This window comes from Candidatus Palauibacter soopunensis (assembly GCF_947581735.1).
GTDB classification, from domain to species: Bacteria; Gemmatimonadota; Gemmatimonadetes; order Palauibacterales; family Palauibacteraceae; genus Palauibacter; species Palauibacter soopunensis.
Map to the genome: position 1 here is coordinate 1 of NZ_CANPVT010000053.1, position 57,671 is coordinate 57,671.

The 57,671-nt window shown below is 68.7% G+C and carries 47 protein-coding genes (1 of these 47 running past the window's edge); 28 read left to right on the forward strand and 19 right to left on the reverse strand.

Annotated features, from left to right (window positions below; genetic code table 11):
* Positions 1–58 precede the first annotated feature (58 nt).
* Positions 59–409 (reverse strand): peptide chain release factor-like protein, encoded by a 351-nt coding sequence (locus tag RN901_RS13435; RefSeq protein ID WP_310758806.1) that lies wholly within the window; start codon positions 407–409, stop codon positions 59–61.
* A gap of 86 nt (positions 410–495) precedes the next feature.
* Between RN901_RS13435 and RN901_RS13440 the strand changes: the two genes are divergently transcribed.
* Both RN901_RS13440 and RN901_RS13445 read left to right on the forward strand, forming a co-directional pair.
* On the forward strand, positions 496–1,077 hold the full coding sequence (locus RN901_RS13440) for a PH domain-containing protein (protein ID WP_310758807.1): 582 nt from the start codon (positions 496–498) through the stop codon (positions 1,075–1,077).
* The gene (locus RN901_RS13445; protein WP_310758808.1) at positions 1,067–2,695 is read left to right on the forward strand and encodes a PH domain-containing protein; all 1,629 of its coding nucleotides are present in this window, start codon (positions 1,067–1,069) and stop codon (positions 2,693–2,695) included. The genes RN901_RS13440 and RN901_RS13445 overlap by 11 nt, the downstream gene beginning before the upstream one ends.
* Before the next feature lie 19 nt (positions 2,696–2,714).
* On the opposite strand, the gene RN901_RS13450 is transcribed toward RN901_RS13445, so the two are convergent.
* Positions 2,715–4,961 (reverse strand): redoxin domain-containing protein, encoded by a 2,247-nt coding sequence (locus tag RN901_RS13450; RefSeq protein WP_310758809.1) that lies wholly within the window; start codon positions 4,959–4,961, stop codon positions 2,715–2,717.
* 161 nt (positions 4,962–5,122) lie between these two features.
* On the opposite strand from RN901_RS13450, the gene RN901_RS13455 reads away from it, so the two are divergent.
* The 3 genes from RN901_RS13455 to RN901_RS13465 all read left to right on the forward strand — a co-directional run bounded on the left by RN901_RS13455 (position 5,123) and on the right by RN901_RS13465 (position 8,995).
* Positions 5,123–6,682: an ATP-dependent DNA helicase RecQ gene (locus tag RN901_RS13455; protein ID WP_310758810.1), complete on the forward strand. Its 1,560-nt coding sequence runs from the start codon at positions 5,123–5,125 to the stop codon at positions 6,680–6,682.
* The gene (locus RN901_RS13460) at positions 6,682–7,515 is read left to right on the forward strand and encodes a hypothetical protein (protein WP_310758811.1); all 834 of its coding nucleotides are present in this window, start codon (positions 6,682–6,684) and stop codon (positions 7,513–7,515) included. The genes RN901_RS13455 and RN901_RS13460 overlap by 1 nt, the downstream gene beginning before the upstream one ends.
* A 337-nt stretch (positions 7,516–7,852) precedes the next feature.
* The gene (locus RN901_RS13465; RefSeq protein ID WP_310758812.1) at positions 7,853–8,995 is read left to right on the forward strand and encodes an integrase arm-type DNA-binding domain-containing protein; all 1,143 of its coding nucleotides are present in this window, start codon (positions 7,853–7,855) and stop codon (positions 8,993–8,995) included.
* A gap of 9 nt (positions 8,996–9,004) precedes the next feature.
* Here RN901_RS13465 and RN901_RS13470 read toward each other — a convergent pair whose 3' ends face one another.
* From RN901_RS13470 to RN901_RS13480, 3 genes are all read right to left on the reverse strand, one after another.
* Entirely contained in the window at positions 9,005–9,577 is a 573-nt protein-coding gene (locus RN901_RS13470; RefSeq protein WP_310758813.1) for a hypothetical protein, read from the reverse strand.
* Positions 9,578–10,047: 470 nt separating this feature from the next.
* Positions 10,048–11,316, reverse strand: coding sequence for a 6-bladed beta-propeller (locus RN901_RS13475; RefSeq protein ID WP_310758814.1), 1,269 nt, complete (start codon positions 11,314–11,316; stop codon positions 10,048–10,050).
* Positions 11,317–12,155: 839 nt separating this feature from the next.
* Positions 12,156–13,217 (reverse strand): hypothetical protein, encoded by a 1,062-nt coding sequence (locus RN901_RS13480; RefSeq protein ID WP_310758815.1) that lies wholly within the window; start codon positions 13,215–13,217, stop codon positions 12,156–12,158.
* A 1,198-nt stretch (positions 13,218–14,415) separates the two neighbouring features.
* Between RN901_RS13480 and RN901_RS13485 the strand changes: the two genes are divergently transcribed.
* The 4 genes from RN901_RS13485 (at position 14,416) to RN901_RS13500 (ending at position 19,326) form a co-directional block, all read left to right on the forward strand.
* Complete coding sequence (locus tag RN901_RS13485; RefSeq protein WP_310758816.1) at positions 14,416–14,688, forward strand: hypothetical protein; 273 nt, start codon at positions 14,416–14,418, stop codon at positions 14,686–14,688.
* Between the two features lie 581 nt (positions 14,689–15,269).
* Positions 15,270–17,282, forward strand: coding sequence for a pyrroloquinoline quinone-dependent dehydrogenase (locus tag RN901_RS13490; protein WP_310758817.1), 2,013 nt, complete (start codon positions 15,270–15,272; stop codon positions 17,280–17,282).
* On the forward strand, positions 17,279–18,166 hold the full coding sequence (locus tag RN901_RS13495) for an SDR family oxidoreductase (RefSeq protein WP_310758818.1): 888 nt from the start codon (positions 17,279–17,281) through the stop codon (positions 18,164–18,166). Before RN901_RS13490 ends, RN901_RS13495 begins: the two co-directional genes overlap by 4 nt.
* The gene (locus RN901_RS13500; protein WP_310758819.1) at positions 18,148–19,326 is read left to right on the forward strand and encodes a VCBS repeat-containing protein; all 1,179 of its coding nucleotides are present in this window, start codon (positions 18,148–18,150) and stop codon (positions 19,324–19,326) included. Before RN901_RS13495 ends, RN901_RS13500 begins: the two co-directional genes overlap by 19 nt.
* Here the strand turns inward: RN901_RS13500 and RN901_RS13505 are convergent.
* Together RN901_RS13505 and RN901_RS13510 are read right to left on the reverse strand one after the other, a co-directional pair.
* Entirely contained in the window at positions 19,314–20,486 is a 1,173-nt protein-coding gene (locus RN901_RS13505; protein WP_310758820.1) for a M20/M25/M40 family metallo-hydrolase, read from the reverse strand. The two genes, RN901_RS13500 and RN901_RS13505, sit on opposite strands and share 13 nt — an antisense overlap.
* Before the next feature lie 50 nt (positions 20,487–20,536).
* A complete protein-coding gene (locus RN901_RS13510; protein ID WP_310758821.1) occupies positions 20,537–20,821 on the reverse strand; it encodes a hypothetical protein in 285 nt (94 codons plus the stop codon).
* 106 nt (positions 20,822–20,927) lie between these two features.
* Between RN901_RS13510 and RN901_RS13515 the strand changes: the two genes are divergently transcribed.
* A complete protein-coding gene (locus RN901_RS13515; protein ID WP_310758822.1) occupies positions 20,928–21,350 on the forward strand; it encodes an OsmC family protein in 423 nt (140 codons plus the stop codon).
* A gap of 22 nt (positions 21,351–21,372) precedes the next feature.
* Here RN901_RS13515 and RN901_RS13520 read toward each other — a convergent pair whose 3' ends face one another.
* Together RN901_RS13520 and RN901_RS13525 are read right to left on the reverse strand one after the other, a co-directional pair.
* The gene (locus RN901_RS13520) at positions 21,373–22,161 is read right to left on the reverse strand and encodes a carboxypeptidase-like regulatory domain-containing protein (protein WP_310758823.1); all 789 of its coding nucleotides are present in this window, start codon (positions 22,159–22,161) and stop codon (positions 21,373–21,375) included.
* A 101-nt stretch (positions 22,162–22,262) separates the two neighbouring features.
* Positions 22,263–22,871, reverse strand: a complete 609-nt coding sequence (locus RN901_RS13525; RefSeq protein WP_310758824.1) for a DUF6265 family protein — start codon at positions 22,869–22,871, stop codon at positions 22,263–22,265.
* On the opposite strand from RN901_RS13525, the gene RN901_RS13530 reads away from it, so the two are divergent.
* Positions 22,870–23,229 (forward strand): hypothetical protein, encoded by a 360-nt coding sequence (locus RN901_RS13530; RefSeq protein ID WP_310758825.1) that lies wholly within the window; start codon positions 22,870–22,872, stop codon positions 23,227–23,229. The genes RN901_RS13525 and RN901_RS13530 overlap by 2 nt on opposite strands.
* 7 nt (positions 23,230–23,236) lie before the next feature.
* On the opposite strand, the gene RN901_RS13535 is transcribed toward RN901_RS13530, so the two are convergent.
* Positions 23,237–23,896, reverse strand: coding sequence for a methyltransferase domain-containing protein (locus RN901_RS13535; protein WP_310758826.1), 660 nt, complete (start codon positions 23,894–23,896; stop codon positions 23,237–23,239).
* 175 nt (positions 23,897–24,071) lie between these two features.
* Here RN901_RS13535 and RN901_RS13540 point away from each other — a divergent pair, with 175 nt between their 5' ends.
* From RN901_RS13540 to RN901_RS13555, 4 genes are all read left to right on the forward strand, one after another.
* Complete coding sequence (locus RN901_RS13540) at positions 24,072–26,345, forward strand: hypothetical protein (protein WP_310758827.1); 2,274 nt, start codon at positions 24,072–24,074, stop codon at positions 26,343–26,345.
* Positions 26,346–26,466: 121 nt separating this feature from the next.
* Positions 26,467–27,240, forward strand: coding sequence for a signal peptidase I (gene lepB, locus RN901_RS13545; protein WP_310758828.1), 774 nt, complete (start codon positions 26,467–26,469; stop codon positions 27,238–27,240).
* 345 nt (positions 27,241–27,585) lie between these two features.
* A complete protein-coding gene (locus RN901_RS13550; RefSeq protein ID WP_310758829.1) occupies positions 27,586–28,977 on the forward strand; it encodes an efflux RND transporter periplasmic adaptor subunit in 1,392 nt (463 codons plus the stop codon).
* 10 nt (positions 28,978–28,987) lie between these two features.
* Positions 28,988–32,167 carry an efflux RND transporter permease subunit gene (locus RN901_RS13555; protein ID WP_310758830.1) on the forward strand — a complete coding sequence of 1,060 codons (3,180 nt, stop codon included), beginning with the start codon at positions 28,988–28,990 and terminating at the stop codon, positions 32,165–32,167.
* Here RN901_RS13555 and solA read toward each other — a convergent pair.
* Positions 32,109–33,227: an N-methyl-L-tryptophan oxidase gene (solA, locus tag RN901_RS13560; protein ID WP_310758831.1), complete on the reverse strand. Its 1,119-nt coding sequence runs from the start codon at positions 33,225–33,227 to the stop codon at positions 32,109–32,111. The two genes, RN901_RS13555 and solA, sit on opposite strands and share 59 nt — an antisense overlap.
* Positions 33,228–33,243: 16 nt before the next feature.
* Positions 33,244–35,001: a serine hydrolase gene (locus RN901_RS13565; RefSeq protein WP_310758832.1), complete on the reverse strand. Its 1,758-nt coding sequence runs from the start codon at positions 34,999–35,001 to the stop codon at positions 33,244–33,246.
* Positions 35,002–35,073: 72 nt separating this feature from the next.
* Between RN901_RS13565 and RN901_RS13570 the strand changes: the two genes are divergently transcribed.
* Positions 35,074–36,594 (forward strand): pyridoxal-dependent decarboxylase, encoded by a 1,521-nt coding sequence (locus tag RN901_RS13570; RefSeq protein ID WP_310758833.1) that lies wholly within the window; start codon positions 35,074–35,076, stop codon positions 36,592–36,594.
* A complete protein-coding gene (locus RN901_RS13575) occupies positions 36,594–38,363 on the forward strand; it encodes a solute carrier family 23 protein (RefSeq protein ID WP_310758834.1) in 1,770 nt (589 codons plus the stop codon). The genes RN901_RS13570 and RN901_RS13575 overlap by 1 nt, the downstream gene beginning before the upstream one ends.
* A gap of 15 nt (positions 38,364–38,378) precedes the next feature.
* Here RN901_RS13575 and RN901_RS13580 read toward each other — a convergent pair whose 3' ends face one another.
* On the reverse strand, positions 38,379–39,488 hold the full coding sequence (locus RN901_RS13580; protein WP_310758835.1) for a zinc-binding dehydrogenase: 1,110 nt from the start codon (positions 39,486–39,488) through the stop codon (positions 38,379–38,381).
* An 89-nt stretch (positions 39,489–39,577) separates the two neighbouring features.
* On the opposite strand from RN901_RS13580, the gene RN901_RS13585 reads away from it, so the two are divergent.
* Positions 39,578–40,840 (forward strand): sialidase family protein, encoded by a 1,263-nt coding sequence (locus RN901_RS13585; RefSeq protein WP_310758836.1) that lies wholly within the window; start codon positions 39,578–39,580, stop codon positions 40,838–40,840.
* A gap of 41 nt (positions 40,841–40,881) precedes the next feature.
* Here RN901_RS13585 and RN901_RS13590 read toward each other — a convergent pair whose 3' ends face one another.
* On the reverse strand, positions 40,882–41,862 hold the full coding sequence (locus RN901_RS13590; RefSeq protein WP_310758837.1) for an alcohol dehydrogenase catalytic domain-containing protein: 981 nt from the start codon (positions 41,860–41,862) through the stop codon (positions 40,882–40,884).
* Positions 41,859–43,103, reverse strand: a complete 1,245-nt coding sequence (locus RN901_RS13595) for a hypothetical protein (protein WP_310758838.1) — start codon at positions 43,101–43,103, stop codon at positions 41,859–41,861. The genes RN901_RS13590 and RN901_RS13595 overlap by 4 nt, the downstream gene beginning before the upstream one ends.
* Before the next feature lie 171 nt (positions 43,104–43,274).
* On the opposite strand from RN901_RS13595, the gene RN901_RS13600 reads away from it, so the two are divergent.
* The 4 genes from RN901_RS13600 to RN901_RS13615 are packed head-to-tail and all read left to right on the forward strand — an operon-like array spanning position 43,275 to position 48,478.
* Positions 43,275–45,113, forward strand: coding sequence for an FAD-dependent oxidoreductase (locus RN901_RS13600; protein ID WP_310758839.1), 1,839 nt, complete (start codon positions 43,275–43,277; stop codon positions 45,111–45,113).
* A gap of 13 nt (positions 45,114–45,126) precedes the next feature.
* The gene (locus tag RN901_RS13605; protein WP_310758840.1) at positions 45,127–46,959 is read left to right on the forward strand and encodes a 2-oxoacid:acceptor oxidoreductase subunit alpha; all 1,833 of its coding nucleotides are present in this window, start codon (positions 45,127–45,129) and stop codon (positions 46,957–46,959) included.
* Positions 46,956–48,029, forward strand: coding sequence for a 2-oxoacid:ferredoxin oxidoreductase subunit beta (locus RN901_RS13610; RefSeq protein WP_310758841.1), 1,074 nt, complete (start codon positions 46,956–46,958; stop codon positions 48,027–48,029). Before RN901_RS13605 ends, RN901_RS13610 begins: the two co-directional genes overlap by 4 nt.
* A gap of 41 nt (positions 48,030–48,070) precedes the next feature.
* Positions 48,071–48,478, forward strand: a complete 408-nt coding sequence (locus tag RN901_RS13615) for a VOC family protein (RefSeq protein WP_310758842.1) — start codon at positions 48,071–48,073, stop codon at positions 48,476–48,478.
* A 3-nt stretch (positions 48,479–48,481) separates the two neighbouring features.
* Here RN901_RS13615 and RN901_RS13620 read toward each other — a convergent pair whose 3' ends face one another.
* On the reverse strand, positions 48,482–49,090 hold the full coding sequence (locus tag RN901_RS13620; RefSeq protein WP_310758843.1) for an aquaporin: 609 nt from the start codon (positions 49,088–49,090) through the stop codon (positions 48,482–48,484).
* 129 nt (positions 49,091–49,219) lie between these two features.
* Between RN901_RS13620 and RN901_RS13625 the strand changes: the two genes are divergently transcribed.
* Genes RN901_RS13625 through RN901_RS13635 form a run of 3 tightly spaced genes read left to right on the forward strand, consistent with a single transcriptional unit; the run spans position 49,220 to position 50,878 of the window.
* Positions 49,220–50,248 carry a proline racemase family protein gene (locus RN901_RS13625; RefSeq protein ID WP_310758844.1) on the forward strand — a complete coding sequence of 343 codons (1,029 nt, stop codon included), beginning with the start codon at positions 49,220–49,222 and terminating at the stop codon, positions 50,246–50,248.
* Positions 50,249–50,308: 60 nt separating this feature from the next.
* Positions 50,309–50,554 (forward strand): hypothetical protein, encoded by a 246-nt coding sequence (locus RN901_RS13630; RefSeq protein WP_310758845.1) that lies wholly within the window; start codon positions 50,309–50,311, stop codon positions 50,552–50,554.
* Positions 50,555–50,602: 48 nt separating this feature from the next.
* Positions 50,603–50,878, forward strand: a complete 276-nt coding sequence (locus RN901_RS13635) for a hypothetical protein (protein ID WP_310758846.1) — start codon at positions 50,603–50,605, stop codon at positions 50,876–50,878.
* A gap of 10 nt (positions 50,879–50,888) precedes the next feature.
* On the opposite strand, the gene RN901_RS13640 is transcribed toward RN901_RS13635, so the two are convergent.
* Positions 50,889–53,054, reverse strand: coding sequence for a DUF6600 domain-containing protein (locus RN901_RS13640; RefSeq protein ID WP_310758847.1), 2,166 nt, complete (start codon positions 53,052–53,054; stop codon positions 50,889–50,891).
* Between the two features lie 131 nt (positions 53,055–53,185).
* Positions 53,186–54,331 (reverse strand): hypothetical protein, encoded by a 1,146-nt coding sequence (locus RN901_RS13645; protein ID WP_310758848.1) that lies wholly within the window; start codon positions 54,329–54,331, stop codon positions 53,186–53,188.
* Between the two features lie 166 nt (positions 54,332–54,497).
* Here RN901_RS13645 and RN901_RS13650 point away from each other — a divergent pair, with 166 nt between their 5' ends.
* From RN901_RS13650 to RN901_RS13660, 3 genes are all read left to right on the forward strand, one after another.
* Positions 54,498–55,085, forward strand: coding sequence for an RNA polymerase sigma factor (locus RN901_RS13650; RefSeq protein WP_310758849.1), 588 nt, complete (start codon positions 54,498–54,500; stop codon positions 55,083–55,085).
* Complete coding sequence (locus RN901_RS13655) at positions 55,082–55,804, forward strand: methylated-DNA--[protein]-cysteine S-methyltransferase (RefSeq protein ID WP_310758850.1); 723 nt, start codon at positions 55,082–55,084, stop codon at positions 55,802–55,804. The genes RN901_RS13650 and RN901_RS13655 overlap by 4 nt, the downstream gene beginning before the upstream one ends.
* Positions 55,805–55,919: 115 nt before the next feature.
* Entirely contained in the window at positions 55,920–56,909 is a 990-nt protein-coding gene (locus tag RN901_RS13660; RefSeq protein WP_310758851.1) for a hypothetical protein, read from the forward strand.
* Between the two features lie 31 nt (positions 56,910–56,940).
* Here the strand turns inward: RN901_RS13660 and RN901_RS13665 are convergent, their stop codons facing one another.
* Positions 56,941–57,671, reverse strand: the 3' end of a protein-coding gene (locus RN901_RS13665) for a hypothetical protein (protein WP_310758852.1). 1,027 nt of this gene lie beyond the right edge of the window; 731 of the gene's 1,758 nt are visible here — the last part of the coding sequence; the start codon falls outside the window, past its right edge — the gene reads right to left on this strand; it ends in the stop codon at positions 56,941–56,943.

The window sequence follows — 57,671 nt, forward strand, 5'->3', positions numbered from 1 at the left end:
CGTGACCCGGTCGTGCAAATCACGCGGGAATCTGCATGATTATGGGAGACAAGCCCGCCTACTCGTCGGATTCGGGACGGCGCCGCTGCCTCTTCGTGAGGGAGCGGCGCCGTTTCTCTTTCAGCCGTTCCTCCCGGGAGGCCCGGCTGGGCTTCGTCGGGCGGCGGGGCCTGGGGGTGTGCTCCCGCTCCCGGAGGGCGGCGCGGAGCCGAGCCAGGGCGCGGGCGCGGTTGCGGTGTTGACTGCGGGACTCGCGCGCGGTCACGACGATGCCGGTGGGGCGGTGCGTGAGCCGGACGGCCGACTCCGTCTTGTTCTGGTGCTGGCCGCCCGGACCGCCGGCCCGGAACGTCTCGACCGTGCACTCGGCGAGCAGTTCTTCGTCGCTGCGTGACTCCGCGGCACTCACCGCTTCCTCCCGTCGGATCGCCGGCGCGGTTTCCGCCGGCCAGGAGCGCGGACACGAAAACCGTTCGATCAGCGTAACTTGTCCACATGAACGAGTCGACGCACAGCCCCGAGACGCCGGACCCGGCCGAGATGGCCGCCTCGACGGGCTCGTCGGACCCGGCGACCGGCGGCATCGCGGACGGGGTGCGGCGTTCGCTCGATCCGAAGGTGATCCCGCTGCAGCGCACGATCGGCGGCATCGTCACGGGTTGTGTCTCGCTCCCGCTTGCGGCGGGCGTCGCCGTGCTGTGGGTCGTGGCCGGGCCGCCACCCGGCGTCGTGGCGGGGTTGGTCAGCGTCTGGAGCGCCATCACGGTCGCGCTGGGCTGGTGGCTGTACCGGTGGCCGGTCCTTCACCACCGTCACGCGTCCTACGCCGTGCACCCGGACGGGATCGAGATCCGCAAGGGCGTGATCTGGCGGCAGGCGATCAGCGTGGCGCGTTCCCGCGTGCAGCACACCGACGTGTCGCAGGGGCCGCTCGAGCGGAAGTACGGCCTCGGGACGCTGGGCATCTACACCGCGGGCACCGACCACGCCAAGGTCTCCCTCGATGGCCTGGAGCACGGGACGGCGCTCCGCATCCGGGATCATCTCCTGCCGCCGGCGGGAGACGATGCCGTCTGAGGCGGCGGCGCCCTCGCGGGCCACCGAACACCGGCTCCATCCGCTCTCCATCGGCTTCTCGCTCGGAAGCCAACTGCGGCGGGCGATCCTCCCCCTGATCATCGGAGGCGCGTCGGCCAACTTCCTGGGCGTCGTGGAGATGCGTTTCGTCCTCCTTGTCGGGCTCATCCCTCTCGTGGTGGGGTCCGTGGTCCGCTACCTGACCTTCCGGTACCGGTACGAGGAGGCGGAACTCGTGATCCGGAGCGGCCTCCTGTTTCGGCGCGAGCGACACGTGCCGTACGCGAGGATCCAGAACCTCGACGCCGTGCAGGGCGTGTTCCATCGCGTGCTGGGTGTCGTGGAGGTCAAGCTCCAGACGGGCGGGGGACAGGAACCCGAGGCGACGCTGACCGTCCTCCCGCTGCCGGCCCTCGAAGCGCTGCGGGAGCGGGTCCGCGAGGGAAAGCGCGAGGCCGCCGGGGAGGCGGCGGCTGCCGGAGAGGTGACGGACGCCGCGACGGGGACGGGTGCCGGGGAGGCGGCGACCGGCATACTCGCGGAGCCAGCGGCGACGGATCTCGCGTCGGCCGGCACCCCGGAGGGTCGCACGCTGCTGCATCTTCCCGCGCGCGAACTTCTGCTCCACGGTCTGCTCCAGAACCGCGGCATGGTGCTGATCGCCGCCGCCTTCGGCCTCGCGTGGGAGACGGGGCTGTTCGAGCGGGCCTCCGACTGGGTCGCCGGGGAGCAGTCGTGGATCGGGCCCGCGGTCGAGGGCGCCGCCGCGGACGTGGTGGCGGCCGGCGTTCTCGTGACCGTGGCCGCCATTGCGGCGCTCGTCGTCGCCTTCGTGATCTTCGCCCGACTACTCTCGATCGTCTGGACGCTCGTGCGCCTGCACGACTACCGGGTCGTGCGGTCCGAGGAGGGACTGCGCGCCACGTTCGGCATGCTGACGCAGGTCGCCGCGACGATCCCGTTACGCCGCGTTCAGACGGTGACGATCCACGAGGGACCGCTCCACCGCTGGGCGGGCCGGGTTGCGGTCGGCGTCCAGACCGCCGGAGGAAGCCAGGCCGGGGCGCAGGGGAACGCGGATCCGCACCGGCACCAACTCGCGCCCATCCTGAGACGAGAACGCCTGCGTGAGTTCCTCCGGGAGGTGATCCCGGAACTGGACGCTCCCGAGGTGAATTGGGAGCCCGTATCTCCGCTCGCCTTCCGGCGCGTGTTGAGGGGAACGTGCTTCCTCGCCACGCTGGCCGCGGTGCCGCTCTACTTCGCGCTCGAAGCCTGGGGCGTCGCCTTCCACGCCGCGTTTCTCGCCTGGGCCGTGCTCTACGCGCGGCGCTATGTCGACCACCTCGGGTGGGCGCTGAAGGACGACATGGTCTGGTTCCGGAGCGGCTGGCTGTGGCGCCGGACGACGATCGCCCGTTACACCCGCATCCAGGTCGTCGCGCTGCGCGCGTCGCCGATCGACCGCTGGCGGGGCATGGCCAGCCTCCGGGTGGATACGGCCGGAGCGGGGGCCGCCTCCCACAAGGTCGACATCCCCTATCTGCCCGTCGACACGGCCCGGGAGCTGCGGACGCTCCTCGCCGCGGAGGCCGCCCGAACCGCCTTCCGCTGGTAGCCGGCCGTCGCCGGCGGCGTCAGCGCGTGTCGTCAGCTCCCCGAAGCGCCTCGACGCGCCAGGAGAACTCCTCGTCGAGCTTCAGGGCGGTGCCGATCTTCACGAACTGGATGTAGCCCTCGCGGTCGACGAACCAGGTCGTGGGCCAGGCGCTCACCCCCGCGCGCGTCACGTAGTCGTCGTCCACGAGCACGGTGAAGTCGAAGTTGTTCTTCGCCAGGTACTCCTCGATCACGTCGTTCGTGCGGTCGTTGCTGATCGAGAGCACGGCGACCTCCGCGTCGTCGCGGTAGCGCTCATCGAACTTCTGGTACTCCGGCATCTCGACGACGCACGGCCCGCACCACGTCCCCCAGAAGTGCAGCACGGCGATCTTCCCCTCGAGGTCCGCCGAGTCGACCATTTCGCCGTCGAGCCGCGCGAGCGTGAACGGTTCGTACGTGCCCGCCGCCTCCACTCGCGACTCGAGGATGCGATCGCGCCGCCGGATCCGGTCGCGTTCGTCGAGCGTCGCGAGGTACTCCTCGATCCCGTCGCGGCTCCCGTTCCGGCTCTCGTAGAGCGCTTCGAGCGCCGCCTCGTTCGGGTTCTCGCCACGGGCGGCCCCGAATCCGGCGATGTAGGAGTCCTCGGCCCGATCCAGCCACTCGGTGAACGCCTCGGTATCTCCCGCCTTCTCTGCCTCGGCGGCCAACTGCTCGTACACCTGACCCGCGTGATACCTTGCGTCCCGGTTGCGGTCATTGATTGCCAGCGCGCGCTCCAGGGTGTGGCGCCCGTCGTCCGTGCGGCCGGCCTTGAAGTACGCCCAGCCGATGACGTCGTAGATGCCGCCCAGGTAGTACCGAAGTGTCTGATCCCACTCGCCCTCCGTATCGTACCGGTATCGCGACTCGTTCAATCGCTCCAGCACAATGGGCATGCCCTCGCGTACGATGTCGACCGCCTCGAGCGGGTATGGCGTGTGATCGATCATCGCGAGCGGGGCTTCCCCGAACGTGAAGTAGGGATTGAGACGCTCGTACTTCGCGAGCCCCCGGATCGCCTCGGCCAACTCTTCGGCGGGAACGGGGTCCATCGCGTTGAGCGCCGAGTAGAGATCGAGATAGACGCCGCCTGTGAAGACGTCGCTGTAGAGCGGGCGTTCCAGATAGCGATACGCCGCACCGCGAACCAGGGGGAGTTGGGCCCGATACTCCGGCGAGTCTTCGCCGTGCGCCTGGTAGATCTCGTATGATTCCCGGCTGATTCTTCGCGTCTCGCCCACGTACACGGTCATCGCGTGATAGCTCGCCGGATCGCTCTCGACGATTCGGGCCTCGAGTTCGGCCGCGCGCTCTTCGTCTTCCATCTGCCGGTACATGGAGGCCATGGCCTGCAGGCCCTCCAGGGTCTCGGGGCTCGCCTCCCGATATGCCGCCATGCTCGCTTCCACCGCCGCCTGCCGTTCCTCGGCGGGAAGGAGTTCCGACTGCCACAAGCCCCTCCAGTGCTGGCTCCGCACGTCCCCCGACCCCGGTGCGAGTTCGAGGGCGGTCTCCATGAGCGTCGTCCACTCGTCCATGCGGCGGGCGTTGTAGGCCTCGTTGGCCAGCCACGTGTATCCGCTGACGTGGTTCGGGAAGCGCTCAATGAGTTCCGTGAACGTCGCCGAGCTGGTGTCCGCCCATGTCGGATCGTCCAGCGCGTAGCGGGCCTGCGACTCGATCCGGCCCTTCATTCGCAGAACCTCCGGCCAGGCGCGGGTCTCTTCGTCGAACGATGCGAGCAACTCGCGTGCCGCGTTGAAATCGGCTTGCGCCAGCGCCCTCAGGTAGAGGAAAGCGAACTCCGGCTGCGGCGAAGCCTCCCACGCCGTCCGCACGGTCTCGACCGCGAGCTTCGCTTCACGGTCGAGGAGGTGCGCATAGGCCTTCGCGTAGAGGCCCCACGGGTTCTTCGGATCTTCGGCGAGAAGCGCATCGGCTTGCTCGCGGACCTCCTTCGACAGGCCCCAGCCCGCGAGCTGGTAGGCGTAGAGGCCTCGAAGTTCCGCGTCGTCCGGAGCGCGGGCGACCCACTCGTCTCCGAACAGCTTCCCGGCCTCGAACGTGCGCAGCCGCGCATGGTCCCGAAGCTGCTGCTTCGCCGCCGCGAGTTCCTCGGCAGTGTAGTCGGGCGGCACGGCACCATCCCCGCACGCTCCAAGCAGCGCGCCCGCAAACACGATGAGCGGAAGAAGAAGAATTCCGACCTTCGGACCGGATCGGCGGGAACGCGTCGACATCGCACACCTCCGGGGCAGGGGCAGCCTGAGCCTCTCAACCTGTAAGGACGCTGACGGCACGAAAAGGGTTTCCCGCACGCCCGCGCGCGTGATCCGACTATGACGTGATACCGCGGCCGCGCCGTTGAGGTCCCGTTGAGCCGGGACCGGACATCCATCGTATGTTGCGAACGATGATCGACCTCGGCGCCTCCCCCCCGGAATCCGTCCTGCGCGACGTGTTCGGCTACGACGAATTCCGGCCGGGACAGGCGCACATCATCGATTCCGTCCTCGCGGGGCGGGATTGCATCGGCGTCATGCCCACAGGGGCGGGGAAATCGCTCACCTTCCAGATCCCGGCACGTCTCATGCCGGGGACGGTGCTCGTCCTCTCCCCGCTCATCAGCCTCATGAAGGACCAGGTCGATGCCCTCCGCGACCTCGGGTTCCGGGCCACGGCGATCAACTCGTCGCTCGCGGCGGACGAGCGCCGGCGCCGGCTGCGGGGATTCGAGCGCGGGGACTATGAACTCGTCTACCTGGCGCCGGAAGCGCTGGGGCCGCACATGCGGGCACGCCTCCGTTACGCGCCGCTTTCCCTGATCGTCGTCGACGAGGCGCACTGTATCTCGCAGTGGGGACACGACTTTCGTCCGTCCTACCGCGCGCTCCAGGGACTGAGGGACGAGATTCGCGACGAAGGCGCGGGAGGAAACGGACTGCCGATCCTCGCGCTCACCGCGACCGCCACCCGGCGGGTCGCCGCCGACATCGTTCGACAGTTGGGGATGAGGAAACCCGAGGGATACAAGGGTTCCTTCTTTCGCTCGAACCTCCGCGTCGTCTGCCGCAAGAAGGGGGAGGGGAATACGCGGGCCGAGATTCTCGGGCTCATCCGGCGGCACCGGGGGGAGAGCGGGATCGTCTACTGCCTGTCGCGAAAGTCCGTGGAACAGATGGCGGAGTTCCTGCGGCGCGAGGGCGTCGACGCCGTCCCCTACCACGCGGGACTCGACGACGACGCGCGGGCTGAGCACCAGGACGCCTTCGCCCGCGACGAGGTCGACGTGGTCGTGGCGACGATCGCGTTCGGGATGGGGATCGACAAGTCCAACGTGCGCTTCGTCATCCACCGGGACATGCCGTCGGACATCGAGTCGTGGTACCAGGAGATCGGACGCGCCGGACGGGACGGACTCCCGAGCGATTGCGTGCTCTTCTACTCGTGGGCGGACGTGAAGGTGCGCGAGCGGTTCCTCGCCGAGATCGACGATCCGGGGGTGAGCGAGGCGAAGCGCCGGGCGGCCGTCGACCTCTTCCGGCTCGCGGACCGCGACGCGTGCCGCCACCGCGGGCTGCTCGCCTACTTCGGGGAGGACTTCGATGGGTGCGGCGAGTCGTGCGACGTGTGTACGGGACTCGGCGTGACGGATCTCGTGGACGTGCTCCCCGTGCTCAAGCGGAAGGCGCGCGCGGCGGGCTCCCGGCGGCGCCCCGCGGCGGCCGATGTCGACCGGTCGCCGTCGGACCCCACCTTCCAGCGCCTCCGCACGCTGCGGAAGCAACTGGCGGACGCGCGCGGCGTCCCCGCCTACATCGTGTTCAGCGACCAGGTGCTGTGGGACCTGATCGACCTGCGCCCCGGCTCGCCCGAGGAGATGCTGCGGGTCCCCGGCATCGGCCCCGCCAAGCTCCAGCAGTACGGCGACGTGTTCCTGGATGCGCTACGCGAGAGTTGATGCCGGAGGTCTTTTTCCACGCGGGAGCGGGCCGGGCGGCCTCGCGGTGGCTGCAGGAACGGGTGTTTCCGCGTTTTCGGGGCGTGCGCTACGTGCCGCGCACCCGGTTTCGGCAGAGCGCGAAGGTGATGCGGCGGGGCGGAGATCTTCCCGTGCTCGTGTCCCGGCAACTCGGATACCGCGAGTTGACGCCCGCCGTGGAGTGGTTCGCGCGCGCGGCGCCGGCGGCCCGGCCGATTCTGGTCCTGCGCCGCCACGATGAGTGGCTCCGGTCGGTGTATCTCCGGGAGATCAAGGAGCTGCGCCATGTCCCGTTCGAGGCCTTCATCGACCTCGAGCGCGACGAAGGCGTCCGGCCGCAGTCCTCGGCCCTCTTCCGCGAGCGCATCCGGGTGCTCGAGGACCACTTCGAGCATCGGCCCCTCGTCCTCTTCTTCGACCAGCTCGTCGAGGATCCCCGGGCCTTCGTTCGCACCATCGCCGACTACGTGGGCGCGTCGTATGACGAGGCCCGGATCTCGTTCCGCCCGTCGAACCGTTCCTATCGCGACCGGCAGTACCGATTCCTGCGCGAGGTGCGTCGACGCTGGCCCGTGAAGCGGCGCGAAGAGCCCGCGTCCGCCGGCCTCCGGTGGCTCCGTGTGCGGTCTCGCCGGCTCGCCTGGCACGCGGGCGTAACGCTCGGACGCGTCGCGCCGGAGCGGCTCCTGAGTTCCGACCCGCTCCTCACCGAAGCGCAACTCGCGCGCGCCCGCGCCTTCTACGCAGCGGACTGGGAGGCCTGCGTGGACTACGCCCGCCGGCACAACCCGGGACTCCTCGCCGGCGAATGACCCTAGCAGCCCGTGGCAAAAGCCCCGCTGCGTTCGAGCGGCGCTGCATCTCGCCTGAAACGCTGCGCTCTGCGTCGCTCCTCGGTCAAATAGCGCTGCAAGTCGGACGCTTGGAATCCCATGATGTCCGAAGTCGTCCATAACAGTTCGTAACATCTTGCATTTACAACGCTTTAGGTAGGGTTTCTCCTACCTCTGCCGTCCAGCTACGATCCTTGCCATCCCGCTCCATCCCGGCTACGATTAGGGGATGGATAATGGTAACACTTCCCCCACGAAACGCCCGCGAGGCAAGCCCCGAGGCCGCCATCCACACAAGCGGCTCTCCGCCCCCTTCGTGCGCTCCGCACCGCCCGGAAGACACTGCGACGGGAACGGACTCTACCTCTACGTCCAGAAGACCGGAACCCGCAGCTGGATTCAACGCCTCGTCATCCGGGGACGCAAGCGGGAGCTCGGACTCGGAAGCGTCGAACTGGTCTCTCTCGCCGAAGCCCGCGAGCAGGCGCTCGCCAACCGGAAGCTCGCCCGTTCGGGCGGCGATCCCTTGGCCGAGAAGCGGCGGCTGGTCGGCATCCCCACCTTCGCCGAAGCCTCTAAGCTCGTGGTCGAGCAGAAGCGGGCCGGGTGGCGGAGCGCCGCGTACGCCAAGGAATGGTTCCGCAACTTGGAGATTCACGCCTTCCCCCGCATCGGGGATGTCGCCGTCTCGGAGGTCACTAGCGGCGACGTGCTGGAGATCCTCACCCCGATCTGGCACACCATGGGTCCCACGGCCCGGTTCGTGCATATGCGCATCCGGGCGGTCTTGGAGTGGGCCATCGCCATGGAATGGAGGACGGACAACCCCTGCGACCGGATCCTTCACCTGCTGGGACCGCAGCACGATGTCGTCACCCACCACAAGGCCCTGCCTCACGGCGAGGTCGCCGCGGCCGTCGCGAAGGTGCGGGCGGCGGATCCGGGGAGAGTGGACACGTTGGCCTTCGAGTTCCTTGTCCTGACGGCGGCGCGTGGTGCCGAGGTCCGTGGCGCGGTGTGGAGCGAGATGGATGAACGCTCGGGTGTTTGGACGATCCCCGCAACCCGGATGAAGACCGGGCGCGAGCAGCGGGTGCCGCTGTGCGAGCGGGCACTGGAGATTCTGGAGGCGGCCCGAAAGCTGGAGGGCGGGAAGAATCCGGTCGTGTTCGTGAACGAGCGCGGGAGGACGCTGGACGGGAAGCGGCTGAACCGGCTCTTGAGGAAGCACGGGATCGCGGCGGTGCCGCACGGGTTCCGGTCGTCGTTCCGGGACTGGGCGGCGGAGAAGACCGACCATCCCCGCGAGGTGGTCGAGGCGGCGCTGGCGCACGTGGTCAAGAGCAAGGTCGAGGCCGCGTACCGCCGCACGGACCTGTTCGAGCGGCGGCGTCGGCTCATGGCCGACTGGGAAGCGTATCTCGCGGGCCGGGGAGCGGGCACCGGGACCCAGCCTTGACGAGAGGTGCTACAACCGGCTGATGACGGTGGTCAGTAAGGCATGGGTTAGCGGAATGGACCAGTACGCTACGGAGTCGTCCAGCCCGGACGCCAATCCCAGACGAAAGAGTCCATAGCCGAGGCCGAGTCCCGCTGCCGAACCGAGCAGGCCGGAGGTGAACCGAGCCCCCATGATCCGTGCAACCGCCGGTGGTCCCACAACCAGGACCGCCGTGCCGAACACGTCCCCGGACACATCCGATTCATCGTCGAAAACGTTGTACAGAAACACGAACTCCGACAGGAAAACGGCCCCGAGCGTTGGCCAGAACACCCTGTGGAAGGACGGTCCCTCGGTCGAGTCGGGGTCCAACCGATATCCGGCATGGGGAACGGCGACCGAGGCCATCCCGACGATCGAGAGTCCCTCGACACGGCTCGTCGAGTAGAATGGACTCCGGCGCACTTCGGCCATTGCGGCGCTGAGCGCGGACTTGAATGGCGGCGCGGTTTGAGCGCTCGCGCCGACCGGGAAGGCTGCGGATGCGGCCAGCAGGAGGCTCGGTACGAGGGTGTGCGCGATTCGTGGCTTCTTGACCATTGCCCTGTTCCCGTACCGATACTCTTGCCGCCCCCGACTGGGACCGCCGCGGAATATAGGTACGTTGGAGGGGTCGCCGCCTCCTCGAAGGGCTCAGAGGTAGTTCCCGGGCCGGGCTCGGGCATTTCGGGGAACCTACCGTGTCGCAGGATCGCCCACGAGCGACGAACTCAGGTCCCGGAGGGGGTACGGGTAGGGGGAAACGCGGTGCTCGACAGAGCGCGCCGCCGTCGCCTTCGCCGTCCTTGAAACCAACGACGACTAGGCGATGGGGTCGGCCCGCGATGGTCTGGTCGAGGTTGTTCCGGGCGACGCCCGAAGAGGCGTTTCGGAGGCGTCCGCCGGGCTGGCTTGGAGCACCGTTAGGCGCTCAAGCCAGCCCCGTGTTATACACGGGGCTGGCGAGGGGCTCCGCCCCTTCGACCCCGAGAAGCGCGCAAGGATCGCGGGCCGCCTCAATCCTCCGTCAGCTACGGACTCCGCGAAGCCCGCCGCAGCCGCTTCACCACCACCGTCTCCACGTCCATTTCGTCCTGTTCGACGAAAGCGGCCAAGCCGTCCGGGCCGAGAGCGTCCGGCAGCGCGATCGAGCCCGCCGGATAGGTCCCGATGTAGCGCCCCTCCATGGTCACAACATCGATGGGGCCATCATCGTCGCTGGGCTCCTCCCCGCGCCTTTGCACCCAGATCTCACCGTTCCAACTCGTTCTCAGCCCCCGTACAATCGACACCTCGGTGAAGACCCCCACCCTGTCGAGAAGCTGGACTTGCGGGAAATACTCCACGCCGTTGACCACCATTCTCGGCCCCTGGCCCGCAGCCGCGAGAGCCGCCCGCCGTTCTCGCTCGTTCTCGATCATCCGGTCGGTGACCCGGGTCGGCTGGAGGGGCCGCTGCAGGATTCGGAAGACCCCCGCCCCGGAGCGCGCGATCTTGATCGCGTACGCCGACGAGTCGGAAAACGCCACGCTACCGTCTGGAAGCACTCCGGCCAGCATCATCGGACCGAACACCTGCGGGGGCGGTAGTCGGAAGCTGGGCCGACCGCCGATCGGTAGCTCGGTTGGGTCTCCGCCTTCCGGAAGCCAGCCCTCCGCAACGGTGTCCTTCACTGCCATTTCGCCGGTCAGGATGAGCCGTTCGACCGGTCGCGACGTGGGCGGAGTCGTTCGCGCCGTGGTGCCGGAGCCCATCCTGAGCAACTGCGCGCCCACGGCGGAGTAGACGGCTTCTCCACGCGGGTCGGGAAGGAGGTCTGTGATTCGCACGTTACCCGGCTCGGGTGCCATCCGCACCGTGCGCTCGAATTCGCCGTCCGCATCGAAGATGTGGTAGCCGCGGTGACCGAGATCCCCCATCACGACCCGCCCGTCGGGCATGACGGCGAAGCCGTCTGGACTCCGGAACTCCCCGGGTCCATCGCCTTCCCGCCCGAACGCCCGTTGGAACCCGCCGTCCGCGCCCACGACGATGATTCGATCCGCTTGGTTGTCGAACACGTAGAGCTGGCCTGCGGCATCGAACGCCACGCGGCGCACGTTGCCGAACTGTTCCCAGTCCTCACCCAACGCCGACCCGACCCTGTAGACCTCGTCCAAGGTGGGATTCAGCTGGCGGTCTTCAGCAGGCAGTTCAATGACCTCCTGGGCCACCGCCGGGGCTGCGGCCATTAGTAGCGCCAGCGCGCCTGCTATCGATTCACGGTACACGACTCGGTGTTCTCCATCGGTCAGATTCACACGGCTCTCACCACCCCTCGCCCCAATCCACGGTTAGATGGTGCCCGGTCCGTTTCCGTTGCCCGATAGCCGCACCGGAGGCCCCCAAGAATGCGCCGTGACCGCCTTCGTCCGAGATGCGGTGGCGAGCAGCGTCCGGTGGAAAAATACACGAGGCTTGGCGGTCTGCACGATGCACTACCAGGCCATCGATGCGGGGTGATCGGACACGCCACGCCGTCGCCTTTCCGACGAGGCGGTATGGTCGGCGGGCGTGATGCCACCGAAGTGCTGATGACGGTGCGGCGCTCAGGCCCGAGCGCACCGGCGCCGGTGTCGGGGACGCGGCCTTCCGCGTCCCTCCGCTGACCGCTGAGCGACGCGGGATGCTGGGGGTTCAAGGGGGGCGCAGCGTCCCCCTCGCCAGCCGCAGTGTTCAACACTGCGTCGGCTGGCTGCCGTGCCTTAGGAGCATCTAAAGGGGCTGTTTTCCGGTCGCTGCGAAGCTCGCCGAGTGCTTGCGAAACCGGCTTCGACGCTGCGTTCGCGGATCCACCCGTCCACCTCCGCCTCGATCGACCGTGATGTCACGGCCGCCCAACGCCCCGCGACGGAGCCGACGCGCGCCAGCACCAACGGCAGGACGGGGATAGCTGGTTTCGAGGAACCAATGGGGTGGTCCGGGGACGTGTTCGTGGCAGCCGTCAAGGAAGCGGCGACATGCGTTCGGTAGTTCAAGGAAGATGGGGAGATCCGGTAGATCGCTGGTTTAAAACGTGAGGTGAACGGCGACGGCGATGGCGAGCGCTACCTCAGTGGCTGCCGTCCCGGAGGGTTGTCCCGAGCCGGGGCCGTCGTTGTCAGTCCCTGCCGGAGTCATCCATAAGCAGCTCGACGACCGCCTTGATGCGATCCTTCCGAGCCCGCCGTACGGATCGACCATACTCATCGGTGGCGGCTTGCAGTTCAGCCTCACCCCTCGAATCACGATTGGCTAGGAGTTGGTTCCGGTATCGCACGAGCGCGAGTTGATTCTCCTGATCGAACTTGGCTTGAATCACACTGGTCCCCCCGACACCGCCGAAGTCGACCGTCGATTCGCGGGACGTAAGCGACATCTCGTTCGCGCCATCCCCGAACGCAGCGTCGCTCGTCGCACTGAATTCTCGGATATCAGCCCTTGAATCGATGATTCTCAGTTCAAGCTGAGATCGGACCTTCTCGGGGTCGCCAAACCAGAACGCGACAAGTCCGTCTTGGATCACGAGGAAATCGACATGCTCGCCTGCATCGGGACCCCAGAGGAGTTCGATTCGGTCTTGGGCATGCCAGTCGCCGTCAGAATGGCGCTTTCGGAAGCACCATTCTTCGTACACTTGGCGCCGCCGGCCCCGCTGGATTTCGCTGTGCGGCTGCGGAACGCACTGCTCATCGATGGTGCGGTAATACAGGAGATCCTTGACGCAGCGTATGCACTCCCACAGGAGTCGCAAGTGCAGATGCCGGAAGTGTGGAACCGCGTCGGCCTCGGCAGACTCTTGGATACTGTACCTCCACGTTACGGATCCACGGCCGGTGTCGAGATGGTCAAGAAACGACGCGACGTTCTCTTGGATGCCGGGGCCTCCGGCTCGTTGCGCGCGAAGGTAGTCTTCGTAGAAGTCGTTCAGCGTTGCTCGGTCCTTGCGGTCAAGGGCGTCGAAGAGGCAGCGTAGCCTATGGGTTTCGCGCAAGCCGCGACGCGCCTCGTCGAAGCTGACAGTGTGGTGAAGGAGTGCCTTCAGTCCCTGCTCGGCGAGCACGTAAGCCGTCGTAATGTAACCCCAAGCTTGTATTGCCTCCCAGTCGCCGATGGGGCTGGACCGGATTGGGACCGCAGCGTGCTTCTTGCGCTCCATGTCGAGAGCAAAGTCCAGCCACATGTGGACTTCGATCGGAGGGCGGAAAGAGGGCATCGGCTTGGACCGCTGCTCGACGTGAGCGTCGGCTTCGCGACGGGACATACTTGGCCGTTGCGGAGAACGCGGTTCCATGACCTCTCCCTATCCGAGTTGCGTCCACGCAGGGCGTGCTCCTGCGGATTCGGCAAGATAGCGGGCCCAGCGTCTCATCACCTCCCGCCGGCTCGCGAGGAGCGCGCCTCTTGCATGGGCTGGCTCGCGTGCGGTGGCAAGGAACTCTCTAGCCGAACACTAACGTCTCGAATGTACTCCGCGACCGGCTCATCCGGTTTGCATTTCACGCTCTCGCCTTTCACCGGCGGCGAAACCGCCGCCGGAGCCGCGTGAGAACCCCGGACGGAACCTCAAGACCCGCAACCACCGCGAAGCAACCAGCGCAGAGTCGTTGTCGCCGCGCGGCCGGGGACGATTCGCCTGGAACACACGCTGGACACGGCTCGCCGCACCAGCACCCCACCACCCCTGCAGGGCAGCGGAGGCTGCAATCGTCCTCCGCGAACGCGAGTGCGGTTTCCGCGTCTACGTTCACAACCGCCGCGTGGAGCAGCGCCCGAAGCTCCGTCCGGTCCGCCCGGCGAACGGCCGTCCCGAAAGTGTCCGCACCGTCCAGCCCGCGAAGCCAGGCCAGCCAAACGATGACGGCGCTCCCTTCTGAGACACCGGCGTCGCCCGCAATGTCTCGCAGGTCGCGCATTGGCGTCGCCAGCACCGCCTCCGCCGCCTGGAGGATCCGACCGGAACACTCGCCTTGATCCCGCACCCCGCCCCGGCGTCGGCGGCGGGGTCGGGGTTTCCGGTGCCGCTTGTCCCTCCAAGTGCTCCACAGTTCCAAGTACATCAAGCCGGGGATGAGCACGAGTGCCAAGAGCGGCAGTATCCAGTCACTCATGCCGACCCGAGCAGGGCAGAAGCAGATAGAACACGTCTCTCATGACGACCTCGCTTCCCGATCCGCCGCCCCGCGCCGACCGCTCCGTTTCCTCCGCACCGCAGCGGTCGAACCGGGACGCTTCCCATCGCCGATCAAAAGCCCTCCATCTCGCTTCGTTGACCTCTGCATCAAGCTAAATCTTCTCGCACCTTCCGCCCGCGATCAACGCCTCGCTAGATTTGGGATTGGGCATGGCCGAAGCGTTGGCACTACGACCGAGGGGGGAGCATGGACGGTGGGGACCGCCCGGAGGAGTTGTTCGTTGATGACTGGAACGAAGCTATCTTCCAAGGATGGCGTTACCTGCGGAACAATCCGCACCAAGGCAAGGTTCACGTCCGCTACAGGGGGGCCGAGCATGGCGGCGTGACGGAGGTTGTTCGTGCCAGTTGTAACGGGTCGGATTTTGTCGAGGCAGCGACGCTGGCACCGGCAATAGTCACGGGCGGAGGTCTTGGCGGTCGGATGGGCGACGGTCTGGATTGGACCGAAGAAGATTGATTCCTGACTTCCTTGCACTGGTCACAGAGGTTTATCGGAGCTTGAGAAGCAGGGTCGAAGTTGTTGAGTTTGAAGATGGACCTTGAGGACCGGATCTCGCTGGGACGTCGCGGCCAGCGAGCTAAGGCCACGGTCCTGATCGGCCCCACAGCTTAGATCGAGACCGGCGAGCTTGACGTCGCCGACCGTGCGCGTGGTCAGGCTGATTGCGTTGGAGCCGCAAGGATGAACGATCCCTGGGGTCCGCCAACGTCCGGCAAAGTCGCACGGAATCCCATTTGGAAATAGGGATGTAAAAAGGGGATGCGAGATAGTCCAAAGACCCTAAACCATTGCAGTATATGCAAGTTACGAAATATCCGCAGAATAGCGCTGCTATTCTCCCTCGTCACTCCTTGTCAGGCGAGCGCTTCACCGTTCTCGGCGCTGACGCGGGGTTTTGCCACGGGCTGCTAACCCGGCACCGACCGAACGCCGCGGACGGCGGCGGACTCGCCGCATCCGGTCGCGTCCCCCAGATTCCCGCCCCTGCGAATCATTCGCCGACGACATTTTTTTTCCGACGATATCCCGGAGGACGCATGCCTCGACCACCGTCCGTTATATCCCGCGCTGCCCGCGCCGTGCCGGCCCTCGGGTGGCTGGCGGTCGGACTCGGGGCGGTGCTTTCCGGCTGCGGCGGCGACGAAGCCGCCAGCGGTACCGACGAACGTTCGCAGCCGACCACGACATTCGCGGGCGACGACTGGCCGGTGTACGGCGGCGACCCTGGCGGCCTCAAGTATTCCTCTCTCACGGACATCGACCGCTCGAACGTCGCGGAGCTCGAGGCGGCCTGGGTCTGGGAGACCGGAGAGGAACCGATTCCCGACGCGGCGAGCCCCATCCAGGGCGAACGCGTGGCGCCGGGCGCCTTCGAGGCGACGCCCATCGTCATCAACGACACGATGTGGCTCTCGACCCCCTACAGCCGGGTCGTCGCGCTGGACGCGGAGACGGGAGAGGAGTTCTGGAGCTACGACCCCAGGGCCTGGGAGTGGGGGAACCTCCATCGCGGCTGCCGCTTCTGTCACCGCGGGATCGCGCAGTGGAGCGACGGGAGCGAGCGCCGGATCTTCCTCAACTCGCGCTGGCGGCTCATCGCGCTCGACGCCGCGACCGGCGAGCCGATTCCCGACTTCGGTGACGGAGGTGAGGTCGACCTGACGGAGGGGCTCGCCTGGGACGCGAACCGGCTTCACATCTCCAACACCTCTCCCGCCGTCGTGTACGACGACATCGTCATCGTGGGCAGCGGCGTCCCGGACAACCGGATCTACCGCAACAACCCCCCCGGCGACGTCCAGGCGTTCGACGCGCGCACGGGCGAACTGCGCTGGACCTTCCACACCATCCCCAAGGAGGGGGAGTACGGGGTCGAGACGTGGGAGGACGAGTCCTGGTCCTACACCGGCTCCGCGAACGTGTGGGCTCCCTTCTCGCTGGATCCCGAGCGGGGACTGCTCTACCTGCCCGTCTCCACGCCGAACAACGATTTCTACGGCGGGCACCGGCGGGGACAGAACCTGTTCGCGGAGTCGCTCGTGTGCCTGGACGCCCGGACGGGCGAGCGCGTGTGGCACTTCCAGACCGTTCACCACGGGCTGTGGGACTACGACCTGCCCGCTCCGCCGGGGCTCGTGACGATCGAGGTTGGCGGGCGCGAAATCGACGCGGTCGTGGCGGTGGGGAAGACGGCGTTCACGTACGTGCTGGACCGCGAAACCGGCGAGCCCGTGTGGCCGGTCGAGGAGCGGGCCGTGCCCGAGAGCACCGTTCCCGGCGAGGTGCCGTGGCCGACCCAGCCGTTCCCGGCGCGGCCCGCGCCGTTCTCCCGGCAGGGGATCACGGAAGACGACCTCATCGACTTCACGCCCGAACTGCGAGCGGAAGCGCTGGAGGTGTTCCGCCGCCACCGGACCGGGCCGATCTTCACCCCGCCCTCCGTCGAGGGCACGATCATGATGCCGGGCCTCATCGGCGGGGCGGGGTGGGGCGGCGCGGCCATCGATCCCGAAAGCGGCCACATGTTCGTGAAGGCGTACGATGATCCCTTCCTGGCCCGGGTCGCCGAGGCGGAGCCGGGGGCCGGGGACGCGGACTACCTCCCGAACTTCGCGAGCATCCTCTCGCTGGCCGACGGGCTTCCGATCCTCAAGCCGCCCTACGGCACGGTCACGGCGATCGACCTCAATACCGGCGACCACCTGTGGCAGCGCCCGTTCGGGGACGACTCCGCGATCCGCGAGCACCCGGCGCTGGCGGGACTCGACCTTCCGGCCATGGGAGGCACGCCGCAGAGCCACGGCACGACATCGGGACCGCTGGCGACGGCGGGCGGAATCGTGTTCCTGGCCGGTGGAACTCCGTGGATCGAGGCGATGGATGTCCGCGATGGAACCACCTTGTGGCGGGGGGACCTGGGTCAAGGGTTGGGGCGCGGCAACCCGATGACGTATCGCACCCGGTCCGGACGCCAGTTCGTCGTCGTCGCGACCTCCGCCGACGGACAGGTCGACTCGAAGCTGCAGGCGTTCGCCCTCCCGGCTCGATGACGGAGGTCGCGGACGGGACGGATCTCGATCTGAAAGGGCAGGTCGCCGTGGTCACCGGCGCCAACTCGGGAGTCGGGAAGTCCGCCGCCGAACTCCTCGCGCGGGCGGGCGCCGACGTGACCATGGTGTGCCGCAGCCGCGAGCGCGGGGAGCCGGCGGTCGCCGACGTGCGGCGGGCGGGGGCCGCCGGCGGCGCGGATGTCCGCCTCGAACGCGCCGACCTCTCACTCCAGGCCGATGTCCGCGCGCTGGCCGACCGCCTCGCCGCCCGCTTGCCGGCGATCGACATCCTCGTGAACAACGCCGGTGTCTGGCTCCACGGGCGCCAGATCACACCCGATGGCTTCGAGGTGACGTTCGCGACGAACCACCTCGGCCATTTCCTCCTCACGCATCGGCTCCTCGCCCCGCTCGCGGCCGGGCGGGGCCGGATCGTCAACGTGAGTTCCGAGGCCCACCGCAACGGGGACCTGCGCCGCGCCGCCCTCGAAGCCATCGTCCGCGGCGACGCGTGGAGAGGCGGTTTCCAGGCCTACGGCGATACGAAGCTGGCCAACGCCCTCTTCACCTTCGAGTCGGCGCGGCGCTGGGGCGCCCGCGGGATCACCGCGAACGCCATGCACCCCGGCGTCCTCCGCACGCGGATCTGGCGGAAGAACCGGAGCGCGCTGGGGCTGCTCCTGAACGCGGCCAAGGGCCTGATGCCGAAGCCCGACGTCGGCGGTCGCGCCGTCATGCGGCTCGTCGACGATCCCGCCCGCGACGAGGTGACCGGGCGGTACTTCAAGGTGGAGACGGAGGTCGCCGCGACGGCCCAGGCCTACGACGAGGATCTCGCCCGGGAACTCTGGGACCGAAGCCTCGAGTGGACCGGCGTCACGTGATCCGCGGGGGGAAAGCGGCCTTCGCCGCGGTACTGGCCACCGCCGCCGCGCCGCTGGCGGCGACGTTCCTGTCCGACGCGGGCTTGAGCGGGGCGCAGGAGCGGACGTTCCGGCCGCTTCGCCCCCTCGGGGCCGCGAGCCGCCTCACGGCGTCGGTCCACCTGGGCGATGTGGACGGGGACGGCGCGCTCGACATCGTCGTAGCCAACGGCCGGCACTGGCCCGAGCAGAACCGGGTCTTCCTCAACGACGGGCGTGGAGGCTTCACGCTGGCCCGGCCGCTGGGAGATGAGGAGGACGGCACCTACGCGGCCCCGCTGGCGGACTTCGACGGGGATGGCGACCTCGATATCGCCACGGGGAACGACCGGACCCGAAACCTCATCTTCTACAACGACGGCGTCGGGCGCTTCGAGAGGGGCCCGACCTTCGGCGTTCCGAGTTCGACGCGCAGCCTCACCCTGGCGGACCTCGACGGGGACGGGCACACGGACATCCTCGTCGTCAACCGAGGTCGCCAGAACTTCATCTTCCGGGGTAATGGGGAGGGCGGCTTCGATGGGGGGACGCCCTTCGGGGCAGGGGACGATTCCACCATCGATGTCGCCGCGGCGGATCTGGATGGGGACGGGGATCTCGATCTCGTTCTTGCGAACCGTGACGGTGGAGCGAACGCGATCCACTGGAACGACGAAGGGGCGTTCGACCGGCGGACTTCGTACGGCACGGGGAGTGACGAGACCCGAGGCGTCGCGGTCGGAGACGTGGACGGCGACCGTCTCCCCGACATCGTCGTGGCCAACATCGGCGAGGAAAACGCCGTGTACTTCGGCGACGGAGACGGATCCTTCGCCCGAGGGCGTCCCTTCGGGCGCGAAGACGCCCAGAGCTTCGCGGTTCGCCTCGCCGATCTGGACCTCGATGGAGATCTCGACATCATCGTCGCAAACGCCGGCGCGCAGAACGCCGTCTACTTCAACCTCGGCGGGGAATTCGAGGAGTTCCGCTTCGGCTGCGACGACTGCGCCACCTACGGGATCGCGGTCGGCGACCTGAACGGAGACGGCTTCCCGGAGATCATCACGGCCAACTCCGGGGCACCGAACGGCATCTTCGCCAACGTCCCCGCTGGAGGCGACGGCCCCGGTCAGCCGCAGTAGTCGGCCGCGGCCTCGGCGAGGATCTCGGCGAGCCGGGCGCACGATTCGAGGTCCACCCATTCCACGTCGGCGTGCGCGCCCGCTCCGCGAGGGCCGATCACAACGCTGTCGACGCCCGCGGCCTGTGTCAGGGCGGAGTCCATCCAGGGGGAATCTCCAATGACCTCCGGCGCGCGGCCAAGGACCGTGCGGGCGGCGCGCGATACACAGGCCGCGACGGGCGCTTCCGGCGTCGTCTCGAAGGGTTCGCGGTGGAAGAAGGTCGACCAGGCGACTTCGAGGGACGGATCCTCCGCGCGCAGGTCCTCGAGGATGGCCGCGATCTCGCCTTCCACGAACTCCTGCGTCTCGGGCGGCACCGTACGCCGCTCGACCCGAAGCGTGCAGAGCGGGGAGTAGGTGCTGATCCCGCTCCCGCCCTCGAGCAGCGCCGCGTGCATCGAGGGGGGACCGAGAAGGGGGTGCCCCGGCCGGGACTGGAGTTCCTCGATGAACGCCTCCAGCCGGTGCAGGACGCGTCCCATGCGCAGGTTCGCATCGATGCCCTCTCGATAGCGGCTTCCATGGGCGGCGCGCCCGCGCGTCGTGATCTCGATCCACGTGAACCCGCGGTGGGCCACGCACAGGTTCAGCGACGTGGGTTCGGTGACGATCGCGGCGTCGAAAGCGAGTTCGCCGCGCGCGCGCCGTTCGAGCAGGTCTGCGGTGCCCAGGCTCGCGTATTCCTCGTCGGCCACGGCGGCCACGAGGACATCGCCGGCAAGACGCGTTCCCGATTCACCGAGGAGCCGGGCGGCCTCGATGCAGGCGGCCAGCGCGCCCTTCATGTCGTAGGCCCCCCGCCCGTAGAGCCGCCCGTCCCGTATGCTCGGCGAAAACGGCGCCTCCATGCCCTCCACGCCGACCGTGTCGTAGTGGGCGTTCAGCATCAGGGCCGGCCCTCCCCCGGTGCCCGCGAGGCGCCCGATGACGCTCGGCCGGCCCGCCTGGGGTTCGCACCGGGTCACTTCGAGGCCCGCCTCTCGCATGTGCCGGGTCGTGAGGCGCGCGATCTCCGTCTCGCCCGCCGCCCCGTCCACGAGGGTCGGATTCACGGAGTTCGTGGCGACGAGATCCGCGAGGACGGTTGTGAGGCGCAATGGGTCGGCGGCGAAGGGCATGCCGCAAAATGTCCCGCCGGGAGGTCAGGACAAGTGCACCTCGCCTCGCCTCAGGGGCTCGGGAGGCGCTTGATCTCTCGTCGGCCCGCCGCCACGCCCGTACCGATGCCGATCCCGAACAGAACGGCGGTCATGGGAGTAACGAATGGCAGGATCGCGGCCAGCAATCCAACGCCCCAGCCCGCGATTCCGGCCACGAGCGGAACTCCGCGCCGGTGAACGCCGTCCACGAAGCGCAGCCGTCCGCGTACGAATTTCTTCATCGTCACGAAGCCGCCGATCGAAGCGGCGCCGGCAATGGCGAGCCAGAGAAAATTCCCGATGAACTCGAGCATGTCGCACCTCCCGCACAGCCTTTACGCCCTCCATCCCGGGGCGGTTTCAGCGATTCAGCCGTGTTGTACTATGTTGCCGAACTTCGAACTCAGCCACGGAGATGAGATGGACAAAGACGGAATCCAGGTCCGGTGGGACGGCGGGCTCAAGTTCAGCGCCGACCGAGCCGGCCGCGAGACGCGAATCGACGGGGACGAGGGCATCGCCCCCAGCCCGGTCGCCCTCATGGTGGAATCCGTCGCCGCCTGTGCCGCGATCGACGTGGTGGTCATCCTCGAGAAGGGGCGCCAGGAACTCACCGGGCTCTCGGTCCGGGCGAGGGCGCGCAGGGCGGACACGGCGCCGCGCTACGTGAAGGGTCTCCAGTTCGACTTCCACGTCTCCGGCAGGGTGGACGAAGCGAAGGCCCGGCGAGCGGTCATGCTCTCGTTCGAACGCTACTGCTCCGTCTACCATTCGCTCCGGAAGGACATGGAACTCGAATGGACGCTGACCCTCAACGGCGAGCCCGCCGGCGGGCGGGACTGACGCGGGGTTTTGCCACGCGCTGCTATTCGAAGGGATCGGGAAGTTCCCCGGCCCAGTCCAGGAAGCCGGCGCCGTCCGGCGTCCAGACCACGATCGCGCCGCAGGTCGAACCCGTGCGCATGAACTCCATCGGCGTCTCGACGTCCCGCCTGTAGACTTCGACCGCGCCGAGAACGTCCCTCTCGAGATCGTCGAATTGCATCCCCGCCTGGTACATCCCGTCCAGGTAGAGCGCCGGCGGACATCCGAGCCGGGCGCCTTCTCCGAGGAAGATTTCGGCTCTTCCGTATTCGATCCGGCCCACGGAGACGTTCGGCATACCGCGCAGGAGGTCGCTGGGCAGGCGCGGGTTGCGATTGATGATGTCCCGTGGCGTGAAGAAGGTCCCGAACCCCTTATCCATGCGTTCCAGGAAGCCCTCCACGTGCCGCGCGCGGCGGGTCTGCCGTACCTCCACCGTGAGATCCGCGATGCGAATGACGGTACTCGAAAGGGTCAACGTGACGCGCGTCGTTTGTTCCGGCTCGAGGTCGATGACGGTATAGCCGGCCTCATAGCCGATGTACCTCACCTCGACGGAGTCCCGGCCGGCCCAGGTCCGAGGGACCCGGAAGTTGCCTTCGGCATCGGTGATGGCCCCGTACCCGGAGCCCAGAAGGATCACGCGGGCCCCTTCGATCGGGAGTCCCGTCGAGGCGCTGACCACCTGCCCGACCAGCTCCGCCGTCTCCCGTTCCGTCTCCTCCTGTCCCGCGGCAGAATTCGGCGAACCCGCCAGCACGCCGCCCGTGACGAGGGTCAGCGCCGCCAAACGGGCGCATCTGCGTCCCGACTCCAATGCACTCATACGACCCCCTGCTCGAATCGGCTCCCTCCCCGATTAACGCTTTCCATCACCCGAAAGATACGGCCTTATCGCCTCGTCATCGACAGGACGGTCGGATCGCCGCCCGTGCTGCCATGTATCGTTACGATCAGCTCGGTGCTCGTCGGGCTCTCGTACGTGAACCACCAGGGAGCGTTCGACGGCGGCGCCTCCGCGGTGCTCCGGAAGGTGGCCCTTCGGCCTTCCAGGGCCGTGAGGCGGTATTCGAGCCGCGTCTCCTCCCAGGGTTCCCAGCCGCGCGAGATGTGCTTGAACCGGTAGTAGATCTCGCCATCGTCGTCCTGCTCCAGGAGCAGAAGTTCGTACATGACCGCGAGACCGTCGCGGACGAGGCGGAAGGACCCGGACATCGAGCGCCCCGCGGGGCTGAACCACGCCTCTTCGATCTGTCCCCCGAAAGCGTCCCCGCCCCAGTGGCCGGCGATCCATGCCAGTTCATCGAGGTCGATGGCCCGGGTGGGCGCGTCGGGCGCCGGATCGCCCACCGGCCCCGCAGTCTGACCCATCGCCGCGCCGGCGCCGAACAGGTGGACGACGGCTGCGAGCGCGACGGCGGCCGCGGTCGCCCGCCCGCGACAGGCGCGCGCCGGGGACGTTTGAGAAACCGCGGATCTCGCCACATCTTCGCACGCCATGAAAGCCGTCCCGAAAACCCTCGTTTCGATCATCGTCTGCCTCCTCGCCGGCCTCGCCGGGCTGGCGCTCGTGTTCAGAGATCTGCCCGTGGGTCCCGGTCCCGGGCTCATCGCGCTCGGGGGCCTCCTGTACTTCTCCGCCGGCTTCGGCCTCTCGCGGTGGCACCGCGGTGCGCGCCCCCTCCTCTGGGGGCTGGCGCCGGGCTGGAGTCTGACCCTGCTGGGCGTCATCGGCATCTGGGTGACGGTGACGGATCCTCCGTCCGGCCATTGGGGTCTGGCGCTTCTTTTTCTGCTCGGCCCGGCCGTCGCGGGCTCGGTGGGCGCCGTCCTCGCCACGAGGATGCCGAAGGACTGAGCGGCGCTCACGGCCCTGCGCCCCGCGGTCCTGCGAGGCGCTTGCCGCCGTGCGGTCCGGCCACGCCAAGGTAGACGGAACCCAGCGCCCGGGGCACCCCGGGCATGGTAAAGCGGTCGAGTTCGATGATCCGGAATCCGCCGTGCTCGATCTCGGTGTCGATCTTCCGGTTTATGTTGCAACCACAGGCGACGAAGTTCTGGACCGGGTTCAGGGTGTCCTGCAGGCGCGACACCCAGCCTTTCTCGTTCCGCCCATGCTCGAGGAAGAGGAACTCGCCGGAGGGCTTCAGCGCACGCCTCAGTTCGACGAGGGCGTCCTGGAGCCGCACGATCGAACACAGCGTCCACGTGCTCGTCACCGTGTCGAAATGCCCATCCGGAAAAGGGAGTCGGTCGGCGGCGTCGTGGACCATGCGCTCGACGGGGAAGGGGGCCCGGGCGACGCGGGCGCGTACGCGGCGTTCGAGTACGGCCGCGGGGTCGATCCCCGTGACGCGGCGAACCGACGTCGGGTAGCATTCGAGATTGAGGCCGGTGCCGAAGCCGACTTCGAGCACGTTTCCCCGCGCCCGGGAGAGTACCTGGCGCCGGTATCGGCGATGAACGTCGCCCTTGAGCCCGCTCTCCATGAGACGGGGGAAGATGTGTTCGGAGTACAGCCCCACTCGCTCTTCTCCGCGGTGACGGGGGCGAAGGTTGAAACGTCTACCCAAACATAGACGTAACGGCACCTGTCGGGATGTGTCGCCCGCCCGGACAGCCGCGTCTCGCCATCGGCTGTGAGCCCCGCGCCTCGATGCCGGAGAGTGAGTTCTGGACTGGAGAGCACTTGTTGACCGAATGCCCGCTGCCGGGTGCGCCATTGCGCTGGCGGTGTGCATGGAGGCCGCCGCGGGCGTCGCCTTCGACGTGCGCGCCCTCCAGGAACCGCCCGTGTCCGTCTCGCGGCCGATTCCGCTCGACGCCTACGCCGACGAAGGGATCGCGGGCCTGATCGAGCGCGCCCTGGCGCAGCGCAAGGCTCGGGCCGAAGGGTTGACGAGTTTCGAGGCGACCTTCCGCGAGCGCATTTACGCCGGACTGGGCGGCGCGGTACTGCGCCGCGAGCGGGCGATGTTTCATCAGGAGCGCGCCGCCCGACTGCGCTGGGCGGCGGAGGGCGAGCACGTCGTCCGCTGGCTGGGGGTGCGGCGCGGGGTGCCCATTGCCGGCCTGGGCGTCGAGTTCGAGGACGATCTGCGCGACGACGATGCGTTCGAGCTCGATTTCGACATGATCGATCCGGCGAGCGAGCATGTGACGATCGGTTCGGACTGGGCCCTCCATCCCCTGGCCGATACCGCGGCCTATCACTACCGGTACCGCTCCGGCGATACGCTGCGCATCCGCTTCCCGGGGGACGACCGGCAGGTGACGCTGATCGAGGCGATCGTCGAGCCGCGGGAGGCCCGTTTCGACCGCATTGCGGGTTCGCTCTGGTTCGACGCCGACGAAGGCGTCCTCACGCGCGCCGCCTACCGTCCCGCGATCGAATACGACTTCGACCGCGAAGAACCGGAGGATGCGGAAGATGTTCCCGGGTTCGTGAAGCCGATCCGTGCCAGGGTCGACTTCATCACGATCGATTACGGGCTCCAGGAACTGCGCTGGTGGCTCCCGAATCGCATGGCGTTCGACGCGGTCGCCACGATGGCCGATCTCGCGAGCATGCCTGTCCGCTACGAATGGACCTTCGAGGACTATGCCGTGGATCGGGAATCGTCGCTCGATCCCGGAGAGGACCTGCCGGAAGGTTGGACGCGCTGGGTCGACGAGGAGATCGACGCCGATGAGGGGCGGATCCAGGCGAACGAGGGAGAAGAGACGCGGATCGAGGGAATCCGCGACGACCCGCTGACGGCGGAGGCGGATTCGCTCCCCGCCACGGTCCGGCCCATCGTGATGATCGTCCCGCCCCTCGATCAGCTCTCCTCGTCCCGAGAGCTGCCCGAGCCACTCTTTTCCGCCACCGTCGACGCTTTCGGGTCACGTGAGCTTGACGACTTGAAGGATCGGCTTTCCTCGCTGCACATCCCCGCCGCAGTGGGTCTGAGTCCCCGTCTGGATCTTGCTCCGGGTCTGCGCAGGCTCCGTTACAACCGGGTCGAGGGGCTGTCGTTCAGCGCCCGGTTCGCCGTACCGACGGGGGTCACGTCGGAGTTCGCGGTCACGCCCCGAATCGGCATCCCGGAATGGGAGCCGGGCGTGGAAGTCGGGTGGCGGCGCCAGACTGCCACCGGCGGTTTCGGGATCACCGCGTACCGTCGCCTCACGGATCTCGGGGATTGGGGCCGCCCGCTCTCCTTCGGCAACTCTTTCAACAGCCTGGTCGTGGGGTATGACGAAGGCCTCTACTTCCGGGAGACCGGCTTCGAGCTCTCCGCGAGCCGCCAGGGCAGGAGGACCCGTGTGGAAGGCGCCCTCTTCGCCGAGCGTCACCAGAACGCACCGAAGCAGAGCGATGCCTCGCTCCCGAACCTCTTCGGCGATGCGGTTTTTTCCGATAACATCGTCGCCGCGCGCGGCGACATCGCAGGCGTTTCGGGCCGCCTGCGCGCGTTTTCCTCGGTAGACCCAGGCACGCCGATTCTGAGCGGTTCCATCTGGGGGGAAGCCGCGACGGGCGACTTCGATCTCTACGGCCGTTCCGCGGTGACGGCGGCGCTGCAACTCCCCGTGAGCCAGTGGTCGCTGGCGCTGGAGGGCGGGGCCGGACGAGTGTTCGGGGAACCGCCTCCACAGCGCCGCTTCCACCTCGGCGGATCGTACACGTTGCGGGCTTTCGATCCCGTGTCGACCGGAGGCGAGAGCTTCTGGTTCGGCCGGTTCGAACTGGGGCGCGGTTTCCGGATCGGCGACCCGGCGTACGATGTCGGGGGCAGCCCGATCCGGGTCACGGGGTTCTGGGACGCGGGCTGGACGGGACCCGTGGATGCCTTCGGCACGGAGGGCTGGCGGTCGAGCGTGGGAGTCGGCGTGTCGCTCATGGACGGCCTGTTTCGCATCGACATCGGCCGCGCCGTCCGCGGCGGCAGCCTATGGCGGCTCCACATATACTCCGACGGCCTCATGTAACGACCCCGAGCGCCGGACGTTTGCGTGGCGGCTGACATGGCCGCAGAGTAGCGTCCGCCGCATCAACGACGACGCCCGGCGCCCGGCGCGCCGGCGGTCCCCGTAACAGGCGTCCCGATACATGGCACGAGGTCGCAGAGCAAAGGATGGCACGCGAGAGGCGGACGAAGCCGCGGAAGGGAAGCGGAAACGTCCCCCATCTCCGCCGGCGTTCAGCGCCGAGTGGTTCCGCGACTGGGCGCGCACCCTGTTCGTCGCGACCCTCATCTTCCTCTTCTTCCGGACGTTCCTGCTGGCCACGTTCGTGATTACGTCGGGGTCGATGGAGGGGACTCTCCTCGTCGGCGATTTCCTGCTCGTGAACAAGACTTCGCTCGGTGCCCCGATCCCGTTTACGAATGCCCGCATACCGGGATACGCCGAGCCGGAGTACGGGGATATCATCGTGTTCAGGGCGGACCATTCTCCGGGGCTGGATATCGTCAAGCGTACCGTGGGCTTGCCGGGCGACACGCTCCGAATGGAGGGCGGCCTCCTGTACCGGAACGGAGAAGCCGTCGACGAACCTTACGTCCGCCGGAATCCGCGCCAGCCGGATGAAGGGGATCCCCGCATGCGGTGGCAACTGGAGCACCTGATTCCGGACCCGGAGCGGGGCGAGTACGAACCCACGCGGGACAACTGGGGGCCCCTCGTGGTTCCGCCGGAACGCTATTTCATGCTTGGGGACAACCGGGACGAGAGTCTCGATTCACGGTTCTGGGGCTTCGTCGAACGCGGGAAGATGCGAGGCAGGCCCTTCTTCATCTACTTCTCGTACGACCGGGACGCGCTGAAGCCGGTGAAATTCCTCACGGCGATGAGACCGGGAAGGATCGGACCCTCCCCGGACTAACGAGTCGGGAGTACTCCGTCCGCCGTCAGAGCTTCTTGAGCAGCTTCCGAATGACGATCACGGCGACGGCGATGGCGATCTTTTTCATCGGCTTTTCCTCTTCCACGCATGGCGTAGGCCTCAAGGTACAGTACGGGCCGTTCCCCGGTCGAGGTTTCGGTGGCTCTGGCCCGCGGCCGTGGGTGGGGCAACGTTGAGCGGACAAGACAGGTGCGCAGTCCAGGAGGTGTCATGCGCGTGACACGAGCGGTCGCCCTTTTGGCGTTGCTCTCTTGTGCGGGGTGTGACGCGCCGTCCGCCGATCCGGCGGCGGCCGCTGATCATTCCCATGCCGGCGGGGGAGCCGTGACGCACTGGACCGAGTCGCTCGAACTCTTCGTGGAGTACCCGCCGCACGTCAGGGGGGTCGCGAGCGATGGGTGGGCCATCCACCTCACCTGGCTGGCGGACTGGAAGCCGGTGCGGGAGGGGCGCCTCGTGCTCCTGCTCCGGGGACCGGGCGGCGCCCGCGAGGAGATCGTACTCCAGGCCCCCGGGAGCCCGGGAATCTACAATGCGAGCCCGACCCTCTCGGAGACCGGGATCTGGCGAGCGGACATGACCCTCACCGCCCGCGGCACGGACCACGCGATCCCGGTGGGACAGCTGCAGGTGTTCGCGAGCGAAGATGCGCTCCCGCACGACGAGGAGCAGCCGCCTCCGGGGCTGATCGCGCTGCCGAAGGAAGAGCAGTGGGCGATGCCGTTCGAGATTGCGATCGCGGAGCCGCGGCGGATTCCGAACTCGATCCCGGTGACCGGGGAGGTCGCGGCCCCCGCGCGCGGCCTTGCGCACGTCTCGACGCCGGTGGCGGGCCTCCTGCTCGTCCAGGGGCCATCGCCCGCCCCCGGCGAGGAGGTGCGGGAGGGGCAGACGTTGGCGTTGATTGCCCCCACGAGCCTCGACGATTCGTACGCCCGCATGCGGGCAGACGTGGTGGAGGCCGAGCGCGAGGCGGACCGGACGGAGCGTCTCTTCGCCGCCGGCGCCATCGCCGAGCGCCGCCTGGAGGAGGCGCGGCATGACCTCGAGGTGGCCCGGGCGGCGTTCGAAGCCGTGGGAGGCATTCACGACGCCGATGGGGACGGCGGTTCCGATCCGCACGTCTACCGGCTTCGGAGTCCGATCGGGGGAGTGATCGCGGATCGCCACGTGGCCCCCGGCGAACACGTCGCCGTCGGGACACACGCGTTCACGGTGGTGCGTCCCGATACGCTGTGGTTCGTCGCGCGGGTTCCGGCCCGCCACGCCGAGGCGGCCAGCGAAGTCCACGGGGCGTGGTTCACCGTCGAAGGCGCGACGCACACGCATGAAGCCGACCGCGTGGTGTCCGTGGGCAGTATCATCGATGCCGGGAGCCGGGCGTTGCCGGTCCGGTTCGCGGTGGCGAACCCGGACGGGGAGCTCAAGGTGGGGATGCTGGCCGAAGGGCATCTGCTCCTCGGTGAGCCCGTGGAAGGTGTGGCGGTCCCGACGCCGGCGATCCTGGACGAGGACGGGCTCTCCGTCGTCTACGTCAAGGTCGGCGGCGAAGCGTTTCAGCGGCGAGTGGTGGAGACCGGTCCCTCGGACGGGTCGTGGACCATCGTTCACTCCGGGGTTTCGGACGGCGAACAGGTGGTCGCCGTCGGCGCCTATCAGGTGAGACTGGCCTCGCTCGGCGACGTCGAGGTCTCGGACCACGGACATCCGCACTGAGGACGCCGGGATGAGCGCTCCCGGACCGGCGGGAGACCGGCCGGGCCTCCTGCATGGACTGCTGGACCGGCTCGTCCATGCATCGCTTGAAAACCGTTTCTTCGCCGTGGCCGCCGGGGTCCTCCTCCTGGCGAGCGGGGGATGGGTGGGGGCCACGCTGCCCGTCGATGTTTTTCCCGACCTCACCGCTCCCACCGTGACGGTGCTCAGCGACGCCCACGGACTCGCCCCGGAAGAGGTCGAGAGTCTCGTCACCTTCCCGATCGAAACGGCGGTGAACGGAGCGGCCGGGGTTCGCCGGGTCCGGTCGAGTTCGGCCCAGGGGATCAGCATCGTCTGGGTGGACTTCGACTGGGGCACGGATATCCTCCGTGCCCGGCAGATCGTGAACGAGCGGCTCCAGCTCGCCACGGCCCAACTGCCCGAGGACGTGAGCGCGCCCGTCCTCGCGCCCGTGAGTTCGATCATGGGCGAGATCCTGCTCGTCGGCATGAGCGCGTCCGCCACGCAACTCATGGAGGCGCGGACGGTCGCCGACTGGACCGTGCGGCGAAGGCTGCTCGCCGTGCCAGGGGTGTCACAGGTCGTGTCGATCGGCGGACAGGTTCGCCAGTACCAGGTCCTGATCCATCCCGAGCGTCTGCTCGCATACGGCGTCGGGCTCGACCAGGTGCTGGAGGCGGCGGCGGGATCGAACCGGAATGCGTCCGGAGGCGTCTATCGCTCGGGCGGGCGCGAGATCCTGATCCGCGGCATCGGTCGCGCCCGCGATCTGCAGGAGATCGGCCTGACCGTCGTCGCCGTGAGGGAGGGGGTACCCGTCCTCATCGAGGACCTGGCGGAAGTTCGGATCGGCCCGCGCGTCCGGCTCGGCACCGCTTCCGTGAACGCGGAGCCCGCCGTCGTGCTCTCGATCCAGAAGCAGCCCGGCGCCAATACGCTCGAACTGACGGATCGGATTGACGCCGAACTGAACGAGATCGAGGCGGAACTCCCGGCGGGCGTGGCCTTCGAGAGGGCCGTGTTCCGACAGGCCGACTTCATATCGCTTGCGGTGGAAAACGTAATCGAAGCCCTGCGCGACGGTGCGCTGCTCGTCGTCGCGGTACTCCTGCTCTTCCTGTGGAACCTGAGGACGACGGCGATTTCCGTGCTCGCGATCCCGCTCTCGCTGGCCCTGGCCGTCATCGTGCTGCGGCTACTCGGGGGCACGATCAACACGATGACGCTGGGCGGCATGGCCATCGCCATCGGCGCGCTGGTCGATGACGCGATCATCGTCGTCGAGAACGTGTACCGCCGCCTCCGCGAAGACCGCCGCCGCCCGCCGGAGCGGCGACGACGGCCCCTCACCCTCGTCCGGGACGCGGCGCGGGAGATCCGGAACCCGATCCTCAGCGCGACGCTCATCATCTCCATCGTCTTCGTGCCGCTCTTCTTCCTCTCCGGCGTGGAGGGGCGCATGCTCCGGCCGCTGGGACTGGCGTACATCGTGAGCATCCTCTCGTCGCTGCTCGTCGCGGTCACGGTGACGCCGGCACTCTGCCACATGCTTCTGCCGAGCGACCGGGCGATCGGCCGCCCGCGCGACCCGTGGCTGATGCGCGGGCTCGAACGGGCGTACGGACGCGTCCTCGATGGGGCGCTTCGCCGTTCCGGGGCCGTGCTGGGCGGCGCGGTGCTCCTGTTGGCCGGCACCCTCGCTCTCGTGCCCTCCCTGGGACGCGGATTCCTGCCCGAGTTCCAGGAGGGGACGCTGACCATCTCCGTCGTGAGCCTGCCCGGGACATCGCTCGTGGAGTCGGACGCGATCGGGGCCCGCGTGGAGCGCCAGCTCCTGGCGCACCCGGCGGTCGTCTCCACCTCGCGGCGGACCGGTCGGGCCGAACTCGACGAACACGCACAGGGCCCCAACGCCTCCGAGGTCGATGCCCGGCTGGACCTCTCGGAGTACGGCCTGGAGGAGGTCATGGCCGCGCTCCGCGACGACCTCGCGGGACTTCCCGGGACCAGCGTCACGATCGGACAGCCGATCGGACACCGGATCGACCACATGCTCTCCGGCACCCGGGCGGCCATCGCCGCGAACCTGTTCGGGCCCGACCTCCGGCAGCTGCGCGACATCGCCGGCGAGATCGAGACCGTGGCGGGGACGGTGGAGGGCCTCGTGGACGTCTCCGTCGAGAGGCAGGCGGACATACCGCAGCTTCAGGTCCGCGCCGACCGCCGCGCCATGGCCCGTCACGGCGTGACGCCGGCCGATATGGCCGCGGCCGTCGATGTCGCATTCCAGGGAGAGGAGGTGTCGCTCATCCGGGAAGGCGACCGCGCGTTCGACCTCGTGGTTCGCTACGCGGACGAACACCGCACGGACCCGGAGGCGATCGGCGGGACGCTGATGACGACGCCGGCGGGAGCGACCGTGCCGCTGTCGCAACTGGCATCGATCGTGCCGTCGCTGGGGCCCAACGCGATCAGCCGCGAGAACGTGCAACGAAAGATCGTCGTGAGCGCGAACGTCGCGGGACGCGACGTGGGCGGAGCCGCGGAGGAGCTTCAGGCGCGGGTCGCCGCCGAGGTCGAACTGCCGCCGGGCTACTACGTCCAGTACGGGGGGCAGTTCGAGAGCGGGCGGGAGGCGACGCGGCGGATTACGCTGCTCTCGCTGTTCTCGATCGCCGCCATCTTCCTCATCATGTTCCGGGCTTTCGGGAGTGCCCGGATCGCGGCCCTTCTCATGGTGAACCTGCCTCTGGCGCTGGCGGGAGGCGTGCTCGCGGTCCTGCTCATCGGCGGCACCGTGAACATCGCGACGCTGGTCGGGTTCATCACCCTGTTCGGGATCGCGGTGCGCAACGGGATCCTTCTCGTGAGCCGCTATCAGGATCTGCGTGCGGCGGGCACCGAACTTCAGGCGAGCATCCGGCGCGGCTCGATGGAACGTCTCAGCCCCATCCTCATGACGGCGCTCACGGCGGGCCTCGCGCTCGTGCCGCTCGCGCTGGGAATCGGCGAGCCCGGCAAGGAAATCCAGGCCCCGCTCGCCGTCGTCGTTCTCGGGGGCCTCCTGACGTCCACCACGCTCAACATGGTCGTCGTTCCGGCCTTGTTCCTGCGCTTCGCCGGGCCCCTCAGCGGAAGCGGTCGATGGAGAAGAGGGCCGGATCCCGGGAGGGCGGCTCCTCCGTGAGGCGGTCGGCCATGAGCGACCCGAGGACGGGCGCGAACTTGAACGCGTGCCCGGAGCCGCCGGCGAACAGCACCACCTCGGGATGGCCGGGGTGGCGGTCGAGGATGAAGTCCTCGTCGGGCGTGTTCGTGTAGAGGCAGACCGACGCGTGGGCCAGCGCGCCCGCCACGCCCGGCGCGTACCGTCCGAACAGCCTTCGCAGATCGTCCGCCTCGGAGGCCCCGACTTCGCGGACGACCCGTTCGGCATCGGTCCGGCGTCCGGCCTGGAAGTGCATCCCCGCCTTGAGACCTCGCGCCGTGGGTGGGAATCCGTACCACGTACCCTCCCGTTCGAGTTCCCACACCCAGGCGGGACCCTCCGCGAGCACGTCCGCATGCACCCCGGCGGGCTCGAACCAGTACTGCACCGTGCGCTCCACTTCGAGCGGAAGGGAAAGTCCGGGAAGCAGTTGCGGAGTCCACGCTCCCGCCGCGATGGCGAGCCGCCGCGCCGCGTAATCTCCCCGCTCCGTCCGGACCCGGACGCCCGAGGCGGAGGTCGACCACTCGAGCACGGGCTCGTCGAAGCGCAGGTCCGCGCCCGCGGCCGCCTCCAGCGTCGCCTCGATACAGGCCTCCAGTGAGAGAATCGCGGCACCCGGTTCATAGATGGTGACGGTCCCGGGATCCGGGCGGAGCCAGGGGAAACGCTCGGCCACCTCCTCCGCGGATAGGAGGACATAGTCGGTGTCGGGCCGCACGACGCCGCGAAGCGGGCTCCCCGCGAACGCTCGTCCGTCCTCCGGCCCCATCATGAGGGCGCCCGCCGTCCGCAGCAGCGTCCTGCCCGACGAGCGCTCGAGGTTCTTCCAGCGCCGGCAGGCATCGTGGACGAGCGGCACGTAGGGAGACCCCTGGTACCACGCCTCGCGAATCATCCGCGTGTCGCTGTGCGCCGATCCCATCGTGTGCGGGGGCGTGTAGCGGTCGAATCCGACCACCGAATGTCCCCGCCGGACGAGTTCGGCCGCCGTTGCGCTTCCTATCGCTCCGAGCCCGATGACGGCGAAGTCGTGCATGTCGATGCCCGCCGACTCAGCGTCCGATTCTCGGGAAGGCGAGGCGTTGATCGGCCTCCACAACGGAGACCGCCCCCGCGACGCCATCCACGACTTCGAACACGAACTGCACGGCGGAACCGTGCAGAAGGAAGGTCGTAGGGGACTGGGGGAGGAGTCGGAACGCCGCCTCGCCGGTGCGCGCGGCCATGAGAACGCCCTCCTCGAGCGTGACGGTCAGCGTTGTGGCCGGGTCGACGCGGTACTCGCCCACAAAGAGGGACAGGTTCCCGGGTTCCAGGCGCACGATGGGGAGCCGAAGCGCGGGATCGGGCTCGATGCCCAGATCCGACAGACGCTCCAGGAGCCGGGGCATCCCGGGATTGTACGCGAGCGCCTCGCGGATGTGGTCGGACGCCGCGTCCACGGTCCCGGCCTCTTCGTGAAGCTCGGACAGCGCGAAGCGGATCGCGGGGAGTTCGGGCGTCCCGGCCGCGTAGGCCTCGAGGATCGCAATGGCCGTGGCCGGCTCGCCCTCCCGGAAATGGCCCGCGAGCCTCAGGATCTGACCGGCGGAGTAGTCGTATTCCTCCGGTCGCGTACGCCGCCAGTTCTCGAACCTCGACATCGCCGCCTCGACCCCGCCCGCCTCGACGATCGGCAGCAGTCGTTCCGCGATCGACGGTTTAGGGCGAACCGCTTCGGCGCCCCACAGGACGTTCGTCAAACCCTCCACGAGGGGTCCCAGGTCGGAGGATGTGTTGTCCAGCAGCGCGATGAGGCGTCCGTGGTCCGGGAAGACGCGCAGGTAGGAGGAGAAGCCGAAGATTCCTCCCGAGTGTTCGATGACGCGCACGCCGCTGTCGTCCCCGATATCCCGCGTCCGCACACCCACGCCGTACCCGTACGACCCGGATTCGAGACCGGGGGTCGTCATGCGCACCAGCGTCTCCGGGTCGCGGAACAGGCCTCCTTCGACGAAGAGGCTGGAGGCCCAGCGAGCGAGGTCGCCGACGGTGGAGTAGAGCATGCCGGCGGCATACGGCACGGACGGATCGATGAGGCGCGCCGGCCGATAGCCGACGAGATTGCGTGTGTGGCCGCCGGCGTGGCCCTCCGGCGGCCAGAGCGCATGATCGTACCCGGTATCGCGCAACTCCAGCGGCTCGAGCACATACGTGCGGAGGGCCTCGTCGTAGCTCAGCCCCGTGACGCGTTCCGCGATCCAACCCAGAAGTACATAGCCCGAGTTGGAGTACTCGAAGTCCGTGCCCGGTTCGAAAGAGAGAGGGGCCTCCCAGGTGAGCGTGAGGATCTCGTGCGGCGAAAACGGGGTTGCCGCTTCCCAGTCCATGAACCCCGGGACGTTCGTGTGGCTCGGCAACCCCGAGGTGTGCGTGAGCAGGTGGTGGAGCGTGATCCGTTCCGCGAACTCCGGCGGATATTCCTCGACGTAGCGGCCCACCGGGTCCTCGACTCGCAACAATCCCTCCTCCTCGAGTCTGAGGATCAGCGCTGCCGTGAACTGCTTCGTCAGCGACGCGATGCGAAACCGCGTGTGCGGGGCGTTGGCGCCACCGCCCGCAAAGTCGGAGCGGCCGAACGCTCCCTCGAACAGGATCTCGCCCGCGTCGACGATGAGGGCCGCGCCATTGAAGAGCCTCAGGTCATGGAAGGAACGGAGGTATCCTTCGGCCCGTTCCGCGCGCGGCTGCGCCTCGACGGCGGACGCGAGCCCAACGACGAGCGCCGCGGCGAGACCGTACTTCCAGGATATTTTTCGACGCGGATACAAGCGGGATCCTCCCATGAAGCAGAAGCGGCCGGAAAGCTCGCGTCCCCTGAACGAAAGGGATAGGATCGCATCATGCGCTCGATCTCAAGTCGGCAGCGGTCCCGGATTCTGGAACTGGAGGAAGCTGCGCGGCCGCTCGACCCCGACGCGGGCGAGCGCGACCGCCTCATGGCCGAGGTGCACGCCTACGCGCAGCGGTTCCTCGATGAACTCCCCGAACGACCCGCCTACCGGCACGACAAGTCAGCCGTCGCGGAGATCCGGGAACTCGGGCTCGGGACCGATACGCGGCCCATCGAGCGGCTCATCGACCGGATCGACGAATCCGTCGTGGGGGCGGGACTCGTGCCCTCGCACGGCGGGCACCTCGGGTACATCCCCGGCGGCGGCATCTACGCATCCTCGCTGGCGGACTATCTCGCGGCCGTCACGAACGAATACGCCGGCGTACGGTTCACCGGGCCGGGCGCGGTCGAGATGGAGAACGTCATCCTCGACTGGATGGCGCGTTTCACGGGATACCCGACCACATGCGCCGGGAACCTCGCCTCGGGAGGCTCGATCGCGAGCCTCATCGCCGTCGTCACCGCCCGCGAGGCGGCCGGCCTTCGCGCTCGCGACTACGAAAGGGCCGTCGTCTACTCCTCGTCCCACCTGCACCACTGCCTGCACAAGGCGCTCCGAATGGCCGGCGTGGGAGAGGCGGTGCGGCGCGACGTTCCGCTGGACGGGGACTTTCGCATGCGGGTCGACGCGCTCGCCGAGCTCGTGGCCGAGGACCGCGCGCGCGGACTCCGGCCCTGGCTCGTCTTCGCATCGGCGGGCACCGTGGACATCGGCGCCATCGACCCGCTCGCGGAGATCGCGGACGTCGCCGAGCGCGAGGATCTATGGTTCCACGTGGACGGCGCCTACGGCGGCTTCTTCGCCCTGCTCGAGGAGATGCGGCCCGCGCTGGCGGGGCTGGAACGCTCGGATTCCCTCGTCCTCGACCCGCACAAGGGCATGTTCCTCCCATACGGGACCGGCGCCATTCTCGTCCGCGACGGGAACGCCCTGGCGGAGGCGCACGCGTCGGGCGCCAGCTATCTGCAAGACACGGTGGAGGCCGAGCGCTGGGGGCCCTCTCCCGCCGCCGTGTCGCCGGAACTCACCAAGCACTTTCGCGGGCTGCGCGTCTGGCTGCCGCTCCTGCTTCACGGGGAGGCGCCGTTCAAGGCCTGCCTTCGGGAGAAGCTCGAACTCGCACGGTACTTCCACGGAGAGATCGAGGCGCTCGGGTTCGAGGTGGGGCCGGAGCCGCCGCTGTCGGTGGTGACCTACCGCTGGGTCCCGGAGTCGGGCGACGCGGACGCCTTCAACCGGGCGCTGATCGAAGAGACGCACCGCGACGGCCGGGTCTTCCTCTCCTCCACGACGATCGACGGGACCTTCCTGCTGCGGATGGCGGCGCTCGCGTTCCGGACGCACCTCCACACCATCGATCTGGCGCTCGAGGTCCTCGCGGAATCCGTGGAGCGACTCGAAGCCCACCCTGAGCGCTGGCGCTCCGCGGCGCCCGCCGAAGCGCTCGCCGGGGGAGGCGGCGGCTGATGGCGGGTTCCGGCCCCGGGCTCGCCCGGCAGGACGTGCGGTTCGAGCCGGACGAGCGTCCCCCGCTCCCCATGGCCGCCGGACTCGGCGTCCAGTACGCACTCATCTGCCTCGCCAGCATCGTCCTCACGCCGACGGTCATGATCACGGTGGCGGGCGGCAGCGCCGAATACCTGTCGTGGGCGGTGTTCGCGGCGCTCGTGATCAGCGGCGTCACGACGGCGATCCAGGCGCGCAGAGTGGGACGGATCGGCGCCGGCTACGTGCTCATCATGGGAAGCACGAGCGCCTTCATCGCGGTGAGCGTCACCGCCATCGAGCAGGGCGGGCCGGGCATGCTTGCGGTGCTCATCATTGCCTCCTCCATGGTCCAGTTCCTTCTCGCGTCCCGGATGGCGCTCCTGCGCCGGGTCTTCACGCCCACCGTGGCGGGCACGGTGCTGATCTTGATCCCGGTGACGCTCACCCCGATGATCCTGCGGAAGCTCGCGGAGGTGCCGGCCGGCGCCCCGCTGGCCGCGGGTCCGGTCGTGGCCGGCGTGACGCTGGCGGTCACGGTCCTGGTTCCGCTTCGGTTCTCCGGCGCCCTTCGGCTCTGGGCCCCGGCCCTCGGGATCGTCGCCGGATCTCTCGTCGCCGGTCTCGGGTTCGGGATCTACGACATGTCCACCGTCTACGAAGCGCACTGGATCGGCCTGCCGGACCTGGCGTACCCCGGTGTCGACTTGAGCTTCCGCCCCGAGTTCTGGGCTCTGCTGCCGTCCTTCCTCATGGTGACGCTCGTAAGCGCGATGGACACGCTCGGCGACGCGATCGCGATTCAGCGAGTCTCCTGGCGCAGGCCCCGCGCGATCGACTTCCGCTCCATCCAGGGCGCGATCGCCGCCGACGGCGCGGGCAACCTCCTCTCCGGTCTGGCGGGGACCGTCCCCAACACGACCTACGGCGTGGGCATCGCCGTCGCCGAACTGACGGGCGTCACCTCCCGCGCCATCGGCATCTGCGTCGGCGTCGTCTTCGCGGCATTCGCCTTCCTGCCGAAGCTGCTCGCCCTCATTATCGCGATCCCCGGCCCCGTCGTGGCGGCGTACTTCATCGTGGTCGTGGCGCTGATCTTCGTCTTCGGGATGAAGATCCTGCTCCAGGAGGGGCTGGATTACCGCAACGGCCTCGTGGTCGGCGTCGCCTTCTGGCTGGGGATCGTCTTCCAGTTCGACTGGATCTACCCGGAGCATATCACGGGGGCCTGGGAGGAATTCCTCGGCAACGGCATGACGGTCGGCGGCATCACGGTGATCCTGCTCACCATCTTCGCGGAGGTCACGGGGGGGCGTCGCCACCGCCTCAAGACACGGTTGTCGGACGACACGTGGTCGGAAGTCGACGCCTTCCTGGTGAAGTTCGCGGCGCGCAGGGGCTGGGACGAGGAGATGGAAACGCGTCTGCGCGCGGTGGGCGAGGAGACGATGCAGATCCTCGGCCGCGCGGAGGCCGAAACCGACGCCGATGATGCGCGAAGCCTGCTGCTCATCGCGAGCAGCGATGGCCCCGCGGCGGATCTCGAGTTCATCGCGACGACGGAGGAGAAGAACGTCGAGGATCAGCTGGCGATGCTCAGCGAGGTGGCCGCGGGTGTCCCCGTCGAAGCGGAGACCCCGCTGCGGCTGCTGCGGCACTACGCCTCCTCGATTCGCCACCAGCAGTACCACGACATCGACATCCTGACGATCCGCGTGGAGTCCGGCCCCCAGGTCGCCGGCGACTTCTAGCGGCGACGCGCCGGTTTAGCCGGGGGTCGCCCGATCCCGGGACGGAACGATGATCGCCTTGGTGACGGCGAGCCGCTCGACATCGGCGAGTGCCTGCCCCGTTTCTCCGAGGCCGTATTCTCCCCCGATCACCCGGGCGAAGGGGAGGCGGTGCCGCGCGAGCAGGTCGAGGGCGCGCGAGACGTGCGGCAGCTCGGTCCCCCAGCGCCCCTTCACGGTCGCGTGCTTCCGGTTGATGTCGAGGTGCGGGTTGATGGAGACGGGACCGACGTCCGTGTAATGGCCGGCCACGACGTAGGTGCCCCCGTCGCGGAGGAGGGCGAACCCCTCCGGGATCGCCGCCGGGTTGCCGCTCGCCTCGATGACGACGTCGGCGCCCCGGCCCTCCGTGAGGTCGGCCACGGTGGCCGACCGGTCGGGCCCCGACGTTCGGTTCAGCGACAGCGTGTCGTCGGCGCCCATGGCGGTGGCGAGGTCGAGGCGCTCGTCGGGGTCGCCGATGACCACGAGCGGGCCGCAGCCCCGGACCCGGGCGAAGGCGGCGGCCGCGAGGCCGACGGGGCCGGAGCCCTGGACGACGACCGTGTCGCCCGGCCGGAGTTCCGAGCGCTCGACGGCTCCGAAACCGGTGAAGAGCCCGCAGCCGCCTCCGATGACATCCGCTGTCTCGAGCCCCTCGGGCAGCTTGAAGATCGACGTGTCGGCGGTGAGCCGCATGGACGTCGCCCACCCTCCGAGCAGTCCTTCGCGAGCGCTGAACGTGATGCCGTAGACGCGGCGGTGCGGGCACAGGTTCGGCTGCCGGGCCGCGGAGCAGTAGAAGCAGCGATGGCACGTGCCCACCACGTCGAAAAAGGTGACGGTGTCCCCCTCCGCCAGCGGCCGCCCGGCGGCGTCGACCCCCGGGCCTCTCGTCTCCCGGATGCGTCCCACGCTCACGTGCCCCGGGATGATCGGCCAGGGCACGCCCGCGAGTCGTCCGTGATGGAGATGGACATCCGTCCCGCACACCTCGCTCGCCTCGATCTCCAGCCACGTCTCGCCCGATTCGAGTTCGGGGTCATCGAAGTCCCGAATCTCGAGCGGTCGTTCCGGTCCAGTCATCACCGACGCGCGCTGTGACACCTCGCCTCCCCTCCGCGGAGTTCTCAGGTTGGCTCTCGGAGCGTATCATACGGCCTCCTCCGCGGGAGATGAGAATGTCTGGAGCGCACATGCGAAATCGTAAGCGAGCCCGCATCGGCCGCCCGGCCGGTTTTCTCGCCGTCGCCGCGCTGCTTGGCGGGTGCGGCGGCGAGGCGGAACGGCAGGTGTCGCTGGAGGCGGGCGAGGTCGAGTTCGATCGGCCGCCGCCCAGCGGCGAGCCGTACGTGTCGGTCGGGGCCGGGGGCCGCGCCATCCTGACGTGGATCGAGCCCGAAGAGGGCGTGCCCGCGTTGCGGCTGGCGATTCGTGGGGAGGATGGCTGGTCCGAGCCGCGTACCGTGTGGGCGTCGAAAGAGATGTTCGTGAACTGGGCGGATTTTCCCTCGTCGGTCGAGATGTCCGATGGCACCCTCGCCGTCCACTGGCTGGAGAAGGTCGCCGACGCTCCCTACGCGTACCATGTCATGCTGGCGCTCTCTTCGGACGATGGGATGACGTGGACGGAACCGTTCCGCGCGCACGACGACGATTCGCCGACGGAGCACGGCTTCGTGTCGATGGTGCCCTGGGGTGACGGCGCGGGGCTGACCTGGCTCGACGCCCGCGCCATGGCGGGCCATGCCGGCGGTGGCGAGCACGTGGCCGGCGGCGGAGGGGGAGAGCGCGGGGCGATGTCCGTCCGCTTCCGCACGCTCGCCCCGGACGGCCATCTCGGCCCCGAGGTGCTGCTCGACGACCGCACGTGCGAGTGCTGCCAGACCGCGCTCGCCCGCGTGGGCGAAGGGCTCGTGGCCGCGTACCGTGACCGCGGCGAATCCGAAGTCCGCGACATCGCCGTGGTGCGCGGGGCAGGGGAGCGCTGGACCGAGCCCGCTCCGCTGTCGACCGACGGCTGGGTCATCCCCGGCTGTCCGGTGAACGGGCCGCAGTTGAGCGGAGACGAAGAGGTGCTGACATCGGCCTGGTACACGGGCGTCGACGGCACACCGCAGGTGTACGCAGCGTTCTCGAATGACGGTGGCGCGACGTTCGGTCCCCGAATCCGCGTCGATGAGGGGCTGCCATTGGGGCGCGTGGACATCGAACGACTCGACGACGGCTCGGCCGTCGTGGTATGGCTGGAGGCTTCCAACAACACACCGCGTGTCCTCGCCCGGCGGGTCGATCCGGACGGGTCGCTCGGGACGCCGCTTCTGATCTCCGAGACTGCCGGCGAGCGTTCGAGCGGGTTCCCCCGCATGGTGCGGACGGGCGACGAGTTCCTCTTCGCGTGGACGATCCCCGGCGAGGGAGGCGGCGTACGCGTCCGCTCGGTTCGACTCTCCGACTGAAACCCGCCGCCCGGGGAGCGAAACGCCGGGAAGACGAGGGGTCAGGGGACGAGAAGCACCTTAGCGACTCCCTCTTCCGCCGCTCGGCCGAAGGCCTCCGGAGCGGCGGAAAGCGGCAACCGCTCGTCGATGAGGTCGCGCACTTCGAAGTCCCCGCGCCTCAGCGCCGACAGGGCGTCCTCGAACGGTCCGCACCGGGAGCCGAGGAGTCGGATTTCATCTACCACGATGGATGAGGTGTCGACAGGTAACTCGTTTTTATGCGTACTCTTGAGAACGATCGTGCCGCGCGGCCGAACGGCCCGGCGGGCGGCCGCGAAGCCGGCGGACGCGCCGCTGCATTCGACGACGAGATCGTAGGCCGCCTCTTCCACGGCGGCGACCGGCCCGGCTGCGAGGCCGGCCGCGCGCGCCCGGGCCAGGTTCCGCTCCGATCTCCCGGCGACCTCCAACCCGGGTAACCGAATCGCCAGCACGCGCGCCACGAGTTGCCCCAGCCGTCCCGCCCCAACGACCAGCGCCCGCGTCATGCGATCGCATTCCATCTCGCTTTCGATCTGCCGCAGGACGCGGCAGGCGGCCGCCACCGGTTCCGCGAACACGGCGGCCTCGTCCGGAAGCGACTGCGGCACGCGATGCAGGTTCGCGACCGGCGCGCGCAGCCATTCGGCGAACGCGCCGTCACGGCGGTGGATGCCGATCGTCTCGCGTTGCAGGCAGTGCGTGGGTCGGCCGTTCGCGCAACTGAGGCAGAGCGGCCCGGCACGCCGCGAGCGGCAGGTGACGTTGATCTCCGACACGACCCGCGCGCCGACCCACTCGGGCGGCCCCTCCGCGACACGTCCGACGAATTCGTGCCCCGGAATCCCCGAGAAGTCGCGGTATCCGCGGAGCAGCTCCAGGTCCGTCCCGCAAACGCCCGCGATCGAGACCCGAATGAGGGCCTCCCCGGGCTCGAGAACGGGCCGCGGGAGGTCGTCGCGCACGCGGACCTTGCCGCCGTCGATCCAGGCGGCGATCACCCGCGGCGCCGCTCGAGGATCTCGTGGAAGGAGCGCGTCTCGAGTTCGGCGGCCGTGAGACCGGAGCGCGCCGCCTCTTCCGCCGTCAGCGCGCCGCTCGCCAGCCCCCGGAGAAAGAAGTTCAGAAGGCCCTGGCCCGACGCTTCATCGTCGAACACGGATCCCGTGAGGACGGCCTGTCCCGCCGCGGTCACGAAGCGGTCGAGCCGGCTCGCCGCCGCGTCCAGACCCTCGAGGAAGAAGGAGAATACGGCCGCGAAGCGGGAGACGAGCTGTGCCGGGTGAAGGTCCCAGCTTTGGCAGAACCCCTGGTTCAGAGACCGCCGAACGTCCGAATAGTGCAGGCGCCATGCGTCATGCACGACGGCCATGTTCTCCACCCCCTCGGCCGCCGAGACTGCCGTCTCTCCGCGATGAGGTTCGACGGGGAGCACGTTCGTCGCCCCATCGGAAAGCCGGACGCCGGTTCCGGCGAGCGAGAGTTGAAGGACCTGCCTCGCCATGTCGCACAGCGGATGCCCCAGCGTCTGTGCCTCCGCCGCAACCCCCACGGAGCCCGTGAGGTCGTACGCCCCGAGATGCACCGTGCGGCACCGTCCCCCCGCCGCCGCGACAAGCCCGGGGAGGGCGATCCGTCCGTCCGGCGCCACGAGCGACTGCGGCGTCTCGATCATGAGGTCGATGGCCACCTGCCTCTCCGGCAGGCCGAGCGTCGTCTCGAGCCGGTCCAGGGCCACGGAGAGCCTCTCCACCTGCCCGGCCGCGACGATCTTGGGAAGAAGCACCGTGAACCCCTCCGGCAGGTCGCATCGGGTTCGCGCGAACGCGGTAAGGAAAAGCTCGAGCGTGCGCAACGCGCGCCCGTCCGTGACTTCGGACAGGGACTTGATGCGGATTCCGAGCGTGGGCGGGAGACTGCCGGCCACGACCCCCGCCGCGACCTCCACCGCCGCCGTCGCCGCCGCCTCATCTTCCTCCGCTTCGGACCGACTGCCGAAACCATCTTCGAAGTCGATCAGAAAGCCCTCGACGGGTTCACGTTCGAGCTTGGCCCGCACGCGCCCGTGCACCGCTTCCGCGGTCGCGGAGGGGAGGCGGTTTCCGAGCGCCTCCCGCAGCGTGCCGGGGTCCGCCGCGTACCGGTCGAGATAGCCTCCGGCGATCCGTCCGAGCTTCGCCGCCGTGTCCCGCCGGAAGAGGTGGGCTCCGCCGGCAACCGTATGCACAGGCTGTTTTTTCATGGGCTCAACTTCCGCGGCCCCGTGCGCCGCAGCAACGATTCGGCCGCCTCGACCCGAAAAACTGGCGACAAGTCCCCTCGTCCCCTACGATTGCGGGCGGTTATGTCTCCAAGCGACTCACGGGCCGGGGAACGTAGCGCCTGTCGGGCGGGGTAAGCCCGAGGAGAAACGGTGGAGCCAACAAACGTCGGAAGTCCCGACTACTACCATAAAGTCGTGGATTGCCAGTGGGCCTGCCCGGCCCACACGAACGTACCGGGTTACATCCGCCTCATCGCGCAGGAACGGTACGACGACGCCTACATGCTCAACTGGGAGTCGAACGTCTTCCCGGGCATCCTCGGCCGGACGTGCGACCGCCCCTGCGAGCCCGCCTGCCGCCGCGTAAGGGTCGAGGAGAAACCAGTCGCGATCTGCCGCCTCAAGCGGGTGGCGGCCGACCTCCGGGGCGACGTCACGCCCCGCTTCCCGGAGATCCCGAAGCAGAAGAACGGAAAGAGGATCGCCTGCGTGGGCGCGGGCCCCGCGTCGCTGACCGTCGCCCGCGACCTCATGCCCCTCGGCTACGAGGTCACGATCTTCGAGAAGAACGACCGGCCGGGCGGCCTCATGTGGACGAACATTCCCCAGTTCCGGCTGCCCCCGGAAGTGCTGTGGGAGGAGATCGACTACATCCTCGACATGGGCGTGGACATCCGCTACAACGCGCCCGTCGAAAGCATGAAGTGGCTGCTGGAGCAGGACTTCGACGCCGTCTTCGTCGGCTCCGGCGCCCCGCGCGGCAAGGAGCTGCGCCTGCCGGGCCGGTACGACACGGACCACATCTACATCGGCATCGACTGGCTGGAATCCGTCGCCTTCGGGCACACGAACTCAATCGAGGAGAACGTGCTCGTCATCGGGGTCGGGAACACCGCGATGGACTGCTGCCGGACGTCGAAGCGGATCGGCGGCACGAACGTCAAGGTCATGGCCCGCAAGTCGAAGCCGTACTTCAAGGCCTCTCCCTGGGAACTGGAGGACGCGGAAGAGGAACTCGTCGACATCGTCGAGAACCACTCGCCCACCGAGTTCGTCGTCGAGGACGGCGTCCTGAAGGGGATGAACTTCGACATCGTCGAATGGCACGAGAACGATGAGGGGCGCCTCGTCTCCACGAAGCTCGACGAGGCGTTCTTCCCGGCGGAAGCCGTCATCCTCGCCATCGGGCAGGAGACCGCCTTCCCGTGGATCGAGGATGACGCGGGGATCGAGTTCAACAAGTGGCGCGAGGCGGTCGTCGACAAGACGACCTTCATGTCGACGCGCGAGGGCGTCTTCTTCGGCGGCGACGCGGCGTGGGGCCCGGAGAACATCATCTGGGCGGCCGAGCACGGGCATCAGGCGGCGATCTCCATCCACGCGTACTGCAACGGCGAAGACCTCCGGAAGCGCCCGCCCGAGCACATGAACCTCGTGAGCGCCAAGATGGGGCTCCACGAGTGGAGCTACTCGAACGACTACGAGTACGCGCAGCGGCGGAAGATGCGGCACGTCCGTCTGGAGGAGCGCCTCCAGAGCATCGAGACGGAAGTCGAGGAGGGCTTCGACCTCGAGCAGACGCTGACCGAGGTCGAACGCTGCCTGAACTGCGACATTCAGACGCATTTCACCGGAAGCCTGTGCATCGAATGCGACGCCTGCATCGACATCTGTCCTCTCAGCTGCCTCACGATCACGCACAACGGGGAAGAGGCGGAACTTCGCACGCGGCTGACCGCGCCGGCCGAAAACGCGGAGCAGGACATCTACGTGTCGGAGCCGCTGCCGCAGACGGCCCGCGTCATGGTGAAGGACGAGGACCTCTGCATTCACTGCGGACTGTGCGCGGAGCGCTGTCCGACGGCCGCCTGGGACATGCGGACCTTCGATCTGCTCAAGCCCTACGCGGGACAGGACGCGGAGCACCCCTACTCCGGGCTGGGCATCGAGGAGATGTCGCCGGGCGGCCTCGTTTCGGTGACTCCCTGACGGAATGGCCGACATGAAGGCGGACCGCGTGAACGACTTCGCGCTCAAGATCGGCACCGTGAACGGCACGGGCTCCGCGAGCGCCAACGGCCTCATCATGCAGTCGATCTTCCGGATGGGGGTCCCGGTGTCGGGGAAGAACGTCTTCCCCTCGAACATCCAGGGCCTTCCCACCTGGTACGAGATCCGCGTGAACCGGTCGGGCCACGTCGCCCGCACGCCGGACTTCGACCTCATCGTGGCGATGAACCCGGAGACCTACGCCCAGGACATCGAGGAACTCGTCCCCGGCGGCTGGCTGCTGTACGACTCGAGCTGGCCCATGGCCGATACGCTGCGGCGCGAGGAGGTGACGTTCCTCGGCGTCCCGCTGGCCGAGATGTGCGTGAAGACCTTCGACGGCGGCCGCACGCGCATTCTGATGAAGAACATCGCCTACACGGGCGCCCTCGCTGCCCTCCTCGACATCGACATGGATATCATCCGCGGACTGCTCGAGGAGACCTTCGGCGAGAAGAAGCGTCACCTGCTCGAGGCGAACTTCGAGGCGATCCGGCTCGGCTACGACTATGCGGCCGAGAACTTCGAGTGCCCCCTGCCGATTCGGCTCGAGGGCATGGACGCCACGCGAGAATCGATCCTGATCGACGGCAACACGGCGGCGGCGCTCGGCTGCGTCTACGCGGGCGCGACGGTCGCGGCCTGGTATCCGATCACGCCCTCGACCTCGCTGGTCGACGCCTTCACGGCGTATTGCCGACGTCTGCGCGTGGAGGACGAGACCGGGCGGAGCAAGGCCGCGATCCTGCAGGCGGAGGACGAACTCGCGGCGGCCGGCATCACGATCGGCGCCGGGTGGGCCGGGGCCCGCGCGTTCACGGCCACGAGCGGGGCCGGGATCTCGCTCATGACGGAGTTCATCGGGCTCGCGTACTACGCCGAAGTCCCGTGCGTCTTCTTCGACATTGAGCGCGTGGGCCCATCGACCGGGATGCCCACGCGCACCCAGCAGGGCGACATCCTCCTCTGCGCCTACGCCTCGCACGGAGACACGAAACACCTCTGCCTCTACCCGAAGGACCCGGCGGAGTGCTTCGAGTTCAGCGTACAGGCGTTCGACCTCGCGGAACGCTTCCAGACGCCCGTCTTCGTGCTCTCCGACCTCGACATCGGGATGAACGACTGGGTCGTGCCCCGCTTCGAGTGGGACGACGAGTACAGGCCGGACCGCGGGAAGGTGCTCGACGCGGAGGCGCTCGCGGAGATCGAGACCTTCTATCGCTACCTCGACGTGGACGGCGACGGGATCCCGTATCGGACGATCCCGGGCGAGGATCCGAAGGGTGCCTACTTCACGCGCGGCTCCGGCCACACGAAGTACGGCAAGTACACGGAGGACCCCGACGAATACCAGGAGGTCATCGACCGCATCGCCGTGAAGATCGACAATGCGGCGGACGCGGTGCCTCCCCCGGAGATCCGCTCGCGTCCGGACGCCCGATACGGACTCATCACGCTGGGCGCCTGCGACGGCGCGGTGCGCGAGGCCATCGAGCGCATGGAGACGGAAGACGGGCTCCGGCTCGACTACATGCGGATCCGCGGGTTTCCCTTCGCGCCCGAGGTCGCGCGCTTCATCGAGGCCCACGACCTCAACATCGTCATCGAACAGAACCGGGACGCGCAGTTGAAGTCGCTGCTCACGCTGGAGACGCCGGCCTCGAAGGACCGGTTGACCTCGGTCCTCCGTTACGGAGGGCTCCCGCTGAGCGCGCGCCACGTCATCGCGGGCGTGAAGGACCGCCTCGGTCTCGCGGCGGAGACCGCGGAAGGAGTGGGTGCATGACGTACATCGCCAAGCCGCGGGTCTTCCACCCGAGTCTGGAGAAGAACGAGCTGGGGCTCACGCGCCGCGACTACGAGGGTGTGATGTCCACGCTGTGTGCGGGGTGCGGCCACGACTCCGTCACCGCCGCGCTGATCGAGGCGGCGTGGGAACTTGCGATCCCCACGCACCGGGCGGCCAAGATGAGCGGGATCGGCTGCTCGTCGAAGACGACCGCCTACTTCATGTCCGAATCGCACGGCTTCAACAGCGTGCACGGGCGGATGCCGTCGGTCGCGAGCGGGGCGAACGCCGCGAACCGCGACCTCGTCTACATCGGCGTTTCCGGGGACGGGGACTCGCTCTCGATCGGGCTCGGGCAACTGTGCCACGCGGTGCGGCGCAACCTCAATCTCCTCTACATCATCGAGAACAACGGGGTCTACGGCCTGACGAAGGGCCAGTTCTCGGCCTCGGCCGACATGGGCTCGAAGTCGAAGCGGGGCGTACCGAACGAACAGCCTCCCATCGACCCGGCCCTGCTCGGACTCTCGATCGGCGCGACCTTCGTGGCCCGCGGCTTCTCCGGGGACAAGGACCAGCTCGTCCCCATCATCAAGGCCGGGATCCGGCACCCGGGCCTGGCCCTGGTCGACGTCATCTCCCCGTGCGTGACCTTCAACGACCACGTGGGTTCGACGAAGAGCTACGCCTACACGCGCGAGCATTTCCGCGAGGCGGTCGAGGCCGCGTTCGTGGCTCCCAAGGACTTCGTCCCCCCCGCGGATGAGATCACGGCCGACATAGGGTCCGCCGATGTGCGCGACGTTCGCATGCACGACGGCAGCGTGATCCGCTTCCGCCAGGTGGAAGGCGACTACGATGCGACGGACAGGGACGCCGTGTACGGCTACCTGCGCGAGCGACAGAACGCGGGCGAGGTTCCCACCGGGCTCCTCTACGTGGACCCGGAGTCGCGGGATCTGCACGACGTGCTGGGGACGGTCGACCGACCGCTGTGGAACCTCCCCTTCGAGGAATTGTGCCCCGGAGCCGACGCGCTGGACGCCCTGATGGAGAACTACCGATAGCGGCCGAGCGGCGGGCGGCTCGCCTCGAGGCGGTGCAGCCCGTGCTTCCGTCGCGGGATGTCGCCGCGGCGATCGGTTTCTACGTCGGGCGGCTCGGCTTTGAACTCGCTTTCGCCGATTCCACGCGCGATCCGGGGTACGCCGGCGTGAGGCGGGACGGGATCGAGTTGCACCTCCAGTGGCACGACGCGGAGGAGTGGTCCCGCGTCGAGCGGCCCATGCTTCGCTTCGTCGTGCCCGCGGTCGAGGATCTGTTCGAGGAATACCGGGATCAGGGGGTCTTCCACGAGCGCACGGCCCTGCGGCGGACGCTATCGGGTACGCGCGAGTTCGCTTTCTACGACCTCGACATGAACGGGCTCACCTTCTATCGCGCTCTCGCCGAGGGCGAGACACCGGACGCGCCCGAGGGCGAGGAAGGCGCCGACCGCTACGCCGCGGACCGCTAACGGCTACGCGGCGTCGCCGGGATCGCATGCGTACCGGGACAGATGTGCGCCGATCAGGGCGCCGACGACCGGTCCCCAGACGTAAGGGAACGAGAAGGAGCCGATCCCCAGGGCCACGGCGGGATTGAGCACGCCGTTCGATCCGTGGGCGGCCCAGGAGATTCCCACGACGAGTGCCGCGCCGATGACGGCGCCGGTCAGCCGGACCGGGATCCGGTGCATGAAGACGGCCGCGATCGTGAAGGCGAGCAACGCGGCGCCCAGCAACTCGGCCACGCCGGTGCCGGCCGACGCGTCCACGGGGAGCGGGACGCGGTCGGCGAACAGGACGCTTCCGAGGGCGAGGGCCAGTCCGGCGCCCGCGAACTGCGCCGCGATGAACCAGCCGGCGTCCTTCGCGTCGAGCCTGCCCACCGACCAGATGGCAATCGTCACAGCCGGGTTGAGCAGGCAGCCCGAGACAGGCCCGAGCAGGTGAACCAGAACCCCCAGCGTGAGTCCCGCCATCGCTGGCGTCGGGATGGGAAAACCGGGGTTGTGGACGGAGATCGATACGGACAGCGCGAGCGCGAACGTGCCCACGAGTTCGGCGGCGACAGCCCTCGGCCTCATGCGTTCTCCCTGATTGCGCGGGACGGCGAGCCGCCACCGGAGCGGACGTCGGCGGCGGGGCGTAAGATCAGCGGCGCCAGCATACGACGATTCCGTCGCCGGGGGCCACTGCCTCACCGAGGAGTTCACATGACCTGGACCGCGCCCGCACACTGGCTGCGCATCGAGACGATCGACGCCCACACCGAGGGAGAGCCGCTGCGCGTCATCGTGGCGGGGTTCCCGGAGTTGGAGGGAGACACGGTCCTCGCGCGGCGTCGCGTCGCGCGGGCGGACCACGACGAACTGCGCCGCGCGCTGATGTGGGAACCGCGGGGACACGCCGACATGTACGGCTGCCTCGTGATGCCTCCCGTACGGCCGGGATCGGACTTCTCCGTCCTGTTCATGCACAACGAGGGCTATTCGACCATGTGCGGTCACGGGATCATCGGCGTGGCGAAGATCGCCGTCGAAGCCGGCTGGATCGGCGGGTCGGGCAGGGAGCGGCCCGTGGCGATCGACACGCCCGCCGGGCTCGTGCGCGCCACCGCAATCCTGGACGGCGAGCGGGTCCGGGAGGTTCGGTTCGTCAACGTGCCTTCCTTCGCGCCCGCACTGGGGGGGGCCGTAGAGGTCGAAGGGCTGGGTACGGTCTCATACGACCTCGCCTTCGGCGGGGCCTTCTACGCCTACGTCGATGCGGACGCGCTCGGGCTCTCGCTCACCCCAGGCGGTGGCGCCGATCTCATCGACGCGGGTCGCCGGATCACGCAGGCGGTGTCCTCGTCCGCCGGGGGCGACATCTCGCATCCGGACGACCCCGATCTCGGATTTCTCTACGGCACCGTATTCACGGGTGCGGCGGCCGACGCCGCGCACCACTCGCGGCACGTCTGCATCTTCGCGGACGGGGAACTCGACCGGAGTCCGACCGGGACCGCCGTGAGCGGCCGCCTCGCCATCCTTCACGCCCGAGACCAGATCGTCGAGGACGCGGACATCGTCGTCGAGAGCATCATCGGCGGCCGGTTCAGCGGCCGCATCGTCGACACGACAACCGTCGGTGGACATCCCGCCGTGGTGCCCGAGGTAAGTGGCCGCGCCTGGGTCACGGGCCGGCACGAATTCCTCGTCGATCCGGAGGACCCGTGGCGCGACGGCTTCCTCGTCCGCTGAGGGGCCGGTTCCGCTGCTGAGCTGATTCGCGCCCCGAGTCCGCCGCCCACAGGAGGCGAAATGCCGCATATCGAAACGGTAGCCCCCAACAATGCGACGGGGCTGGTCGCGGACGAGTACGAGAAGGCCGTCCGCCGCGCCGGGCGCGTCTTCAACGTGATCGGAATCCAGAGCCTGAACCCGCCCGTCATGCGCGCCTCGATCCGGCTCTACGAGGCGTTGATGCTGGCGCCGGGACCGCTGGGGCGGGATGTGCGGGAAATGCTGGCGACCGTGACCTCGCGCGAGCTCGACTGCTTCTATTGAACGGAAGCGCACGGAGAGGATCTCCGTCAGGCCACCGGAGACAATGAGTTGGCCCGCGCGGTCCGGATCGACTATCGGACGGCGGGGCTCGACGTGAAGACGCGCCGGCTGATGGACTATGCGGTGGCGATCACGCGCGAGCCGACGTCCACCGCGCGTCGGGACATCGACGAGTTGCGGGAGGTCGGCTGGACCGACGCGCAGATCCTGACCGCGACCGAGGTCGTCGGCTTCTTCAACTACTACGTGCGCATGGTCGAAGCGCTGGGCGTCGAACCGGAGCCGGAGATGGAGCGGGACCCGGCCGTGTGGCCGGATCCCTGATCTCGGCCGGCTAACCTCCGGACCGGCCTCGTGCGCGGGCGGCGCCGGTCGACCTGGTGCTGCCGCCGGAGCGGCGGACCGCGCCCCCGGATCGGGAGCCGCCGCCGGAACGTCTGACGCCGCCGCTCGACCTTGACGAGCCCGGGAGGCGCACAGCCGGCCTCGGCGACCGCGGGACGGACTGGCGCGCCACGGGCCGGTTCGAGGACGGTGGGCGGCGAAGGATGGGCCGGGATGGCCTCGCCGTCGTAGGCCGCACCGTCGGTCGCGCGGGTGCGGACCGCCCGGTGGGTCTCGCCGGATTCGACCGAGCCGTCGGCCGCGTCGTCGCGCCCCCCGTCCGTCGTACGGCAGGCCACTCCCGGACCGTCCGCGGACGGACGATCCGGCGACCGCCGTCGTCGCTCGTGCGCGGAGAGGCGCGCTGCACGCCACCGGAGCCCGACCGCGTCACAGGCCGCACGGCGGGACGTCTCGCGGTTGCTGCAGCATCCCGCGTCGTCGGTCGCCGAATCGCCGGACGGGCCTCGTTCGTCGGCGATGGGCGGCTCGCCCGCTGCACGCCGGGCCGCGTCGTCCGCTGCACTCCGGGCCGCTCCAGCCTCGACGCACGGCCCTCCGCCGATCGCGTGGTCACGCGGACGGGCGGTGTGCCCGCTGTCCGCGAGGACCCGCTCGGCGCCCCGGCCGTCGCGTCGCGGGCGCGGGCCGACCGGCCATCGCGGCTCCTCAGCACGACGCGTTCGACCTCCCGCGGCAGACTCGTGCCGCGATCGATGAAGCCGTTCGCATCGACCGCCGTTCTCCCGTCGCGCGAGACCGCGCGCCGCAAGTTCGCCAGCGTCTGCGCCGGTCGCCGGCGCGCCTCGCGCCCGAGCAGGCGGGAGTCCGTCAGCAGCACGCCGCGCTCGACCGCCTTCCGTCCACGCCCGAAGTCCGAGCCGCCCACCGAGTAGAAGTGCTGCCGCCGGTGTCCGAGGCGGCCGTGCGGCAGGAAAGTCCAGTGCCGATAGCGCCCGAAGCCGCCCCCGATGTGTCCGTAAACCCCGAAGTGGAAACCCCAGCTGCTTCCGTAGTAGTTCCGGTAGTGGCGCCAGTAGTAGCCCGACGGAATCCAGCCCGCGTAGCTTGGGCCCCAGTACCAGTAGACGTGCGCGACGGCGAACCGCCGGCCCGGGAACCAGATCCAGCCCCAGTCGGGATTGAGGTCCCAGTACCCGTAGTGGTAGGGCACCCAGCCCCATGGTTCGTACGAGACCCAGAACATCCCGCTGGGGGTGTGCCGCCAGCGCCCGTGCCGGTACGGCGCCCAGCCCGTAGACACCCGCGGGCGCCACGCGACCCCCGCGTCCACGTGCACCCACGACCCGTGCCCACCGAGCGAAGACGCGGCGTAGTGGAGGTCCGGATCCACATGAGCGGTGTACTCGCCGCCCGCGGAGTCGCCGAGCCCCTGGCCCCATGCCTCCAGGCGATCGAGACCCGGAGCCGCAGCGAAGCGGAGCCCGTCGCCTCGCGTCCCCTCGACGAAGAGGCTCTCTCCCCGCCGAACCTCGGCGAGTTCCGTCTCTGTCGTGACTTCCGCCACCCCCTCGCGCACGACGACTTCGCTGCGCCGCTCGTCGTCGACGACGATCAGGAAGGAACCGGCTCCCCGCGGCCGGATCGTCGCGTTCGGCGTGACGACCGAAGGCCACTCGGAGTCCGGCGGGTTCACGGCCACGACGAGCTGCAGCGACCCGCGCACGAGTTCGAGGATGGATGCGGGATCGCTCGTATCCGGAGAGTTGGCGAGCGCGCGGAAGAGAAGTTCCGCCCGGTCCCCGATCCGAACGAGGTTTCCGTCGGCGAGCGAGATTTCGACGCGCGATTCGCCGGACGCGAAGATCCGGTCGCCGGCGAGGACAGGTTCGTTCACCGCGAGCTGGACGCGCTCCCGGGTGTCTCCCTGAATGAGCGTCGCGGACCCGTCCAGCGCACGGACGTATCCGTAGCTGCCGTCGATCCCGCTCTGCGCGATCGCGGCGTCGTAGTCGATCGGGGTCTCCGCCTCCTGGGCGGAGACCGGGGGCGCGACGAACGAGGTGCCCCACGCCAACCCGACCGCCCACACCCGCCGCCGGCCCCGCAACCGCCGGGGCGCTCCGGAGTTTCCTGCCGCCTTTGCGAACCGCATCCCAAGCTCCCGTGTTTCCCGATCCCCGCCCCGGGCGGCCGGTTCGCCGCCGGGACTGTCTTCAGAGACTAGACGGTCCGCCGGCGAAGTCGGTCACCGGCGGTCACGGACGGCGGGTGCGGCGTCACCACCTAGGGCAGATCGTCGATCCACTCCGCGATGAAGAGGTTCGTGTTGCCCTCGTGCGATCCGTGCCGGTTCGATCCGAACACGAGATAACGGCCGTCCGGACTGAACATGGGGAAGCTCTCGAACTCCTCGCTGAACGTCACCTGCTCCAGCCCCGTGCCGTCCAAATTCACGAGGAAGAGGTCGAAATTGCGGCTGCGCGGATCGTCCTCGTTCAGGTTGGAAGCGAAGATCACCTTCTCGCCGCTCGGGTGGAAGAAGGGGGCGAAGTTCGCGGCCCCGTTGTCCGTGAGGCGCACCCGATTCGAGCCGTCCGCGTCCATCACGTAGATGTCGAGCACGCCGGGACGGACGAGACCGTCGGCCAGGAGCGCCTGGTAGTCCGCGAGTTCCTCCTCGCTTTCCGGGTACCTCGCCCGGTAGACGATCTTCGATCCGTCCGGGGAGAAGAAGGGGCCGCCATCGTATCCGGGCTCGTCCGTGAGCTGCCGTACATCGGAGCCGTCGGGATTCATCGAGTAGATGTCCAGGTCTCCGTCGCGCGTGGAGGTGAAGACGATCCGCGACCCGTCCGGGGCGAGGGTCGCCTCCGCGTCGTAGCCGGGACTCGAGAAGATCGTCCGGACGTCGGCACCGTCCGGCTTCGCCGTGTAGATGTCGAAGTCGTAGAGCGCCCACACGTACCCGCGCCGCATGTCCGGCGGCGGAGGACACTCGGGCGCCGCGTGGTGCGTGGAACTGTAGACGATGCGCGAATCGTCCGGGAAGAAGTACGCGCAGGTGGTCCGTCCGAGTCCCGTCGACACGAGCTGCGGATCGCCGCCCTCGACGCCGATCGTGAAGATCTGATCGCACTCGTATTCGCCCTCGTGCCGGCGCTGGAAGATCAGCCGCTGTCCGTCCGACGAGTAGTAGGCCTCGGCGTTCTCCCCCTCGAAGGTGAGCTGAGCCAGGCTGGCGAAGCGTCGCTCTTCCGGAAGCGGATCGCGGATCACGGCGCCGCTCTCCGCATCGTTCCGGGCCGCATCGTTCCGCCCGGCCGCGTCGTTCTGTTCTCCCGTGTCGCCGGTGCAGGCCGTCGCCGCGCAGACGGCCACGAGCGTCAGGGCGACGCGAGTCGGCGCCGATGCTGAGTGTGCTGAATTCAAGAGAGCCTCGGTCTTTTCGGTTGGGTGTCCGGCGACGCGCTTGCCGCCGTTGTACGCTTGAAGCCTCCGGTGGGGCTGCGGGCCCACACGGTAAGGTTCACGCGCTCGCGGGGCCAGTTTACGGAGCGTCCCGTTTCACGAATTCCGAAACGATACGTTCCAGGGGGTGAGAACGAAGGAGAAGGCGGATGGAGAGGTGGTGCCGAGGCGGATGACGATAGCTGCGGAGCCGGAACGGCAGGTGAACGACTGGTCCGAACGTTACGGCGGGGAATTGCGGCGCCATGTAGCCGCGATGGTGGGAAACGCGGAGGAAGCGCGCGATATCGTGCAGGACCTGTGGGTGACGGCGCTCCGTGCGCGGCCCGAGGCAGGGGCCGGCGCCAACATCCGAGCTTGGCTGTACCGCGTCGCGACCCATCGGGCGCTCGATCACCTCGCGATGCGCCGCCGCCGTTCCGAATTGCTCGCGGCCCACGCCGGGGAGCTGGAGTCCGGCGCGCTTCCGGCGACGGATGCGGTGTTGAGTCGGCTTTCCGAAGCCGCCGCGGCGCGCGTCCGGAAGGGTGTCGCGGAACTCCCCCGGCGGCAGCGCGACGCCGTCTGGCTCCGCTGGATCGAACAGTTGGACTACGCGACGATCGCCCGCCGGATGAATTCCTCGCCGGAGGCTGCGAGAGCCAATGTCTACCAGGGGATGAAGAAGCTGCGTCGCGACCTCGCCGAGGTGTGGCGCAAGGAGGGGCCGATATGACTCGACGTTGCACGACCTGTCGCGAAGAGGATGTACTCGCGTGGATCCTGGGCGACCCGGATGCGGACGCCGCTCAGAAGCTCGCCGAACGCATGGCGGCCTGCCCTGTCTGTCGGGAGCGGGCGGTGGAATACCGGCTCCTGGAGCGTTCCGCGAAGGCCCTGCGAGACGGGCCGGCGATCCGGTGGCGCCGCTTCGACTCGCCGTTTGGCGTCATGCGCATCGCGGCGAGCGCGGCGGGACTTGCCGCGCTCTCGTGGCAGGACGAGAGCGACGACGCGTTCGTCGACGGCCTCGAGCACCGATACGGGTCGACACCCGTGGTGTCCGATACTGACCGGCTCGCCTCCGCGGAAGAGCAACTGACGGAGTACTTCGGCCGTCGCCGCCTTCGCTTCGATCTCTTCGTCGACCTCACGGAACTGGGCGACTTCCCGCGCGCCGTACTGGGCGCCGCCTCCGGACTCGACTTCGGCGAGACGGTGACGTACACGGAGATTGCCCGGCGAATCGGCCGTCCGAAGGCGTCACGCGCGGTGGGCAACGCGCTTGGCCGGAACCCGGTACCGATCATCGTGCCCTGTCACCGGGTCGTCCGGACCGACCGGACGCTGGGCGGATACACCGGCGGACTCCGGTACAAGCGCGCGCTCCTCGACATCGAGGGCCGGACCGATCTCCTCGGTTCGCACGGCCAGACGGAGATGCCGCTCGCCTGACCCGCCGGGAAGCGGGAACTCCGACGGGTGCCGCCGGTACGTCCAGGGATGGGATCCCGGCGCCGTGCCTGCACGCGGCCGCCGGAAGGGGGAGGCCTTCACGGGAGCCGCAGCCATGTCCACTTCTTCGAGAGCCGTTGCCGTCATTGGCGGTCTGTGCCTGCTCATCGCCGCCTCTGGCGGTCCGCGTGACGCCAGCGACGAGGCGTCCGAGCTCACCGCGGCGCGGACAGGGGCCGTCCCGCATTGGTTCGCCGCGACGCCGTCACGGATCGAGCCCGGCGTGCTGGAGGCCCGACGGATAGCAGGGCACCTGCGCGACGTCGAGGGGGTGCTGAGACGAAGGTCGACGGACGGGCTGAGCGCCGCGCAGCGGGAACGACGGAGCACGGCCCTGGACTGGCTACGCGAGTACCGGGAACGGGGGGAATTCCCGCACAACCATACGCACGCCGCCGGCCGCGTACCCGTCTTCGTCGACGAACACGGGACGCCGTGCGCGGTGGCCTACTTGCTCCAGAGGTCCGGTCGCGAGAACCTCGTCCGGGAGATCGCGAGCGCGGACAATAATGTGTACGCGTGGGAACTCGCCGATGACGGGCGCTTCTCCGAATGGCTCGACGACATGGGTTTGACGCTGGAGGAAGCGGCGAGGATCCAGCCGGGCTACGCCGACTACTGCCTCTGCATCGTGGATGAGGCGTCCCGTGTCTGGCGATACGTCACCCCGTTCACTCTGGGGTCCGTCGTCGCCGGTTACGTCGTGAATGGCGCGACGCAACCGGAGGCCTGGGAGAGGACCGCCGTGGGCGCGCTCAACGGAGCCTTTGCCGTGGCGCACGCGGCTCTTGCGGTCAACGCGGCGCGCGAGTGGCAGGATTCGAGCATAGGGGCGAGAGGCTCCACCATCGCCAACTCCGCGTTGGCGCTCGTGTCCGGTTACGTGGCGTGGAGCTTCCTGCGGCCGCGCCCGGATGAGCCTTCGACAGTTGAGACCGGGCTGGAGGCCCCGAGCGCGCTGAGGTCGCATCGCCCGCGGTTCCTCGCGCCTTCCGCGGCCTGGGTCGGCGGGGGCCTGGGGTTGCAGGTGCGCCTGGTCCACTGAGCCGGACGGCCTCTCGGGCTCCGGCTGCCAGCTAGGCGGACTCCTCGACGAGCTGGATCAGGCGACGCAGCCCGAGGCCCTCCGGCCCGCCGACCCGGACCCGGAGGGCCCGTCGTTCGCATTGGCCGAGGGCCTCGAGGTCCCCCAGCGCCTGGGCCCGGATCAGTTGGCGGAAGGTGAAGTCCGTCTCGGGGACGTGGACGTGCTCGCCGGCGTCGTCGACGAGCTGCAGGAAGACGCCGTTGTCCGCGCCCCCCTTGTGCAACTGCCCGGTCGAATGCAGGAAGCGCGGACCATGGCCCAGCGTGGTCGTCGCCCCCGTGGCCGCGGCGAGGGCCGCGCGCAGCGTCCCGAGCAGCCCCTCCTCCTCCTCGCCCCCCGCGAGGAACGCCTGCACGGCGATGTAGTCTGTCGGGGCCACCGCGGCCAGGAAGTCCTCCAGCCGCTCGCGGATTCCGTCCACATCCGGCGGCACGGGCGTTCGGGGCGGGGCGTGTCCGAACTGCGGCAACTCCCACACGAGGTCGATCTCGTCCGTTTCGGCGGTCTCCGCGTCTTCCAGCGGCTCGACGTCCACCGACTCTCCGTCCGGCGCGCCTTCGCCCGCCATCGCCCGTCGCGCGAGGCGCTTCGCGAGCTGTACGTCGGGCTGGTTGAAGGGGTGGATGCCGAGAGCGGCTCCGGCCATGGCCACGCCCACCTCCCAGACGAAGAAAAGGGCGCCGAGTTCCTCGGGCTGTTCGAGCCGGATGCGCAGCGTCG

What these genes read in the sequence shown, in the direction of transcription:
- RN901_RS13440 (WP_310758807.1), top strand. Translation starts at nt 496, where the DNA reads ATGAACGAGTCGACGCACAGCCCCGAGACGCCGGACCCGGCCGAGATG.
- RN901_RS13445 (WP_310758808.1), top strand. Translation starts at nt 1,067, where the DNA reads ATGCCGTCTGAGGCGGCGGCGCCCTCGCGGGCCACCGAACACCGGCTC.
- RN901_RS13450 (WP_310758809.1), bottom strand. Translation starts at nt 4,961, where the DNA reads ATGTCGACGCGTTCCCGCCGATCCGGTCCGAAGGTCGGAATTCTTCTT.
- RN901_RS13455 (WP_310758810.1), top strand. Translation starts at nt 5,123, where the DNA reads ATGTTGCGAACGATGATCGACCTCGGCGCCTCCCCCCCGGAATCCGTC.
- RN901_RS13460 (WP_310758811.1), top strand. Translation starts at nt 6,682, where the DNA reads ATGCCGGAGGTCTTTTTCCACGCGGGAGCGGGCCGGGCGGCCTCGCGG.
- RN901_RS13470 (WP_310758813.1), bottom strand. Translation starts at nt 9,577, where the DNA reads ATGGTCAAGAAGCCACGAATCGCGCACACCCTCGTACCGAGCCTCCTG.
- RN901_RS13480 (WP_310758815.1), bottom strand. Translation starts at nt 13,217, where the DNA reads ATGTGGCTGGACTTTGCTCTCGACATGGAGCGCAAGAAGCACGCTGCG.
- RN901_RS13485 (WP_310758816.1), top strand. Translation starts at nt 14,416, where the DNA reads ATGGACGGTGGGGACCGCCCGGAGGAGTTGTTCGTTGATGACTGGAAC.
- RN901_RS13490 (WP_310758817.1), top strand. Translation starts at nt 15,270, where the DNA reads ATGCCTCGACCACCGTCCGTTATATCCCGCGCTGCCCGCGCCGTGCCG.
- RN901_RS13495 (WP_310758818.1), top strand. Translation starts at nt 17,279, where the DNA reads ATGACGGAGGTCGCGGACGGGACGGATCTCGATCTGAAAGGGCAGGTC.
- RN901_RS13505 (WP_310758820.1), bottom strand. Translation starts at nt 20,486, where the DNA reads ATGCCCTTCGCCGCCGACCCATTGCGCCTCACAACCGTCCTCGCGGAT.
- RN901_RS13510 (WP_310758821.1), bottom strand. Translation starts at nt 20,821, where the DNA reads ATGCTCGAGTTCATCGGGAATTTTCTCTGGCTCGCCATTGCCGGCGCC.
- RN901_RS13515 (WP_310758822.1), top strand. Translation starts at nt 20,928, where the DNA reads ATGGACAAAGACGGAATCCAGGTCCGGTGGGACGGCGGGCTCAAGTTC.
- RN901_RS13530 (WP_310758825.1), top strand. Translation starts at nt 22,870, where the DNA reads ATGAAAGCCGTCCCGAAAACCCTCGTTTCGATCATCGTCTGCCTCCTC.
- RN901_RS13525 (WP_310758824.1), bottom strand. Translation starts at nt 22,871, where the DNA reads ATGGCGTGCGAAGATGTGGCGAGATCCGCGGTTTCTCAAACGTCCCCG.
- RN901_RS13540 (WP_310758827.1), top strand. Translation starts at nt 24,072, where the DNA reads ATGCCCGCTGCCGGGTGCGCCATTGCGCTGGCGGTGTGCATGGAGGCC.
- lepB (WP_310758828.1), top strand. Translation starts at nt 26,467, where the DNA reads ATGGCACGAGGTCGCAGAGCAAAGGATGGCACGCGAGAGGCGGACGAA.
- RN901_RS13555 (WP_310758830.1), top strand. Translation starts at nt 28,988, where the DNA reads ATGAGCGCTCCCGGACCGGCGGGAGACCGGCCGGGCCTCCTGCATGGA.
- solA (WP_310758831.1), bottom strand. Translation starts at nt 33,227, where the DNA reads ATGCACGACTTCGCCGTCATCGGGCTCGGAGCGATAGGAAGCGCAACG.
- RN901_RS13570 (WP_310758833.1), top strand. Translation starts at nt 35,074, where the DNA reads ATGCGCTCGATCTCAAGTCGGCAGCGGTCCCGGATTCTGGAACTGGAG.
- RN901_RS13575 (WP_310758834.1), top strand. Translation starts at nt 36,594, where the DNA reads ATGGCGGGTTCCGGCCCCGGGCTCGCCCGGCAGGACGTGCGGTTCGAG.
- RN901_RS13585 (WP_310758836.1), top strand. Translation starts at nt 39,578, where the DNA reads ATGCGAAATCGTAAGCGAGCCCGCATCGGCCGCCCGGCCGGTTTTCTC.
- RN901_RS13595 (WP_310758838.1), bottom strand. Translation starts at nt 43,103, where the DNA reads ATGAAAAAACAGCCTGTGCATACGGTTGCCGGCGGAGCCCACCTCTTC.
- RN901_RS13605 (WP_310758840.1), top strand. Translation starts at nt 45,127, where the DNA reads ATGAAGGCGGACCGCGTGAACGACTTCGCGCTCAAGATCGGCACCGTG.
- RN901_RS13610 (WP_310758841.1), top strand. Translation starts at nt 46,956, where the DNA reads ATGACGTACATCGCCAAGCCGCGGGTCTTCCACCCGAGTCTGGAGAAG.
- RN901_RS13620 (WP_310758843.1), bottom strand. Translation starts at nt 49,090, where the DNA reads ATGAGGCCGAGGGCTGTCGCCGCCGAACTCGTGGGCACGTTCGCGCTC.
- RN901_RS13625 (WP_310758844.1), top strand. Translation starts at nt 49,220, where the DNA reads ATGACCTGGACCGCGCCCGCACACTGGCTGCGCATCGAGACGATCGAC.
- RN901_RS13630 (WP_310758845.1), top strand. Translation starts at nt 50,309, where the DNA reads ATGCCGCATATCGAAACGGTAGCCCCCAACAATGCGACGGGGCTGGTC.
- RN901_RS13640 (WP_310758847.1), bottom strand. Translation starts at nt 53,054, where the DNA reads ATGCGGTTCGCAAAGGCGGCAGGAAACTCCGGAGCGCCCCGGCGGTTG.
- RN901_RS13655 (WP_310758850.1), top strand. Translation starts at nt 55,082, where the DNA reads ATGACTCGACGTTGCACGACCTGTCGCGAAGAGGATGTACTCGCGTGG.
- RN901_RS13660 (WP_310758851.1), top strand. Translation starts at nt 55,920, where the DNA reads ATGTCCACTTCTTCGAGAGCCGTTGCCGTCATTGGCGGTCTGTGCCTG.